Source organism: Virgibacillus sp., assembly GCF_013393565.1.
GTDB classification, from domain to species: domain Bacteria; phylum Bacillota; class Bacilli; order Bacillales; family Amphibacillaceae; genus Virgibacillus; species Virgibacillus dokdonensis.
Genome location: NZ_JABXHF010000006.1, coordinates 1 through 57,671 on the forward strand (window position 1 = coordinate 1; position 57,671 = coordinate 57,671).

Here is a 57,671-nt window from a genome sequence, read left to right on the forward strand (position 1 = left end):
CCAGGAGCTAACTGTGAAATACCAAATACAATCACTGTAAGGGCAAACAGCATTGGGATGAATATTAATATTCTACGGATAATATATTTGTACATGGTGCTCACCTTTTTACATGTTAATAAAATGAAATTGTTATTTCATTATAGAAAAGTACAGAAGAAAAACGATAGCTTTTGCATATAGAAAGGTATTAAGCTACGTTTTCTGAAGTAGTAGTTTGTGCTTTATCTCTTCTAAAAGTCAAGTAAATATAAATGTTTTTTTGCATTGGGCATTTAAATTACGCAAATTTAATTTGTCAGTTATTTTTCATCGTCATCATTTGATGATAAAGCACGGCTTGTTTTAAAAAAAGAGGCTGGAACAAACCTTAAACCTTGTACAGTAATGAAAGAGACGATCATTTATGTTACGGAAAAGTACACTGTTTTTTGTGGGCGTCAATGAGCCTCCGAAGTGACGCATTTCGAGGGCTCATCTACGCCTTACATCTTTTGTTACATATCGGAAAGTAGACAGTTTTAAGGTTTGTAATATAAGAAAACCGACAGCTTTCGTCATAAAGATTCGACGGTAAGCCAAGTATTTGTCCTAACCTCTTTATGTTTTCTTAGGTAGTTACTAATTACTCGGCTAACCACCAGTTTTCTGGTTCATTATTAAAGGAATATGGCATTGGATCTACACCATTTAACCGTTCGTTAAAGGCATAAATTTTATTTTGTGCATAGAGTAAGATAGCTGGTAAGTCTTCCGAGAAGGCTGCTTGCCATTCACTATATTTTTTAGCACGGTAATCTTGTTCAAATGCTTCAGGAGCTTGCATAGCTTCTTCCAATAATGTTTCTGACTGTTCATTGTTCCAACGCTGATAATTATAAGCAGCGTCTGCTCCCCATAGCCCTGAAGGATCTGGATCAGCACTTCCTAAACTCCAACCTAGAAGGAAAAGATCCCAATCAGAATTATCATTGGTTAGTTCTTCTACATAAGCGGTCATTTCTTTTGGCTGACGTAGGTCGATGTTTATTCCTACATCTTCTAAGAACTGTTCAATAATTGGTGCAGAGTCTTCACGTAGCTTATTTCCAGTTGGATAGTTTAAGTTGACCACCCATTCTTCTCCATCTGGTGTTTCTCTGAAGCCGTCATCATTTGTATCCTCATAGCCAGCTTCATCTAATAGTGATTTTGCTTTTTCTGGATCAAATTCAAATTTTGTTGTTGCTTCTTCATCGTAAGCCCAAAATTGTTGTGCTATTGGAGCATTAATTACGGAACCATGGCCATACAGTAAGTTATCAACAAGCGCCTTGCGGTCAATAGCATGTGCCATTGCTTGGCGAACCTTTAGTTCACCCATATCTTCATTTGGTACCCAGTTGTCCGGCTCAATAGCACCGGCTTCTACATCGGCATCTGTACGGTGATTAACTTTAAAGCCCATTAATTGATACCCGAAGTCAGGTTGTTCAATAATTTCTATATGTTCTAGTGCGTCAACTGTTTCGAAGTCAGGTGCTGGTACGCCATTAGGGTCAGCAATAAAGTCAATTTCTTCACTTTCTAGCAGACCCAACATGACAGACTGGTCAACCACACGCCACACAATTTGGTCTAAATATGGCTCGGATTTCCAGTAATCTGCGTTCTTTTCTAGCACGTATTGCTCACGCTCTAGCATTTCTGTAAATTTAAATGGTCCAGTACCGATTACCTCGCCAGCGTTTAAAGTTGCAGCGTGTTCAGGTATTTCAGCTATTGGGACATCTGCAAAAATATGCTCAGGAATAATGGAAAAAGAGACGTCTTTTAAAATCGTTACATTAGGCTCTGCGAATTTAAAAGTTACGGTGTAATCATCTTCAGCTACTACCCCTTCAAACTCATCCGTTTCTTCATTGTTGAACGCTTCATATCCAAGTAATCTTACAACGTATTCTGTACGAATCCCACCAGCTTCTACATAGCCAGGACTAGCTATTGCTTTGTACGTAAAAACGACATCATCCGCAGTGAATTCTTCGCCATCATGCCATTTTACGCCTTCCTCTAGTTGTAAAGTGATTTCTGTTTGGTCTTCATTAATTTCCCACTCTTTAGCTAATTCGGCTTCAAATTCTAATTCTTTTGTTTGCCCGACTAACGATTCGTGTGTAAAGTCAAGAATATTTGCCTCATAGGCTTCCTCGTAAAAGATTGGATTAAAGACTCCTGCTGGAGCTGTATCCATTGCCCCAGTCAAGGTGCCGCCTTTTTGAGGCTCGCCACTTGCTTCATCATCTTCTTTTGCTTGGCTTTCATTTCCTTCCTCTTCGGAGGTGTCATCACCATTACAAGCTACTAATACAAAACTAAAGAATAACATAAGTACGAAAAGTAACATCCATTTTTTGTTAAACACGCTTCAATTCCCCCTTATTATTTGAACAGATTTACACGCATTTTTTACTTTTTTTGCACTACAGGAAGATAAGAAAAACTCCAACTTTTGCCATAAAGATGTGACGATAAGCCATGATTTTCTTTTTCTGTGATGTTACCACCCCCTTCAAGGTTTGTTTAGAAGCGGAATAAAGGACGGATTATTCCGAAAAATAAAAATGTATGTAACATTTTATTTTAGAGTGAGAGATAGCGAGTAGTTGTACCATAAGAATGTGTTCTTCATTTTTGAAAAGTCTGCGTGTTTTTATCTCTGTTGCCAATGCCTTTTTATTCATTGATAACTTTACAGTTACAAGTATAAAACATCTCCTTGGCTTAGGAATTCAGTTTTCATGATTGATGATGTGCCAACGAGCCTCTCTTTATTCGTACAAATGGCATGCAACAAAATGCCCCTTCTCCATCTCGCTTAATGCTGGTATTTCGCTTATGCAACGGTCGTGTGCCATAGGGCAGCGTGTACGGAAAACACAACCAGATGGTGGATTCGCTGGACTTGGTAAATCACCACTAAGTTTAATTTTCTCTCTCTTTTCTCTTACATTTGTCGATGGCACAGATGATAGTAAAGCTTTTGTATATGGGTGAAGTGGGTTTTGGTAGAGTTGTTCTTTCGGTGCAAGCTCTGCAATACGTCCTAAATACATGACAGCTACACGATCACTAATATGTTTAACAACGCTGAGGTCATGCGCTATAAATAAGTAGGTAAGATGATATTCTTCCTGTAAGTCCGCCATTAAATTTAGCACTTGAGCTTGAATGGAAACATCGAGTGCTGACACTGGTTCATCACAGATAATGAATTTTGGGTTAAGTGCAAGCGCCCGTGCAATGCTAATTCGTTGACGCTGTCCTCCAGAAAATTCATGCGGATATTTTGCACGATCATTCGCTCGTAGACCGACTTTCTCTAGCAATTCAACACTCATTTGCTTACGTTCTGATTTAGAAACGGAAGTTTGCACGAGTAAAGGCTCTTCAATTAGCTCTCCGACACTCATTTTAGAATTAAGTGAAGCAAATGGATCCTGAAAAACAATTTGCATATGTTTTCGATATGCACGTAATTTCCGATTGTTTAAATGGGAAATGTCTTTGCCCTCAAATATGACTTCACCTTCTGTAGGCTCTAAAAGACGAAGTAACACACGCCCAAGTGTTGATTTACCAGAACCAGATTCTCCAACAAGACCAAGTGTTTCTCCTTTTTTTATGGATAAAGAAACATCGTCTACAGCTTTTACATGACCAATTGTATGTTTGAAAATACCACCTTTGATGGGGAAGTATTTTTTTATATGACTTGCTTGCATAATGGTTTCATTATTTTGCTCTTGTTCAGATTTTTTGTTCTGCAGTTGTTTTTGCTCGATTGTCATGAGAATGGCCTCCTCCTAATTCATAAAGATAACAGCGTGCTTTATGTGTGGGTGCTATGGATAATAGTTCAGGATTTGATTCTCTGCATTGATCCATTACATGCGGACAGCGGTCGGCAAAACGACATCCTTTAGGAAATAGATAGGCTGGAGGGACAGAACCTTTGATGGCACCGAGCCGTTTTACTTCTTTTTCTAAACTTGGTAAACTTTCTAATAGCCCAATGGTATAAGGGTGTTTCGTTTCTTCAAAAATAGCTTCGACAGTTGTTTCCTCAACGATTTGGCCACCATACATTACTAGTACACGATCTGCGTATTCGGCTACTACGCCAAGGTCATGCGTGACTAAAAGGATGGACATATTTAAACGTTCTTTCATTTCCATGAGCAGATCTAAAATTTGCGCTTGAATGGTTACATCTAAGGCTGTAGAAGGTTCATCAGCTATGAGGAGCTTTGGATCACAAGATATGGCCATAGCGATCATTGCTCTTTGTCTCATTCCACCCGATAATTGATGTGGATACTCGTTCATAACTTCTTTTGCTCTTGGAAATCCAACTAGGTTCAGTAATTCAATAGCTCTTTCCCGTGCAGCATGCTTGGACAGGCTTTTATGTTTTCGAATCGTTTCAACAATTTGACTCCCAATGGTATAGACTGGATTTAGTGCTGTCATCGGTTCTTGGAAAATCATTGCAATATCATTGCCACGTATTTTAGTCATCTGTTTACTGGATTTTGTTAATAAATTATCTCCTTCAAGGAAAATTGTTCCATCTACAATTTTTCCAGGCTTATTAATCAATTGCATAATCGAGAGGGAAGTGATACTTTTTCCACTCCCTGATTCGCCAACAATTGCCAAGGTTTCACCTTGATTTATTGTGAAATCTACACCATCTACTGCGCGAGCCACAAAATTATTTTCTAAGTAAAAATACGTTTTTAAATTGCTTACTTCTAATAATGGATTTTCCGTCATTCGCTTCACCTCTATGTAAAATCAATCTGAACCAGTAACATCTTAATTTGATTATACACTGATTATTAGAAAATTTACAATACTATTTTAAAATTAATATTCTATATATGCGAAAAAATCAAAATTATTTCTTTTTAAGATTTCATATGCTGGCTAATAGTATAAAGTATCGTATAGTAGTAGTTTTAATATTTATTTTTTCAATTATATAAATTATTTAAAAAGTAGGTGTGTATCTTAGCATTTTTAAACCCTCATTTCTTCCTGAAAACTTGGTGACAAGCCAAGTTTTTCTAAAAAAATGAGGGTTCGTTATTTTTTAGTATAAACTTTAAGTAAAATCCATTGAATGAAAGCCCCTATACTAAGTCCGATAGGCAAGAATAGCATTGGTAGCCACATGGGGCCAATTAAATATCCAAACACATGAAGTTTGGATGAAAAAATTAGCCCAATCGTGACAAAGTATGCAGAAAAAACTAGTGGTAGGTAAGCAAAAGGTCTTTCCCCTCCGCCAGCATCTTTGTAGGCGTCCCAGATGGCAAAAAAGTATAAACATGGATAAAACATCAGCCATAAATAATTGGTCCCTTCGATAGCTTCTTCAATCTTAAATTGAAAACTATAAATAATGACTTTATTAAAATTTCCCATAACATTAATGATAAATTCTAAGCCAATTAGTAATAGCCCCTTTACATACTTTTGATTTAATAATTGGCCAAATCCCGGCAAGGCAATACTCCATAGTATAGCTGCTAGTTTTTTACTTTTTTTGCTTAGGTTTGTATCCATATAGACAACCTATTCCACTAAGTCATTTCGATTAGCGGCCATGGGAGGTTGTTCGAGCCATCCATGACGGATAAGGATCTTCATACCTTCGTTGGCGTACTTTCCTACTTCTGCCATTAAACGTGCATATTGCACACTTAAATCATGTCTGGGGCTTCTAGACATAGAGACGCTATATTGTCCAATACTGGAAGCGATGAGGTTCGCAACGAAGGTCACCATGAGTCGATCGGAAAACGGAGCAGTTGTAGAATCCGTTACCTCTGAAGTTCTTAAAAGTGCTCCATCGGATAAGAAATCTTCATGAAGAATAGATGTAAACACTTCTAAATGCTTACCGGATATATCTCTTCCTTTTTGGAAGAATTTCTTCACTTCATTGGATTGAGCTACTTGACTAAACCCTGTAATCATAGCATGGCCTAAAGCATTGCGTTTAGAGTGAAAGACTAAGTTAGTTACTTCTATACCTAATAAAGGTCTGCGTTCACCGAGCCACCCAGTCATGTAATTTTTATCTTCTACAAATGTGATGGTTTCTGAATGAGGTATTCTTGGAGAACGAATGTATATTGCTTTTTCTTTCTCTAGTTCTTTTGCTTGTTTATTTAAAGAAATAGCAGCTTTTAAATTTTTAGCGTAGTAATCGTTGACATCTTTATGATCTGCGACGGAAAGAGCTAAACTGTATGTGTCTAACATAAAAAATGTCATATTAAAAATATACTCTAAATAAAGGGTGTCCGAGAATAGACGAGGTGCATTTAAATTGATATCTTCGTCTGTAAATCCTTTAGGTATATGAAAATTTGCTTTTTTAAATAGCTCTTCCATATGATGAATATTTCTTTCAATTAACTGTAATGTTTCTTGTAATATGTTTTGAATATCAGGGTCCTCTACATGTTGAAGAAAATGTTTCATGCCGTATTTTATAATCGTATCACTTTCGTAAGTGTCCCATAACGTTGAAATATCTGAAGCTGTAAAATAGTTCGTGTATAAATTATTCAATAATATAACTCCCTTCCTGTTCGATTTGTACTATGTTGTATACCACGTGAAAAAATAATCTCTCATTTCATTCAATCAGCATAATCATAAAAAACCGTTATTGAATAGCTCACTTTATCTATGTGACGTTTAGTTTTGTCAGATCCTAGAATTTTATACGGATGAATAAAAGGAGGATGTGATGGGCATAAGAAAAAGGAAGTTCATAAAAGGGATGTGATGGCATGGGAAGACGAGTAATAAAAAGAAACAATCAAAACACGCAAACAGATGCTAATAATTTCAATACATATTTGACATCTTCTTTAAAGGAGAATCTCGACAGTATTCAGAAAATGCTCGGAAACCCTGTTGATTTAGTCGTAAGGAACTTCTATTTGGCAAAGCACGCCTGTGCGATTATCTATATTGATGGACTGAGTAATAAACAGCAAATTGAAGAAAATGTTCTAAGGGAATTGGAGAGATTGGAGCAAAGTAATCAAACAGAAGAATTAAATACATCGAATTTATTAGCTATTATTCATGAACAATTAATTAGTATTTCTGGCATAAAAAATGTAGATACCATGGATAAATTATCACTTGGATTATTGTCAGGAAGCTCTGTACTTTTGCTTGACGGCGTGGAGCGTGTTTTGTTATTAGAGACCAAAGAATGGGAAAGTCGTGCGATACAGGAACCTGTGTCAGAAGCACTTATTCGTGGTCCAAGAGAAGGGTTTGTAGAAAACTTAAACACCAATATGGTGTTAATCAGAAGACAAATACGTGACCCTAATCTACATTTCAAAGAATATGACATAGGAAGAAGGTCAAAGAAAAAGCTTGTATTAGCTTATATATCTGGGATTATTCACCCAGAGTTATTAAAGGAAGTTAAAAAAAGGTTATCCTCCATTGACACAGATGATGCGATGGAATCGGGATATATTGAGCAATGGATTGAAGATAGTTTCTTGTCTCCTTTTCCACAAATATTTAATAGTGAACGACCTGATAAAGCAGCTTCTGCCCTCACAAAAGGTAAATTTATTATCTTGCTTGATGGAACCCCTTTTGTACTCATCGCACCTACAGAAATAGGTGGAGCATTTAAATCACCAGAAGATTATTACGAGCGTTGGTTAATTAGTTCATTGATAAGAGTGTTACGTTATTTAGCAGCTTTTATAACCATGTTCCTACCGGCTTTGTATATTGCTTTAGTTTCCTATCACCAAGGGATGATTCCATCCCAGTTAGCTTTTTCGATTGCGGCAACAAGGCAAGGTGTGCCATTTCCTGCTTTTGTTGAAGCTGTATTAATGGGAATTACCATGGAACTGTTAAGAGAAGCCGGTGCGCGATTACCAAAAACAATTGGGCAAACCATTGGTATTGTTGGAGGATTGGTTATTGGAGAAGCAGCTGTTTCAGCAGGTATTGTAAGTCCAATTATGGTTATTGTAGTCGCTTTAACGGCAGTGGCATCATTTACAATCCCCATGTATAGTGTCGCTATTTCCTTTCGAATGGTTCGATTCGGATTTATGGTAGCAGCGGCTTTTTTAGGCTTGTATGGTGTTATTCTTGCGTATATTATGGTCAACATTCACATTGTCAATTTAAAGAGCTTTGGCGTTCCTTATTCCACTCCTTATGCGCCGACGTTTTTTAACGATTGGAAGGACTTGGTTTTACGTATGCCAGCACCAATGTTAGGAAAAAGGCCGGAGTATTTACAAACGAAAGATAAAATTTCTGCAAATAACACGGAGGGATAAAAGATGCGCCAGTTTGAATATGCAGATGAGAAAATCAGTGATAATGAATTAATGATTGCCATTCCATCCGTTACAATTGGCGTAGGCGTTCTCAGTTTACCAAGTTTAATCGCAGAGAACACAATAGGGTCTGACGGATGGATTCCGATTCTTGGGGCCGGGATTTTGTTTGTTGCCATAACTTGGTTAATTGTAAAAGTTGCTTCGATGTATCCGAACCAGCCTTTTATAAGTTTTGCGTCCCTTTTAGTATCAAAGCCAATAGCTACTATACTAACTATTTTACTTGCTTTGCAAGGCGTTTTTATTACAGGTTTTGTTTTACGGATTATTGCTGATATCGCTAAAGAATATTTGTTTGATCGTACACCGTTAGAAGTGATTTCTCTTAGCTTTCTTCTTGTAGTATGCTACGCGGTTTCTGGGTCAAGAGCAGGTTTGTTTCGATTAAATATGATGTTTTTTCCGATCATTATTTTCATCATTGTTTTTGTCGGTATATTTTCTACTAATTGGTATGATGCCACCAATTTTCTACCAGTATTCCAAACGGATATCCAAGGATACGCAGGTGCTATGAAGAATAGCATATTTTCCTTAACCGGATTATTTATTTTATTTTTTTACACGTCGCTAGTACGTAAACCAGATAAAGCACCTAAAAAGGCAGCTTATGGTATGACAATGGTTCCTATATTTTATATATTTATTTATTTTATGTGTATAGGTGTGTTCGGCTATGCCGGAACAGCCAATGTCAATTATCCAATTATTGAAATTGCGAAAGAAATTGAAATACCCGGAGGGTTCTTTGAGAGGTTCGATTCTATTTTCTTTGTGATTTGGATGATGGCTGTTTTTAATACGGTCACAATGGCTTTTGATTCATCTTTATATGCTTTGAAGTCTGTTTTTAATCTAAAGAAAATGCACTATATATTAGTTTTAACGCCGATGTTGTTTTTTGTGGCAATGACCCCTGAAGATGTGATGGATGTCCAAAAATTCGGTGATTTTGTAAGTATATATGGGTTAGTAATTACTACACTAACAGCAGTCGTGTTGTTTATCATTGCATCTGTGAAAAAAAAGACCAGCTCCGAAGCTTCTAAAAGGAGGAACTCTAAATCATGAATTATTGGACAGAATATTTACCTGATTGGAGACAAATTTTCTATACAGGGATTGCGTTCATCATTCCGTTTTTGCTGTATAAAATAAATAAGAGATTACACCACTACGGTGATCCATCTTGGAAAAAAGATAGTGCAGATGAAACGCGGCTAGAAGAAGAGTAGCAATTTGGTAATAACTATTTATTAATGTTAGACTAATGGAAAATGGGTATTGAGGTGCAGTAGTGAAAACGAGCGAATTTAGAAACTATGATGCAGTGGATTTAGCTGATTTAGTAAAAAAAGGTGAGACGACTGAAGAAGAACTCTTGCAAGCTTCGTTAGAACAGCTTGCGCAAGTGAATCCAACTTTACATGCGGTTATTTCGGAACGTAAAGAAAAAGCGCTTCAAGAATGGAAAGATATTACGTATAATAGGCCGTTTCGTGGTGTGCCTGTTTTGCTAAAGAATACGGGACAACAATTAAAAGGGGAGCGGACGACTTCGGGTTCCAAGTTATTGAAACAGTATGCTCCCGTAGCAAAACAAGATTCTCATTTTGTGCGTGCTTTTCGTGATGCTGGTTTTCAATTTATTGGTCATACGAATACACCAGAGTTTGGCTTGAAAAATATTACGGAACCTGAAACAGATGGTCCAACTCGAAACCCTTGGAATGTGGCATATTCACCAGGCGGATCAAGTGGCGGTTCGGCAGCCGCGGTTGCAGCTGGCATTGTTCCGTTGGCAGGAGCTAGCGATGGCGGGGGGTCGATTCGCATACCTGCTTCTTTTACAGGGCTGTTCGGTTTAAAGCCGACGAGAGGGAGAACACCAGTAGGTCCGGGAGCAGGTCGCCAGTGGCACGGTGCTGCGATTGATTTTGTCTTATCAAGAAGTGTGCGAGATAGTGCGGCAATGCTGGATGTATTACAGACAAGTCAGCCTGAAGCTGCCTTTCAAGCACCGCTATATTTGGAAAGCTACTTGGAAACGATGAAGCAACCGCCAAAAGAAGAGCTTCGCATCGCTTATTCTGTTACATCGCCTGTCGGTACGCCTGTATCCAATGAAGCCAAAGAAGCGGTCATGAAAACTGTTCAATGGTTGGAGCGGCTAGGCTACCAAATCGAGGAAAATGACCCTCCTATTGATGGAAAGGAACTTATGCGAAACTATTATTTAATGAATAGTGGAGAAATCGCTACTGTCGGTATGCAGTTAGAGAAAATGATTGGAAGAAAGATTACTAGTGATGATGTGGAATTGGAAACATGGCTGTTGCATTGTGCTGGGCAGTCTGTATCAGCAGCTGCGTTTTCCTCCAGTATTGCTTCATGGGATGTGGCAGCAGCTGCAATGGCTGATTTTCATAAAAGCTATGATTTCTATATTACCCCTGCTACTGCTTTCACAGCACCTAAAGTCGGAGAATTATCGTGGGATAATATAGAGAAAAAACGGTGGATAACAAAAATGGAGAATGCCAAAGCAAATGAGAAACAAGAGATTATTTATGATATGTTTTTACCGAGTCTAACCTATACGCCATTTACTCAATTGGCTAATTTAACCGGACAGCCTGCTATGTCTCTACCACTTCATGTAACAAGTGAAAATATGCCTTTAGGCTTACAAGTTACGGCTAATAAGGGAGAAGAACATAGGTTATTACAATTAGCTTATCAATTGGAAGAAACTGACCTATGGCAAGGGATGAAAAGAAACCCATATTACAATCCTATGTAATAGGCGTGTGCATGATACAAATTTAACGTGAGTTTATTCCTCTTAAAAAGACCAGGTAATTTAGATTTTGTGTTACTTTTTAAGAGGGAGCTAGGCTCTTAGATGGTTAAACTTGTATGAGATCATGTACTTTTTCGAAGTTTGGAGAGATTAATGTCATAGATTTAGAAAAGGCATGCTTTTCTAATTTACTTTGATTTTAAATTAATTTTTTTAATCTTGTTAAAAATAACATTAGTAGTTTTTATTGTTTTCCTATTTTCAAGCGTAACAATCACATATATAATAAGTAGTATGCGTTTGCATTGTAATTACATTTTTCTAAATATTATATCACATGTAGACGTTTGGTTTGTTCACTAGCAATAAGTAGGAAATAAAGATTTTTTTGGTTCATAGGATAAGAAAAATAAAGGCTTTCGCCGTAATACTTGGCGACAAGAAAATTTTTGCTGATATTTGGAAAGGGGAAAAGTATGGGGAAGAAAAGAGGACTATTCCAACGCTCGTTGGATGGGGTAGAAGTGGTAGGTAATAAATTACCTCATCCTGTCACATTATTCGCAATATTGGCTTTAATGGTTTTGCTTTTGTCAGCAGCCTTGTCTCCGCTGGGTATTAGTGTTGAGCACCCAGGTGAAGAAGGAGAAATGGTTGAGATAAAAAATTTATTAAATGGCGAAGGAATCAACTATATATTTTCAAGTATGACGGATAACTTTATTGGCTTTGCCCCACTTGGCGTAGTCCTATTGACGATGCTTGGAATTGGAATTGCCGAAAGAGCAGGATTAATTAGCGCTATCTTGCGTGGGTTCGTGTTAGCGGTTCCCAATCGATTTATTACATTAGGTTTAGTATTTGCAGGGATCATGTCAAGTGTCGCTTCTGATGCTGGTTACGTCGTATTGCCACCGCTTGGAGCATTATTGTTTGCTGCTGTTGGTCGCCATCCATTAGCTGGGTTAGCTGCTGCTTTTGCAGGTGTCTCTGGGGGCTTTAGTGCGAACTTAGTGTTATCAGGGACAGATGCATTGTTAGGTGAGCTTACCATTGCAGCAGCTGCCATCGTTGACCCTGCTTATGCTGAAGGCATGAGTATAGCCATGAACTGGTGGTTTATTGGTGCATCTGTATTTGTATTAACACTTATTGGCGCATGGGTAACAGAACGAATTGTTGAACCGAGGTTAGGTACATACAAAGGAGAATACGAAGAAACAGTTGAAAAGCTAACAAGCCTAGAAAAGAAAGGTCTTATATGGGCGACGGTTTCTATAGTGGTGTCTCTTATTTTAGCAGTGCTACTCGTTGTTCCAGAAGGAGCTCCAATGCGTGGAACAGGAGAGCGACCAATTATTGAGTCGCCATTTATGGATTCCCTTGTACCAATTATTGCGATTTTATTCTTTATTCCGGGTCTTGTTTACGGTATTGTAACGAAGGCAGTGAAAAATGACAAGGATGTCGCTTATCAACTTTCCGACACAATGGCTTCCATGGGGATGTTCATTGTGCTAGCATTTACTGCTGGTCAATTTGTTGCTTATTTTAACGAGTCTAATATGGGATTAGTGTTAGGAGTTTATGGTGCGGACTTCTTGCAAAGTATTGATTTAACAGGTATCCCTTTAGTAATCGTGTTTATTATATTAGCAGGGTTTATCAATATCTTTATTGGAAGTGCCTCCGCAAAATGGGCGATGATGGCGCCGATTTTTGTGCCAATCATGATGCAATTAGGTTATTCACCAGAATTAACGCAGATGGCCTATCGTATTGCCGATTCATCAACAAATATTATTTCACCACTTATGACCTATTTTGCGATCATTATCGCTTTTGCACAAAAATATGATAAGAAAATGGGGATAGGTACACTTGTTTCAACCATGATTCCTTATTCTATTTTCTTTCTTATTGGATGGACAATTATGCTTGTTATTTGGATGTTAATCGGAGTTGAACTAGGCCCTGGTGCGCCAATTTCTTATTAATAAAGATGATCACTGATGTGACAATATGCCATGAAAAGAACCTCGTATTCAATCTAATTGGGTAGCGAGGTTCTATTTATTTGGAATTTAGTGGGAAGTTGTTGAATTGATAAGAAATTCGCTGAAATTCACATTTTTTCACGAGATCTTACTTACATTTTGAACTTCTTTCCTACCATGTGTAGTACATAAAAAAACTTGGCTTTGCTATAGGATAAACTCCAACATTTTTATATTGTTTGAAAGGTGTATGATAGTATCCTGTTCGTTTGCAAGCTATCGTATAAACTATGAATATGTGGATATACTAGAAATGGGAAATCTATGTGATGGAAGTATAGAATTTTAAATCTATTAGTATCTCCTTCTTTAGCTTGCACTATTTTTCTAGTATAGTTAGATTAGGGAGAAAGATGATGAAATAAATTTGGCTTATTGCCAATGTTAGGGCAATAACCGCCGTCGTTTGACTTACACTATAAATTCATCCTCTCTTATAGTGTAAAAAAAGAGGCATGAACATCATTATCGTAGGAAGAAATGGTTGTTATAATTTATATAGAAAGGGGCTTATTTTATGGAGAGTACAATGTCATATAATGTAAAAATAGAAAATGTTTTACAAAATATAAGAAAAGTAATGATCGGCAAAGAAGAACCTGCTGTTTTAAGTCTCGTTGCTTTATTAGCACAAGGGCATGTGCTATTAGAGGATGTACCAGGTGTTGGGAAAACCATGCTTGTAAAAACGTTGGCGAAGTCTTTAGATTGTGACTTTAGGAGAATACAATTTACCCCTGATTTATTACCTTCCGATGTTACAGGTGTATCCATTTTTAATCCAAAAACACTAGAGTTCGAATTTCGTGGTGGACCAATTCTCGGTAATATCATATTAGCAGATGAAATCAATCGAACTTCTCCAAAAACACAGTCCGCCCTGTTAGAAGCAATGGAAGAAAAACATGTCACTGTGGATGGTAATACGATTCCTCTAGCTCGTCCTTTTTTTGTCATGGCTACTCAAAATCCAATTGAATATGAAGGTACGTATCCATTGCCAGAAGCACAATTAGATCGATTTATTTTAAAATTAAACATGGGATATCCGACGTTTGTGGAGGAAATGGAAATGCTCACACGTACTTCGCAGGTGCATCCTATTGATTGTGTAGAAGCTGTGTTAACAAAACAAGAATTAGAACATATCCAAGATGAAGTAAAGCATGTGTATATCGATAAAAATGTGCAACATTATATTATTGATTTAGCAACAAGTACGAGAACACATCCGCAAATTTATTTAGGCGTCAGCCCAAGAGGGTCGATTGCTTTGATGAAAGCTGCAAAGGCATATGCCTTTATTTTAGGACGTGACTATGTTTTACCAGATGATGTGAAATATTTGGCTCCTTATGTTTTAGCACATCGAATCATCTTGCGCTCGGAAGCAAGGTATAGTGGAGAAACTGCTAGTGACGTTATTGCAATGATTATCGAACAAACTGAAATACCAATACGAAAGGAATTGCTTTAATGAAATACCGCTTTCGAATGATTGTAAGCAGTCTGTTTCTGATTACTATCCTCCTGCTGTTATTTTCGTATGCTATGTTTCAAGGCGGCTTTGTCAGTTGGTTTTTATTTTTTAGCTTTCTTCCTATATTGTTATACGAAGCAGTGATTTTACTATATCCAATTCGCAAATGGCAGGTTAGTAGAAAGCTTTCCCATTATGTAACCGACGCTGGTGGAGCGGTTACCGTAAAGGTTAAAATAAAACGTCGTTTACCATTTCCTTTATATTACTGCATCATAGAAGATATGTTAGCAGATTCATTGAAAAAGGTGGACAACGGTAAAGAAAAATATCAGTATATGCACCAAGCTGATCAACTGTTTATTGAACGGAGAATGAAACGGGTTCTGTTTCCAGGTTTTAAGCGAACATTTTCTTTTTCTTATCAGTTAGAACAAATTCCAAGAGGTATACATTCCTTTCAAAAGGTACGGATACGGACAGGAGATTTTTTTGGGCTTGTTAAAAAAGATCATATGTATGCTGTAAATGACTCGCTCGTTGTCTATCCAAATGCTCGCCGGCTCCTATTAGATGAACAAATGCGTAATCAGCAGGAAGGCAATGTACTCAGCTCATCGTTACGACTTAACAATGTCAATGTAGCGACAGGGATAAGGGAATATTTACCTGGAGATCGTGTGTCTTGGATTGACTGGAAGCAAACAGCAAGAAAAAATACGATGATGACAAAGGAGTTTGAGCAAGAAAGAGGAACGAGCAGAATCATTGTCCTAGAAGCTTGTAATATATCAAATCCGATTGTTTTTGAAGGAATGGTAGAAGTAACGTATGCTTTGCTTACTCATTTTAAGAAACAATCGGTGGAATCTGGATTACTTACCGTCGGAAAAGACACAAGTTTTTTTGCATCTATACATGCGCAAGGAGACTTTAATCGATTAATAGAACATATAACAAAACTACAGCCAAGTAAAAATGACATGTTTTCAATGGGCATTCAGAACCAATGGTCGAAGCTCGTTAGCGGGGGTACCCTTTTATTCGTTGTAGGAAATATGGATAAACCGTTCGTAGAGATGATGAAAAAGGTGAGACAAAGAGCGAAACATATATGCATTTTGTTTATTCAGCCTGCGCAACAACATACCCTTTCGGCTCCGTTTGTTCGTCAGTTACAAGCTTTTGGAGTAGATGTATTTGAAATGACAGAGCGTGAATTAATGAAAAACCCGTTAGAGGTGAAAAAAATATGAGTACGCAAAAGTCGAGTCCTGTTACTTTTTATACGTTGATTCTTTATATTTGCGGATTCATTTTATTTCTAGAATGGTTCTACCCATTGCAAGAAGTGACGGATACGACAAATATTAGTATGTTTATGCTTTACGGCGTTCTATGCTTTCTTCTTTCTTTTATGCAGGTTAGATGGTGGCTGTCGTTTATCTTGAAGGGGGCAGCATTACTATTCGTGGTAAATAGTCTATTTTTTACGACGAGTTTTTTAAACCCGTTATGGATAGGAGAGTTATTGCAAGATAGTATCTTAAATACGCAAGCATTGTTTAACAGAACATGGTATGAGTTCACGCCATTGTTTCGTAGTACGATGTTTCTTATTTTAATCTGGTTAATGAGCTACTTACTACATTATTGGTTTGTCATTAGAAAACGTGTCTTTATGTTCGTATTTCTGACGATTGCTTATTTGGCAGTGTTAGACACATTTACAGTTTATGATGGTACTGCTGCAATCATTAGATCCTTCATTATATCTTTGCTTGCTTTAGGGTTAGCCCACTTTATGAGAGAGATGGATCGAGAAGCGCTTCGTTTTACATTAGCTAAGAAATCTGCGGTTTGGTTGCTGCCATTAGTTGCGATTGTTTTATTTTCTTCAGCTGTTGGGTTAGCTGCACCAAAATTTTCTCCTCAATGGCCTGATCCCGTACCGTTTATTCAAAGCAGTGCAGAAAATGCAGGCTTCTCTGGAGAAGGAAATGGCGGAATTCAAAAGGTTGGCTACGGAGAAGATGACAGTAGATTAGGAGGTTCTTTCGTACAAGATTATACACCAGTATTTGAAGCGGAGGCCGATGAAGAACATTACTGGCGTGTAGAGACAAAAGATGTGTATACAGGAAAAGGATGGGAAAAGAGTCATGATTCTGCTTATACAGAATTGGGTAAAATACCACCAATGTTTCAAGAAAATGTTAATCTAGAAACAAAGAAAGCTACGATCGAATTTCAAGGTGATGAAGCACTTGATAAGCTCGTTTATCCGTACGGTTTCGATCATGTAGAGGCACCTGAAGGGGAGCCGTATTTTGATATGTCTTCGGAAGCAATTCAGTTAATGGATGATGCCAATGATCCGATTACATTAGAAAATTATACGGTTGATTATGGCTATCCTACTTTTCAAATTGAAGCTTTGCAACAAGCTTCCAGTTCAGATAACTCTATGGAAGCATATACGCAAATTCCAGAGACGCTTCCAGATCGAGTAATTGAATTGGCAAAAGATATTACTGCTGAAGAAGAGACGCAGTACGATAAAGCAAAGGCGATTGAAAGCTACTTCTCCAGCACCGATTTTACGTATCAAACGACAGATGTTCCTGTGCCTGAAGCAAACGAAGATTATGTGGATCAATTTTTATTCGATTCTAAGGCAGGATATTGTGATAATTTTTCCACCTCGATGGTTGTCATGTTACGTTCGCTGGATATTCCTGCAAGATGGGCGAAAGGATTTACCGGTGGTGAATTAGTGGGTGCGGGAAGTGAAAAAAACACCTATGAAATAACTAATTCCAATGCGCATTCATGGGTAGAAGTCTATTTTCCTGGTTCAGGATGGGTTCCATTTGAACCAACAAAGGGATTCTCGAATTTATCCGACTTTCAGAATGAGCCTATAAGTGGAGAAACGCAGCAACAAGATTCCTTGCAACAGTCAGAACAGGAGACAGAGGATGAGGAGCAGTCGGAAGAAACAACGCCTGAGGAGGAAAAAGAAGAGGAGTCCGAAGTCGCATCAGCTGCTGCATCTAACTCGGGCCCAACTACAATGGAGTGGATGTTACCAACCGCTATCGGTATCGCGCTTTTACTCATTGTCTTCATTCTTGTTTACAGAAGGAGGCTTCACTTGCAATCTAAATGGGTACGTCGTAAGTTTACAAAAGATAATAATTTTGAAAATCAACAGGAGGCGTATCACTTTTTGATGAAAGTGTTACAAAAACAAGGGGAGGCAAAACGCCCTGGGGAAACGTTACGAGAGTATGCAATGAAGATTGATAAAAAGTATGAAACGACAGATATGCAGAAGCTTACGGAGCATTATGAACGGCTCATTTACAGAGATGACGATAAGCATGTTTCTAAAACAGAGGTGGCGCAATTATGGCAAAATTTAATAAAACGAATATTGTCTTGACCAGCATTCGTTTTGTTATGTAGAATAAGAACATAACGTAACAAGAATAATTGTTTGCCGTTCGTATATCCTCGACAATATGGGTCGAAAGTATCTACCAGAGCACCGTAAATGCTTTGACTATGAAGGCAGAACTTCCAATACAGCTGGATTCTGCCTTTTTGCATGTTGTTGTCGCAAAAAGTAAGGATGCAGCTTTTTGTTTTTGCTCCTGCTTTGCTTTTCTTGCGCGGAAAAGTATAAAACGTTTAGGTTTATCGTTTAAGCAAAACGACGGCATTTCATCTCCAGAAAATTTGACGGTAGTCAAGTTTTTCTAATGAGGGGTTGCCACAGGAGAAGGTTTTTTTCAAATGATGAACAGGACAGGTAGAGGTGTGTCTGCTTACTAGTTTGTAGGGGAGCAGGCTAGTGATTATGCAGTAATTGTTTTAGAGGAACTTATAGTAAGTGGGATTATTTTATAGATAGGAGTAACGTACATGAAGACAAATGAAATGATTTTAGTATTGGATTTTGGTAGCCAATACAATCAATTAATTACACGACGCATCAGAGAATTTGGCGTGTATAGTGAGTTGCACTCTCATAAGTTAACAGCTCAAGAGATTAAGGAAATAAACCCGACAGGTATTATTCTTTCTGGAGGGCCACATAGCGTATATGATGAAAATAGCTTCCGCTGTGACTCGGCAATTTTTGATTTAGGTATCCCAGTATTAGGAATTTGCTACGGCATGCAATTAATGGCCTTACATTTTGACGGTAAAGTAGAAAAGGCTAAAAACCGTGAATACGGAAAAGCGGAAATGGACGTTCAAGGAGAACCAACACTCTTTGCAGGTACACCGAAGCAGCAAACTGTATGGATGAGTCATGGGGATAAAGTGGTAGAAGCTCCAGCATCTTTCCAAGTGGATGCAACCAGTCCTTCGACACCTATTGCAGCTATTAGTAATCAGGAACAGGGGCTGTATGGTGTACAGTACCATCCGGAGGTACGTCATTCCGAGTACGGAAATGATGTGTTAAAGCAGTTTGTCTTTGCGGTGTGTGGCAGTAAGGGTGACTGGACGATCGAGAATTTCATTGACTTGGAAGTGAAGAAAATCCAAGAAAAAGTCGGTGACCGAAACGTATTATGTGCTTTAAGTGGCGGCGTTGATTCCTCTGTTGTTGCAGCACTTATTCATAAAGCAATTGGTGATCAGTTAACTTGTATTTTTGTCGATCACGGGTTGCTTCGTAAAAATGAAGCTGATGATGTGATGAAAGTATTTGCGGATGATTTTCATATGAATATTATTAAGATTGATGCTAAGGATCGTTTCTTAACGAAATTAAAAGGTGTCGACGATCCAGAGAAGAAGCGTAAGATTATCGGAAATGAATTTATTTACGTATTCGATGATGAAGCGGCGAAGCTTAAAAATATGGACTTTCTAGCGCAAGGAACGCTCTACACAGATATTATTGAAAGTGGTACAGAAACAGCTCAGACGATAAAATCACATCATAATGTTGGTGGACTTCCTGAAAATATGCAGTTTGAATTAATCGAGCCGTTAAACACATTGTTTAAAGATGAAGTTCGTGAATTAGGAACACAGCTAGGTATACCTGAGCGTATCGTTTGGCGCCAGCCTTTCCCTGGTCCAGGGCTTGCTATTCGTGTACTAGGGGAAGTAACGGAAGAAAAATTAGAGATTGTTCGTGAATCCGATGCAATTCTACGTGAGGAAATTGCGAAAGCTGGACTAGATAGAGATATTTGGCAATACTTTACGGTGTTACCGAATATTCGCAGTGTCGGTGTCATGGGAGATGCTCGCACGTATGATTATACGATTGGTATTCGTGCGGTAACGTCCATTGATGGTATGACTTCCGATTGGGCGCGTATCCCTTGGGACGTCTTGGAGAAAATCTCAACCCGTCTCGTGAACGATGTAGCTCATATTAACCGTGTAGTGTATGATGTAACGAGCAAGCCACCTGCTACGATTGAGTGGGAATAGTAGGAGGAGAGCTAGAAACCTTTTCGTATCAAGGGTTTTTGGCTCTCTTTGATTTTTCATTGCACACCGTAAAATGAACAACATCAACAGTATATTTAGAAAAAAAACCGTCAACCAATGCATAATATGCAGTTGAAGACAGTTCAATGTGATTTATATCTATGCTTCTGTTGTTTGTCAGTCCGTAAGTAATACATTATTTTTGGAGCGCAATAAGCGAAGTCCATTTAAAATGACGACTAAAGTACTGCCTTCATGGATGATGACACTAATTGCGATATCCGTTAATCCAAGAAAACTCACCACAACTAAAAAGGCAACAACTGACATGGAAAATATAATGTTTTGCCAAATCACCCGGTTCATTTTTCTAGAAATGCGGTGAGCATTTACGAGTTTCGATAGATCGTTTTTCATTAAAGCTAAATCAGATACTTCTACTGCAACATCCGTCCCATCGCCCATCGCAATACCAACATCGGCGTTAACTAAAGCAGGTGCATCATTCACACCGTCACCAACCATACCGACAACTCCATAGTTTTCTTTCTGCGAGTTAATGATGTTCGCTTTATCATCTGGCATAACATTCGCAATGACTTCATCTATACCTAGCTTTTTCGCAACGGCTTTACCTGTCATTTCAGAATCACCCGTAATAAGAGTGGTGTGGATATGGAGGCTTTTGAAGTAATCAATTGTTTTTTTCGCTTCTTTATTAGGAATATCCATTAAAGCAATAATCCCAATTACTTTTTCATTTTCAGCTACATATACCACTGTCTTACCTTCAGAGGCCCATTCATCATTTAAATCAGCGATGTCATTTGGTACATTATGAAAAGAAGTTGGTTTCCCAATGCGATAATTATTTTGATTATAATCTCCGGTTAACCCTTTACCAATTTGATTTGTGATGTCAATGTCTAGTTTATTTTGAGCAGTAAATTTATCTAAAATTGCGTTAGCTAAAGGGTGGTTAGATCCTCTTTCTAGAGCAACTACAATATCAATGATGTATGTTCCATCTATGGAGTCTGAGAAGAAGTAATTGGTAACTTGCGGTTTTCCTCTTGTTAAAGTGCCTGTTTTATCAAAAGCGATGGCATTAATATTTGCGAGTTGTGAGAGATAAGACGCTCCTTTTGAAAGTACACCACGTTTGGCGAGGTTTGACGTAGCGGACAGTGTGACTGACACAGTTGCAGCAGCAAGTGCACACGGTGCCGATGCTACTAATAAGACAAGTCCTCGATAGGTACTTTCATACCATGACCAATCCAATAGGAATGGTGCCATTACTATAACTAACAGTATGGCAATTAAAACGAAATTAACATACTTTGGCTCGAATTTTTGAATAATACTAGCAGCTTTTGTTTGATTACTTTGGTTTTGATTTACGAGTTGCAGAATTTTTGAGAAAACCGTGTCTTTCTCTTCTTTTGTTACTTCCATAGTGAAAGTTCCTGTTCCGTTGATGGTACTGCCAAATACTTCGTCACCTTTTGACTTTTCTTTAGGTATACTTTCACCATTTATGGATGATTCATCAATAGAAGTGCTACCAGATAATATTTTTCCATCAATAGGTACTTGATCCCCATTTAATACTTGTAAACGGTCTCCAACTTTTAAGTCGCTAACTTCAACGAAGGTGGTATTCCCACTATCATCCATTAATCGCGCAGTGGTTGGGTTCATTTCAAGTAATTTGGTGATTTCTCTTTTACTCCGTCCTTCAGCATAATCTTCTAGAAAATGCGCACCAGAGAAAATAAGAATCAATAATGTCCCTTCCCAAAATTCGCCCAATAAGGATGCACCTAAAGCAGCTAACCCCATGAGGATGTGGGAATTCGGTGTAAATCTTCTTTTATGTTTCGTATTTTCAATTGTCTCACCGATACCTTCAATAATAACGACATGGTACCCTGCGATGATTGTCGCAATCGAAAAAAGAATATTTTGCAGCAATAGATAATCATCGTTTAGAAATAAAGCGATAATTGCCACGATCAAGCCAATAAAATAAAGAATAATTGGTGCTTTCCCATGATCATGATCGTGATTGTGGCTGTGTTCATCGTTATGATGATGTGCGTGATTTTTTTTCATTTAAAATCCCTCCTTCTGCCTCTCATTAAAAATAAATCAATCGTTTTTTGCATAAATAATTTTAGATCGTTGAAGGTACATTCATATGATTGTTCATTCATATGAATGTAATTACATATTAACATATGCACGAATCATGTCAATACATATTTATAAAAAAACCTTATACGATAATCAAATATCGTATAAGGGAGGGTCCTTCATGGTTAAATTTTATTTTTGAATAGTTTTTTGGTGATTTTTTATAGCGTAAGAAAGCATAGGCCTAATATAACAACGTGACAGAATAAGCCACGTCGGACTCGAGCGCCCAGTAACTAGGCGACTTCACTAATCGCCTTAAGATAGGTCATCATCGGTTCGTGCCACTAAAACAGGGGGTGTGCCGCCAACGTCAGCATTTCCCTGTTTTTAGTGGCTTGATTTGATTCCTAAATCTTCTCATGCTATGTTGCTAACCGGGCACTTGCGCTTTTACCAAGCTTACAATTATTCAGTATCCGTATCTTCTTTGATATGAGCGAATACTTGATCTAAAATTTCATAAATGTGATTATCGTCTGGAAAATAAACGACTGATTTTCCTTCTCTTCTTGATTGGATTAATCGATGGTCTTTTAATATTTTTAATTGATGGGAAGCATTTGATTGTTCAATACCAATATGGTTTACAATGGTTGAAACATTAGCTTCTGCTTTAGAAAGTAAATGAAGTATAGAGAGCCTTGTTTCGTCTCCTAAGATTTTAAACAAACGAGCAGAGTTGTGGATCATTTCTTTATCGTCCATGGTTATATCCCTTCTTATCATACATAATATGGATTATATTTTTTATACTATCATGTTTGAAAAAATAATAGAAATAATGAACTACACATTGTTTCCTCTTCTTCATATTAATCATCTTCCGGGATATGCTGGAAGAATAGAGTAGGGAGTAGTAACACAATGCATAAAAAAAGCTTCTCATTTAGAAGAATAACGTATCAAACCCCACTTATCATGGGGCAGGAAGAAGCATAATAATAATAAAGTCTATCATATACAAAATGGAAAAGCCAATGTTGCATTGTTGTATATAAGAGTTTAAGAGAGAAGCAATATATGATCCAGTAGCATTGGGATATTAACTTGTATAAAAAAAATAAATCGTAATAATTACTATTTACAAATCGAAATCATTACGATATAATCACTAATGAATTTAAAGGAGGAGAAAAAATGTTCAAAAAGTATAAAGGTGTATTCATTTTATTTTTGCTAATTTTCGTAATAACTGCATGTTCCCAAGGCGAGGAAGCCAAAAAAAGTAAAGCAAGTGACGACTCCAAGAGTTCAGATAAAGATATAACTTTGTTTACTACTGTGTACCCTCTTCAGTATTTTGCTGAACAAATTGCAGGGGATGAAGCTATCGTAGAATCCATTTTACCGCCGGGGTCAAATCCTCATAATTATGAACCAAGCTCAAAAGAAATAGTACAAATTGCTGAAGCAGATGCTTTTATCTATAACGGAGCAGGCTTAGAACCTTATGCCAAACAAATCTCAGATACGATACAATCGGAAGACATAAAAATAGTGGAAGCTTCAAAAGGGATAGATTTTATAGAGCATGCTCACGAACATGGGGAAGAAGATAGTCATGCTCATGACCATGAAGGTGATGCAGAAGAAAGCAATCATGACCATGAAAGTGATGAAGGTAGTAATCATGCGCATGAGGGGGAAGATGACCACACTGATGAAGACGAACATGCTGGACATGACCATGGGGATAAAGATCCGCATGTTTGGTTAGATCCAATCCGTTCTATCCAGTTAGCTGAGAAGATAAAGGATGTGCTTGTAGAACTTCAACCTGATTCTAAAGAGACATTTAATAGAAACTTTTCTGAGCTAAAAGGAAAACTTGAAAACCTAGATAAAGCGTTTCGAGACAAACTTCAGGATTTACCAGGAAATGAGATTATTGTATCGCATGCTGCTTACGGATATTGGGAGCATTCTTATCATCTTAAGCAAATTCCTATATCTGGCTTAAGTCAAACAAATGAGCCGTCGCAAAAAGAGTTGAAAAATATTGTAGAAACTGCGGAGAACCATGGATTGAAATATGTGTTCTTTGAGCAGAATGTAACGCCTAAAGTAGCAGATGTTGTTCGCGAGGAAGTGAATGCAGAAGCTTTACGTATCCATAATTTATCTGTTTTAACAGAAGAAGATTTAGAGAAGGATGAAGACTACTTTACGCTTATGCAATCTAATTTAGAGGCTTTAACAAAAGCATTATCGGACCCTACGGCAGTTTCTGATGAACCTGGCAAAGTGGAAGAGAACGAACATGAGCATCACGATCATAGTCATGCTCATGATGAATAAACGGTAAGAGCAATGATTACTTATTATGAAGACAGATAGTTGCAAGAATCTACATTCTCTCTTTGCAATAGAAAACTATAGTATTCTATGGCATACAGTAGAAGAAAAATTAAAATAAAGTTTCCGCCATAGACTTGACGATATGCCTAGTTTTTTATAATTAAATAATATATTAAGAAAGGAAATTTTACATTAAACAATACGTTTTTCGAACAAAAAACAAAAAAAACAAGATAATGTTCGTGTTTGGTTGACATGTGTCGGAAAAAATCGTATGATAATCCTGTGTTAATTAAATAGAGGCGTATAATTTGAGGATATGGCTCAAAGTTTCTACCAGACTGCCGTAAATAGTCTGACTACGCAAGAGATATATGTGATCACAGGATAAGCAAATGGATGGTTCTATTTGAATATCTCTGTGAATGAAACAAGCTCTTGGGTGCAGACCTGAGGGCTTTTTTCGTTTTCATGTCTATTTTATGCCTATTTATTGGATTAAAGTCAATGGAGCCTTATCAAATGGAATTTAACTTCACACTAGTTTATCACGGATAGAAGGTGCTGTAAGGCTATTATTTCAAGAATGGAAAGCTACAAACTGAACAAATCTAAATGGAAGAAAGTAGCGCTTAAGTCCCCTTTTTTCGTAAGAGGTCTATAGGTCATATCTAAGAGGTACTAGCACTCAGTGGAGGATAAAATAAACCTCACTAATTCAAGACTCACTTTATGGAAACTTTATCTAGTAGCAACAAGGTAATCAACTTAACGTATTGCGCAGTTGGCATTACTACAACAATTGCTTGCAGTACGAGCATACAAAATGAGAGGGGAAACATCATGAAAAAGTATTTTAGGTTTGAAGAACTTGGGACGAATTACCGTACTGAGTTTATGGCGGGGTTAACAACCTTTCTAGCAATGGCTTATATTTTATTCGTTAATCCGTCCACATTAGCATTAGTCGGCATTGAAAATCTGCCTAATGGAGTGACTCGTATGGATCAGGACGCTGTATTTGCTGCAACAGCAATTGCTGCAGCGATTGGTTCCTTATTTATGGGTCTGATTGCAAAATATCCGATTGCACTAGCACCGGGGATGGGATTAAATGCATTTTTTGCTTATACAGTAGTATTAGGATATGGCATACCTTGGGAAACAGCCCTAAGTGGCGTATTGGCTTCCGGACTTATTTTTATTGTGTTAACACTAACTGGGCTACGTGAAAAAATTATTAATGCTATTCCAGCTAATTTAAAAATGGCTGTAGGTGCAGGGATTGGCTTTTTCATCGCTTTTATTGGCTTCCAAAACTCTGGTATCATTGTAGCCAATGAAGCGACATTACTTGGGTTAGGTGATTTAACTTCACCAACCGTACTTTTAGCTGTTTTTGGCTTAGTGATATCGATTATTTTAATGACGGTTGGCATTCGTGGTGGTATTTTTTACGGAATGATTATTACTGCTATCGTCGGAATGGTTGTTGGTTTAATTACCCCGCCATCAGGCGTGGATGGGATTGTAAGCAATGTTCCTAGCTTGGCACCGACCTTTGGACAAGCGTTTGTGAATTTTGGTGATATTTTTACATTGCAAATGCTGGTCGTTATTTTAACGTTCTTATTTGTTGATTTCTTTGATACGGCAGGCACATTAGTTGCCGTTGCGAACCAAGCAGGGCTTATGAAGGATAATAAGCTACCACGGGCTGGGAAAGCCTTGTTTGCTGACTCGGCAGCTACAGTAGCGGGTGCAACACTAGGTACCTCGACAACGACAGCTTATGTGGAATCAACGGCTGGAGTTGGAGCTGGTGGACGAACTGGGTTTACAGCAGTTGTTACGGCTATGTTTTTTTTACTTGCACTATTCTTTTCTCCGTTATTAAGTGTCATAACAGCAGAAGTAACGGCCCCTGCATTAATCATCGTTGGTGTATTAATGTCTTCTGCTTTAAAGAATATTGAATGGGATCAATTTGAAATTGCTGTTCCGGCATTTTTGATTGTCATTGCGATGCCACTGACATATAGTATCGCGACAGGAATTGCCATTGGATTTATCTTCTATCCGATTACGATGCTGTTAAAAGGGCGAGCTAAAGAAGTTCACCCGGTTATGTATTTCTTGTTTGTGATATTTGTATTATATTTTATTTTCTTAAGTTAGAAGAAAGCATAGAAAGCCTTTCCTAAGTGGAGAGGCTTTTTTTAATCCTATAGGAAACGAACATAGTCGCACTGAATGTTCCATTATCTATGATGTCTAAGTTAAGTGTGTTTTGCAGGCAACAAAGTCACCAATTTTTTCGAGCGAGAAAGCTTACACCTAAAAGAATGGAAGCGTCAAATTGCTTGTTCTAGCTGTGTTAAAAGACGTAAGACTTCATCGGAAGCAGTAGCAAGTTGCTTGAAATAGCTTTTTGCTTCTGTGCGTTCTCCTTGTTCATAGCTTTGAACGGCTAACTTTGCATAATGATGTACTAGGCGATGTGGCTCTTCCAACTGCTGAAAGATAGAATTTTCTTTAAGATAAGACGGTAAATTTCCATAATACCACTCACCGAGCCGGCATGCTTTATGCGAAGCGACTTGGTTAGAATCAATTTCTTCTAAATCAAGTAGCATGTTATATACACGCCATTTCCAAAGCAAATGATCGGTTTTTGCTGCTTTTAATATATCTTTTGCGTGAAAACGAATACTATCAAAAAATGTCAGGCGATATGCATCCATCTGTTTGCTTAACTCTAAAATGATTTTGGCTGTTTCTTTTGCGACATCTTGAGTTGCATTCCCCATGTCAAACATAGCCGCGTTTCGATCAGCAATTTCGGTTACTGCTGATGTTTGTTCTTCTGTCATCGCCGCAATTTGTGAGGTGGAACCGTTAATGGCCTGTATAGCTGCTATGATATGCTCCAGTTCTTGCTCGCCAGCTTGTGATTCTGACACTGTAAGTTGCATACGTGTTTCGGTGTTATCCATTTCAGTTGTAACATCGCTAGCTACTTGTTGTAGTGACTCCATATTTTGCTTAATTTGTATTGTTTGTTCTTTTGTATGTTCTGCCAGTTTGCGAACTTCTTGAGCGACGACGGAAAAACCTTTCCCATGTTCACCTGCGCGTGCAGCTTCGATACTTGCATTTAAAGCGAGTAAGCTTGTTTGCTCCGTAATATCTTCAATGACATTTACAAAAGAATGGGTTTGCTTTATTTCTTCATTTAAACTTCTTATTTGTGAGGCGACCTCTTTATAAACCTCGCCCATTTGGTTCATATCTTCAAGTGCTCCATGGATTACTTGTTTACTTTTATTTACAGAAACAACAGCTTCATCTGTCTCTTCAGCCACCTTTGTAGCATGTTCAGCTACTTCGTTAACAGAAGCACTGACTTCTTCAGTAGCAGATGTTACATTGTGGCTCTCTTCGACAATGCTTTCCATTTGGTTAATTAATTGCTCTGTTGAATCTAACATCGTCACACCATGAAGTAACTCTGAAATTTGACCTAGAAAGGATTTAAATGTTTCTTCGATATGTGCTTGTACGATAAGTTGCTGATCGAAGGCAGTCAATTTTTGTATAGCGAGCGACAATAGTATCGTTTGTTTTTGTTTGCGGCGTGGTTGTTCTAGTAATAAGGAAATGATGTGATGAGTAAGTAAATGGTGGACAACAATGTATTGTTCCACAGTTATATGTAACTGACTGAGTTGTTTACCTATTTCTATACGAGAGCGTACGTAATTATCATCCACTGTTGCTTTTAATAGCTCTTCTACATACTCTGCAACAATGGTTTCTAATTGTTGCTGTGATATGGATTGTTTATTTTGGTCTGTAATAGATTCAAGATAATTGTAAACGACAGAAATACATTCTTGCTTATGTGATGATAGGATGGGTGCGGCTTGTCTTACTAAATCTAGTGTCTCTTCTGTTATTCCCATTAGCTTTTTATGTATAGCGCTGTTTTCCAGCTGTTTCGCTTTATTCGGTATCGTTTTTGTATGCAAAGCTGTTTCCTCCTATTGGTAATGAAAATTTTGCTCACGTTTACGTTTAGTTAGCCTCAATAAATTATTTTTTGCATTATAGGAAAGTATAAATTTTTTAGACTTTATAGTATAAGAAAAACGAAGGACATCGCTAAGTTTTTCAAATGGATATAATAAAACACGCTTGCGAATAAATTGTTTTCCCTTGTGAACTAACTGATTATCTAGCTTCTATCTATTAATTTTAGAATCCATTTCTTTTACGCGGAAACGTTACTGAAAGAGAACTGGTAAGCGGTAACAAATTGTGAAAAAGGTTTCTATAAATTGGAATATCAACCCGTGGGTATTTTTCCCCCTCGTTCCTGATACCTATTGAGTATGTTCTAAAGGCTTTTCAAAGTAGGTGTTATCTTCCATTTAGAGTAATATTCTGGCAACATGTAGGTCTTAACAAAAATAATAGTTCTTATTACCTGAAATGTCAATAAAAAATAGACATTTAGAACTAGTAAAAATAAATAGGGTGGCGCCTAATAATGAAAAAAGATTGCCATACTTGTTGGGGGAAGTGTGACAATCTTTTTTGCAATATAGCAAGGATAAAGTTTAAAGGTTTATCGTATAAGAAAAACGATAGCTTTCCTCATAGGTACTTGGGGATAAGCCAAGTTTTTCTAAGCTTTGTCATGTATATACGTTTCTTTTCCGTATGGAAGCAAGTGGTAAATTGTAATTAAAATGGTACCAATAAAAGCAATGACTCCCATGAAATTGTATAAGGCATTCCCGCCAAAGGAATCAATCATGGCACCTCCAATTAAGGAACCAATAATCCCCGATACACCAAAGAATGTTGCAAAGAAAACAAGATGTCCAGTTGATTGTAATATTTTAGGAACAAGTCGTGATATATAATTAAACGAAGCTAAATAGAACGTACCAAAAGTTAAACCGTGCAAGAACTGTAAACTAATAATATACCAAGGGTTATCTGCTGCTCCATAAATAAACCAGCGAATACTATATAAAATCCCAGCAATAATAACGAACACGAGCGGGTGATACTTTCTGAACCAGTATCCAGCAGTAGCGAATACAAGAGCCTCCGTAAGCACACCGACAAACCAAGCCACTCCAACTAAACCTTCACTTCCACCTAGTTGCTCAATATACAAACCAATAAAACTATCATTTGCTCGGTGCGTCACACTTAAAAACATGATGAAGAAAAGAAAAATAAGAAAAGGTTTACTCTTAATGAGCAAACTGACATCCCTTAATTTTACAGGCTCTGACGTTACGTTAACGTCCACTAGCTTAAAACTAACAATAAATGCCAATACCCCGAAAAATAAGTAAGGAATAATCATATACTGAATGCCGGCTCTTGTAAGGATTTCTCCAATAACAAGCGAAGAAGTAGCAAAACCAATCGATCCCCATAAACGTATCGTTCCGAATGAAACGCCAAGATCATGGGCTCTTCGTTGTGCAAGACTATCTCCTAATGCGCCAATAGGAGTTACGAAAAAATAAAATACAGCTCCAACAATTAGTATTGGTAGTAGTGTATTCATTTGAAAAAAGATCACACTCATGACTAGTAAGCCGATGAGACAGACTTGAATAACACGTTTTACCGTTTTGTATTTATCACTCATATATCCCCAAAACGGTTGCGCTACAATAGAGGCTAAAGGACCAACTGCTAGTACATAACCAATTTCTGTACCATCCAAGCCTTTGTATTTCAAGTACAAGGGTAAATAACTAAGAATAATCGTATTCGTAGCATGGAAAGCAAATAATAACATTTTTAAAGGTGTTAACGATGATTGATTAGACAAATATCTCTCTCCTAACTTTAGAAAGACTTGGCTTGTCGCCAAGTCTTATGGCGACATAAACCAAAAAAATCATATACTTTTCTAACAGTGTAAATAAAGTAAAGCATTATCCAGTAGCAGTTTACGCTCAATTACCTATTACTAGAGGGAAAACAGAAAAAACGTAATGCTACGTGTGATGACCTATCACGTAGTCAAGTGAAGGAGAGGCTTATCTCCTCACTGTTTGATTTGCGCTATAACTAATTATCGATCATCGGTATTTATTAATTGATATTCAAGTTGTTTTATAGCAAAACTTTCTTGCTCTCGTCTAGGAAATTATAAAATTTAGCAGCTGTGGATAAACTAACTAAGTTATTTAGCCACGTCCGGCTCCAGCGCCCAGCAACTAGGCGACTTCACGAAATCGCCCTACGATAAGTCATCATCGGTTCGTGTTTAAGAGGAAGGCCGACTAAAAACGGGCTTGCCGGAGGGCACCGGCATACTCCTGTTGCAGGAGCATGATTCCTAAAACTTTCGTTGATTCGTTCCACTCGCTACGTTGCTAAACGGGCGCCCCGAGCCTTTGCTCTTACCCTATCAGGAAAAATGCGCTAAACATTCTATAGTGTAAAAAACCGACAGCAATTTTTTTTCTAGTAGGGTTCCAGAGGTATATGACAAGCGAATGAATGAAATGCCATACAAATAGAACTTCCAAAAATGATATAGAAAACAGGGAAGTTAACGTTGATTACTGGCTTAGCAGTATGTTAGATCGAGTGGGTGATCACGCATGTGTAAAAATGATGAAGTACTACTAAAATGTGCTGCTGTTATCGTGTGAATAGTAGGACATGTCGCATCTGTTTGTCGGTCGTCCTTATCTCCACACTTGTTTAATAAACGCATCCCTACCAGATTTGGCACGATCTTCTTCGTAGGTATCTGTATTTTTTTGATAAAAGTTTTGGTGGTATGCTTCAGCTGGATAAAAAGTCGTAGCTGGCAAAATTTGCGTAACAATCGGTTTAGAAAATCTTCCGCTTTCTTCAAGTTGTAATTTTGAGGACTCTGCCTCTTTTTTTTGGTCTTCATTATGGTAAAATACAGCAGTTCGATAGGAGTCGCCTCGATCATGGAATTGCCCGCCGTCATCCGTAGGGTCAATTTGCTGCCAATATATGTTCAAGATGGTTTCATAGGATAAAACATCCGGATCGTAAGTAATTTCAACTGCTTCATAGTGCCCGGTTTTGCCTTGTTTTACTTCTTCATATGTTGGGTTTTCCATATGCCCACCTGTATATCCAGAAATAACACTGTCTACTCCATCCCATTGGTCAAATGGCTTTACCATACACCAAAAGCATCCGCCAGCAAAGGTTGCTCGTTGTTTTTTCTTCATGAAAGAATCCCTCGCTTTTCATAAGGAAGTTTGCAAGTTAGTTTATTTTTATTAGAATAAAGATACTATAACATATTTTGCTAGTAGGTGACAGAATGGCAGAACCATATATTCATAAATTATTTCATAGAAAAAAACTAGATCAGCAAAATCAAGAAGGAAAGGAGTCTATGGCTTATGTAAATGAAGAGGTGAAAGGTTCTATTTATGTAACAGAACAAGGATTAACGTTGGAGAAAGATGCAGACAAAGCATTGTTTGTTTACCCGTGGAAACATTATTATGATTGGGCTGACGTCTATGAATTAGACACGATGCAAATAGGAGATATTGGAGAAAATCTATCTGTCTTAGAAATGGATGAGTACGCTGTGTCCCTTGGGGATACCTTTCAATTAGGGGAGGCGATCGTTCAAGTTAGCCAACCTTATTTACCATCTTGGAAGTTAGCTAGGCGTTTGCAAATAGATGATTTTGCATTACAAATGCAACAAAGTGGTCGTACAGGGTGGTATTTTCGCATTCTTCAAGCAGGGAATATACAAGCAGAACAAGATATGGAATTAATCGATCGCCCTTACCCGCAATGGTCGATTGCTGCATGCAATGAGGCAATGCACAAGTTTAAAGAAGATTTACGCTTAGCAGACGATTTATTACAGTGTGACGTGCTAGGAAAAACATGGGAAAATATGCTAAAAAAACGATTGCGGGGCATTCCGTTACGAACTAAAAGGCGTCTATTTGGCCCTGAATAAGTCTTGGCGGTGTTTCGTTTACAGCTTAGAAAGCTTAGCTCTTCGTGGCAGGAAAACGCATCGCTTTTCTTATCCGATCGTATAGTGTAAAGAAGCTGAATTTTAATGTTAATGCGTTCATTTAAGGGCTATGTTTCTATAAAATTGCGAATCAGTGGGGGATGCACTCCGCACTGATTCGCAGTTCCTTCCGTATTTCGTACATTTAGGAATCTTCCAATACATGAACATGAACGCGATTTTTTCTGCTTGTTTCGGAAATAAGGCGATGCAATTGGATATAGACAAGTCCATTTTTGTAAGTTGCTTTTATTTTATCGGAGCGAACAGGAAAGGGAAGTGCTATTTTTCTTTCAAATACGCCATGTAGTATTTCTTCTTTAACTACTGTTCCGTAAGAATGGTCAATATCAATGGAACCTTTTAATTCCAATGTAGTATAGTCTACATATACATCGAGCTTATCCAAATCACTTATTCCGGGAACACTTGCAATACAAAATAATTCATGGTCGGTTTGATAGATGTTTATTTGTGGTATTGTAGGTTTTATAAGACCTTCAAACTCGTTCCAAAAACTATCACCGAAAAAATGATCCATGTTCTTTTTCCAATCGGACATTTGCTGAAAAGGATCCATACACTTATCACCTCGTTTTATCCTGGCCATCTACGTATGTAATGGATAGCCAACTATTTTTAGCGGATATAAGGTGCTGTAAGACTTTTGCTTCAAGAAATGGAAGGTATAACAAATCGCAATGGGAAAAACAGCACCTACATCTTCCATTCATTAGAGGCGCCTTTAGGTCATCCCCGTAGGTGCCTAACAACCTGTGGGGATATGGGAGGAAACCACACCCTCACGGATGGAAGATTCGCTTTATTTGTTACTAAATGAGTAGTAAGGGACAGTTTGCAGCCTCAAAAATCTTAGGTTCAAGTCACTACATGATAGCCTATGCTGTCGTTAGTTCGATGTGCATGTCATGTTTGTAAAATACGCATGAAAAGAAAAATATTTCATAAATATGAGAAATGAGGTAAGCTTAAAGAGTGAGTTGAAAAAGGGTTGATGAGTTGATATGTATACTGTTGTCAATGGATTAGTCTCATTGGCTTCAAGCGAACAGATGAAACCATACGTGTATTTAAATCATCGAACTTTGAAACATCCTCTTAAATCAAGGTATGGGAGGGCTTGATGTTGTTAAGTAATGCCATCGTAATGGTCGTTATTATTTTAGTTATTAATATCGTATACGTATCCTTATCTACTGTACGCATGATTTTAACGTTAAAAGGAAGGCGTTACATTGCTGCCTTCGTTAGTATGTTTGAAATTGTTATTTATGTACTTGGTCTCGGGCTTGTACTAGATAACTTAAATGAAATTCAAAATTTAATTGCTTATGCCATTGGTTTTGGAATTGGTGTTATCTGTGGTTCCATAATTGAAGAAAAGCTAGCGCTAGGATATATTACCGTCAATGTGATTTCATCAAATCCAGATATCGCGTTTACGAAACAACTACGGGATAAAGGGTATGGTGTGACAAGTTGGTTTGCTTACGGGATGGAAGGTGATCGTTTATCTATGCAAATCTTAACCCCTCGTAAGTATGAGTTGAAACTCTATGAAACCATTAAACAAATTGATCCGAAAGCGTTTATCATTGCTTATGAACCGAAGCAAATACATGGCGGATTTTGGGTGAAACAAGTGCGAAAAGGTCGGTTAATGAATCCGAAAAAACGTACGGAAGAAGAGAGAAAACACCAGCAGGTAAAAGCAGATGACCAAGGAGAATTACACAAATAAAGCAAAGAATAATGTATAATCGTAAAATAATGGTAAAAACCGAACGTTATTTTTGTTTTAATAAGTAATGTTCGTTATTTTATTGACAGTAAGACAATATATTGTTATTCTTAAATCGACAATAAAACAACGGAACCTCATATAAAACTGAGAATATGGCTCAGAAGTCTCTACCCAGCACCGTAAATGACTGGACTATGAGGGAAGTAGGATCGTGCTATGCTTAACGAAGGCACGTCTGTTTCCATATATATTGAAACAGATTTATTCTCTTCTCTTATAACTATGAGAGTAGAAATAAATCTGTTTTTTGTTTTACATTATAGGGGAGTATACACTCTCTAACGTTTTGCAGGATAACAAAAATGGTTGCTGTCGATAAAGACTTGGTAACGGTTTTTAGGAAATTAGTTGACGCAAAGATCATTACATGTAATTGGTTTATGTTATTTATTCAAGGAATTATCGCATAAGAAATTAGAAACAAGGTGGTTGAAATCATGATAGGGGTAATTATGGGCAGTATTTCTGATTGGGAAACGATGAAGCATGCTTGTGATGTATTAGATCAACTGCAACTTCCATATGAAAAGGAAATTATGTCCGCTCATAGGACACCAGACGATATGTTTACTTATGCCAAGTCAGCTAGGGAGCGAGGGATCAAAGTAATTATTGCTGGTGCTGGGGGTGCAGCTCATTTACCAGGAATGGTAGCATCACAAACGAATTTGCCTGTCATCGGAGTTCCGGTTCAGAGCAAAGCGTTACAAGGGCTTGATTCGCTTTTATCGATTGTACAAATGCCAGGTGGTGTTCCGACAGCAACGGTTGCGATTGGAAAAGCTGGAGCGAAAAATGCAGGGATACTTGCAGCACAAATGATAGGTGCGTTTGATGACAAAGTAGCTAATAGATTGGAAGATTTTCGCAATGATATGAAGCAGGCTGTTGCAGAAATGAGGGATGAACTTGCAAAAAAATAACCTTATCTTACCTCCAAAAACGATTGGAATTATTGGTGGCGGACAACTTGGTCGCATGATGGCGTTAGCAGCTAAATATATGGGATATCGTATTGCAGTGCTTGACCCAACTGCTGATTGTCCGACAGCGCAGGTTGCTGATCATTCGATTGTTGCCCACTATGACGATATGGATGCAATCAAAGAATTAGCGAATGTATCGGATGTTGTTACGTACGAGTTTGAAAATGTGAATTTACAAGCGGCGGCATTTTTAGAACAACAAGATAAGCTCCCACAAGGCGCTTATGCCTTAGAAGTGACGCAAAATCGTGAAAAAGAAAAAACAGTGATGCGCGAGCTTGATTTACCAGTAGCTGATTTTGTTATTGTGAGAAATGGGGGGGAATGTTTACGAGCGTTACAAGATGTTTCCTTTCCTGCAGTGATTAAAACGTGTAGTGGGGGATATGATGGCAAAGGTCAGTTAAAAATAGAGGATGAATCAGACATTGATACAGCTTGTCAGTTTGCTGATAAGCACCGACATTGTATTATGGAGCAGTGGGTACGTTTTGATAAAGAGATATCCGTCATTTTTACACGTTCGCAGGCTGGGGAAATTACTTTTTTCCCTATTGCAGAAAATGAACATCGTCAGCATATTTTACACCAGACGTCTGTACCAGCTACGGTTTCGACAGAAGTAGAGAAGCTTGCGATCCAGGCGGTAGAAAAGCTGGCGCATCATATGCATATTGTTGGAACCTTTGCGGTGGAACTATTTGTCCAAGGTGACTCTATTTATATGAACGAATTGGCACCACGACCACATAATTCGGGACATTATACGATAGAAGCATGCAATGTTTCCCAATTTATGCAACATATTCGTGCCATTTGTGGAATGTCGTTACTAGAAGTAAACCTTCTACAATCTGCTATCATGGTCAATGTTTTAGGGCAAGATCTAGGGCATGTTATGCAGTGCTTACCGAAAGCAACAGCAGGCTTTGTTCATTTGTATGGAAAAGAAGCAGCGAAACCCCAAAGGAAAATGGGGCATATTACTTTTACTAGCGATACGCTAGAGAACGTACACCAGCAGATGAAGACATTTTGGGAGGCAAAATAGATGATAGAACGTTATACAAGAGAAGAAATGGGAGCTATTTGGACGGAAGAAAATAAATTTAAAGCATGGTTAGAAGTCGAACTATTAGCGTGTGAAGCATGGAGTGAATTAGGTGTAATCCCAAAACAGGATGTGCAACAACTACGTGCGAAAGCGTCGTTTGATATGGACCGCATTTATGACATAGAACAAGAAACTCGCCACGACGTTGTTGCTTTTACAAGAGCAGTATCGGAAACATTAGGAACGGAGAAGAAATGGGTGCACTACGGCTTAACCTCTACCGACGTTGTTGATACGGCACTATCGTACTTAGTGAAGCAAGCAAATACGATTATTCGTCAAGATTTACATGCGTTTATTGAAATTTTGCAACAAAAAGCGATCGAACATAAACATACGGTTATGATGGGAAGAACGCACGGTGTTCATGCGGAGCCGACAACTTTTGGATTAAAACTGGCACTTTGGTATGAAGAAATGAAACGAAACTTGGACCGATTTGAAGCAGCGGCAACCTCCATCGAATTTGGTAAATTGTCTGGAGCTGTAGGTACATATGCGAATATTGATCCATATGTGGAACAGTATGTATGTAAGAAATTAGGTTTAACGCCTGCACCTGTGTCTACACAGACATTGCAGCGAGACCGTCATGCTGCTTATATCGCTACATTGGCTTTAATTGCTACATCCATTGAAAAGTTTGCAACAGAAATTCGTGGCTTACAAAAAACGGAAACACGAGAAGTAGAGGAGCGTTTTGCAAAAGGTCAAAAAGGTTCTTCAGCAATGCCGCATAAGCGAAACCCGATCGGTTCAGAAAATATGACTGGTATGGCAAGAGTGCTTCGTGGATATGTAACAACAGCTTATGAAAATGTTGCATTGTGGCATGAACGAGATATTTCCCACTCTTCTGCGGAAAGAGTTATTTTACCAGATGCGACCATTGCACTTAACTATATGCTCAATCGCTTTAGTACTATCGTAAAGAATTTAACTGTGTTCCCTGAAAACATGAAGCGTAACATCGACAAAACGCATGGCGTTATATTTTCACAGCGTGTATTACTTACTTTAATTGACAAAGGAATGAGTCGAGAAGCTGCTTACGATACAGTACAGCCAAAAGCGATGCAAGCATGGGAGACAGGAACACATTTTAAGCAGCTCGTTCAGGAAGACAAAACAATTACGGCGCATTTATCACAAGCTGAGATAGAGAATTGCTTTGATTATACGTACCATTTAAAGAATGTGGATCAAATTTTTGAAAAAATTGGCTTAGCGTGAGGTGGATAACATGAAGGGTGCCTTACTTTATGAAGGGAAGGCAAAGCAAGTATATGAAGCAAAAGATGCAGCTGGAAGGCTCATCCTTTCCTATAAAAATGACGCAACGGCATTTAATGGTGAAAAAAAATCAGTATTTCCAGGTAAAGGTCGCTTGAACAACGAAATAGCAGCACATATTTTCTCTATGCTACAGGATAAAGGAGTAAAGACACATTTCATCGAGCGTTTAAATGAAATAGAACAGCTCGTTTGGCAAACGGAAATTATTCCGCTTGAGGTTGTCGTTCGTAATGTTGCCGCTGGCAGCATTACGAAGTGCCTTGGGATTGAAGAAAAAACAGTCTTTGAACCGCCAATTGTGGAATTGTTTTATAAAGACGATGCGCTCGGTGATCCGTTAATTAATGATGAGCATGCATTACTCGTTGCGTCTATTACACAAGCTGAATTGCAGGAAATTAAAACAAAGGCACGAGCGATTAACAACCATTTGCAGCATATTTTTCAAGCTATTCGTATTCAATTAGTGGATTTCAAGTTAGAATTTGGCAGGCTCGCAAGTGGCTCCATCGTGCTTGCAGATGAAGTTTCCCCAGATACGTGTAGACTTTGGGATGTCGCAACATTTGAAAAATTGGATAAAGATGTCTTTCGTCAAGGAACGGGTGACCTGCTCGCTGTATATGAAGAAATATTAAACCGACTGGAGGAGCAAAAATGAAAAAAGTAAAGGTGCATATTACGCTTAAAGAAGGGGTGCTTGACCCACAAGGAAAAGCTATTCAACAATCTTTACATGCGTTAGGGTACGAAGAAGTAGAGGAAGCACGAGTGGGGAAAATGATTGAGCTACAAGTAGAGGAAGGACCTCATATAGAAGCTCGTATTAAAGAAATGTGCGATAAATTATTAGCTAATCCGGTCATTGAAAATTATCAAGTTACGATGGAGGAGGCTGTTCAGTCGTGAAATTTGCTGTCATCGCCTTTCCTGGTTCAAACTGCGATCGAGATATGTACAGGGCAGTAGCAAACGTTTTAGGAGCAGATGCTGATCTATTATGGTATGAAACTGCTAATCTAAATAACTATGATGCCATTCTTCTTCCTGGCGGCTTTTCTTATGGAGACTACTTGCGTACAGGCGCAATTGCAGCAACGTCAAATGTGATGCAACAAGTAAAAAAACACGCCGCAAAAGGTAGGCCTGTACTAGGTGTTTGTAACGGTTTCCAAATTTTAACGGAATCTGAGTTGCTTCCTGGGGCATTATTGCGCAATAAAAATCTTTCGTTTATGTGTCATCAAGAAGTGCTAATGGTAAAGAACAATCAAACGATGTTTACAACGGCATATAGTGAAGGAGAAACAATTCAATTACCCATTGCGCACGGGGAAGGAAATTATTACTGTGATGAAGCGACATTGCAAGAATTAATAGAACATAAGCAAATTGTGTTTACCTATCAAAATAATCCCAATGGCTCTATAGAGAATATTGCTGGAATTGTAAATAGAGAAGGGAATGTTCTTGGAATGATGCCGCACCCAGAGCGTGCTGTGGAACAATTGTTAGGCAGTGCGGATGGCTTACGTTTATTTCAGTCATTGATTCATAATTGGAGGGAAACTTATGTTGCAAACGCATGAAATAAGCCCAGAGCAAATTGAAAATGAAGCGCTTTATAAAGAAATGGGTTTAAATGATGAAGAATACCAGATGGTGAAGCATATTTTACAGCGCAGACCGAATTATACGGAAACAGGGATTTTTTCCGTCATGTGGTCCGAACATTGTAGCTATAAATCGTCTAAACCATTATTGAAAAAGTTCCCAACGAAAGCCCCGCATGTGTTGCAAGGTCCTGGCGAAGGGGCAGGGATTATTGATATTGGCGATGAGCAGGCTGTTGTTTTTAAAGTCGAAAGTCATAATCATCCGTCTGCAGTCGAACCGTATCAGGGTGCGGCAACAGGCGTTGGTGGCATTATTCGTGATGTCTTCTCTATGGGCGCACGTCCGATTGCTCTCTTGAATTCGCTGCGGTTTGGTCCATTAACAAATGAACGGACGAAATATTTATTTTCCGGTGTTGTTGACGGTATCGCAGGATATGGGAATTGTGTCGGTGTTCCAACAGTTGGTGGAGAAGTGCAGTTTGATGACTGTTATCAGGAGAACCCATTAGTAAATGCCATGTGTGTCGGTTTAATAAAGCATGACGATATTCAAAAAGGAATTGCCGCTGGTGTGGGGAATACGGTCCTTTATGCTGGAGCGCCAACAGGTCGGGATGGTATTCATGGTGCGACATTTGCCTCCGATGATTTGGCGGAGGATTCATTAAAAGATCGTCCTGCAGTACAAGTTGGCGATCCATTTATGGAAAAATTACTGATTGAAGCATGTTTAGAAGTAATCCAGTCAGATGCACTCGTAGGCATGCAAGATATGGGTGCTGCTGGTTTAACCTCTTCTGCTAGTGAAATGGCTAGTAAAGCTGGGACAGGTTTGGAGATGAATTTAGATCATGTACCACAAAGAGAAGCAAATATGACAGCGTATGAACTAATGCTTTCTGAATCACAAGAACGGATGTTGCTCGTGGTTAAAAAAGGACGTGAACAAGAAATTATCGAAGTATTCAAAAAGTATAGCTTGCAGGCAGTAGCAGTTGGTGAAGTCATTGAGGAAAAGACCTTTCGTATTTTCCAACATGGCAAAATGATGGCTGATATTCCAGTTGACGCATTAGCAGAAGAAGCTCCAGTGTATCATTTACCTGCTAAAGAAGCTGCTTATTTCCAAGCTTTTCAACAAATGAAGCAAGAAGTGCCAGTTGTTGAAGATCATGCACAGATGTTCAAGCAACTGTTACAGCAACCGACGATCGCTTCTAAAGAATGGGTTTACGATCAGTATGATTCTATGGTGCAAACAAATACAGTCGTTACGCCAGGTTCTGATGCAGCGGTAGTGCGTATTCAAGGTACGAATAAATCATTAGCAATGACAACGGATTGTAATTCTCGATACATTTACTTAGATCCTGAAACAGGTGGAAAAATTGCCGTTGCAGAAGCGGCTCGCAACATTATTTGTTCAGGTGCTAAGCCACTCGGGTTAACAGATGGATTGAACTTTGGCAACCCAACGAATCCTGAAGTGTTTTGGCAAATGGAAAAAAGCGTGGAAGGCATGGTAGCTGCTTGTGAAACGTTAGCTACGCCTGTAATTAGTGGAAATGTATCCTTGTATAACCAGTCAGGCGGAAAGGCGATTTTTCCGACTCCTGTGGTAGGGATGGTTGGGCTACATGAATCACTGGATCATATTACGTCGAGCTTCTTTCAACAAGCAGGAGATCGTATTTATGTTATTGGAGAAACGGCGTGCGATTTTGGGGGTAGTGAGCTACAGCGACTTATGCAAGGAAAGTATGCAGGAAAAGCACCGCAAATAAACTTAGACGTCGAGAAAAAACGGCAAGATCAGCTATTAACAGCAATCCAACAAGGGGTCGTATCATCAGCACATGACGTTGCTGAAGGTGGTTTGGCGGTTGCTTTAGCGGAAAGCCTGTTTGCTGAGCATACATTGGGGGCAACTGTACAGTTATCTGGTGACCCGACAGTGATGTTATTTAGTGAAACACAGTCTCGATTTCTTGTAACTGTTCCAGAAAACAAACAAGAAAATTTTGTGAATATCGTGGAAGATGCCGTTGAGATTGGGAAAGTTACAACGGATAAGCAGCTTACGATTTCTATCAATGAGCAGGAATATGTGTCTGAATCTGTTGCTTTATTACAAGCACAATGGAAAGGAGCCATTCCATGCATGCTGAAGACAAAGGCATAAGGGAAGAATGCGGCGTGTTCGGTATCTGGGGGCATGAAAAAGCGGCAGAACTGACGTATTACGGGTTACATTCCATGCAACATCGTGGTCAAGAAGGTGCTGGTATCGTTGTCAGTGATGGACAGCAATTAAAAGTGCATAAAGATGTCGGATTAGTGAATGATGTTTTTAAGCATGCAGATTTTTCAATGTTACAAGGTGATGTAGCGATTGGACATGTCCGTTATTCGACACAAGGTGCTAAAACGGTAGAGAATGTGCAACCCTTATTGTTCCATTCCCAAAAAGGGAGTATGGCGCTTGCGCATAATGGCAATCTAATGAATGCCTATGCTTTGCGAGCAGAATTAGAAGAAGAAGGAAGCATATTGCAAACTTCATCCGATACAGAAGTATTGGCACATTTAATCAAACGTAATGGGAACCAAGTCTCGGAGGTTTCCATTACAGAAGCATTAAATCAAGTCAAAGGTGCCTATGCCTATTTAATTTTGACGGAAAAGCAACTGTTTGTTGCGCTAGACCCGCACGGCATTCGTCCATTATCGATTGGTAGATTAGGAGATGCCTATGTCGTTGCTTCGGAAACGTGTGCGTTTGGGCAGATTGGCGCCACATTTGAACGGGAAGTATTACCAGGTGAGCTCATTACGATTGACGATCATGGTCTCACGTCGACACGATTTGCTATGCGAGAACAACGAAAAATGTGTGCCATGGAATATGTGTATCTATCCCGACCAGATAGCGATGTAAATTTAGTAAATGTGCATGCGTCAAGGAAAAACATGGGCCGGGAGCTTGCCAAAGAAGCTCCGGCAGATGCAGATATCGTTGTTGGCGTGCCTGACTCTAGTACATCAGCTGCGATTGGTTACGCTGAAGAGAGTGGACTTCCATATGAGGTGGGGATTATTAAAAACCGTTATGTTGGTAGAACCTTTATTCAACCTTCCCAAGAATTACGAGAGCAAGGGGTGAAGCTCAAGCTATCCCCCGTTCGAAGCATCATTGAAGGAAAGCGAGTCGTTATGATTGATGATTCCATTGTCCGTGGCACAACGAGTAAACGGATTGTTCATATGTTAAAAGAAGCTGGTGCAAAAGAAGTGCATGTGCGAATTGCTTCCCCGTCTATTCAACATCCTTGCTACTACGGGATTGACATGTCGACAAGAAAAGAGTTAATTGCAGCGAATTATGAACAAGATAAAATAAGAGAAATCATTGGCGGAGATAGTCTAGCGTATTTGTCAGAGGCAGGTATGGAAAAAGCAATATTAAAAGATAAGACGATCCATCAAGGCGTTTGTACAGCGTGTATGACTGGTAAATATCCGCTCTCCATGGAAGCGGACAAACAAGTGTCTCCTTTTATTTCCCTATAAAAAAGTATAAGTTTAAAGGTTTATAGGCTAAGAAAAACGATAGCCTCCGCCATGAAATAATTAAGGTTAGAGTGAAGGCTTATGCAGCATTAACTTTAGATGATAGAGAAGGAGAAGTGACCATAGTGGCAAATGTATATAAACAAGCTGGTGTAGACGTTGAGAAAGGCTATGAAGCTGTGGAACGAATGAAAAAGCATATCCAGCGAACGAAAAAAAAGGAAGTGCTAGCTGAAATTGGAGCATTTGCCGGCCTGTTTGATCTTTCGGGCTTTTCTTACGAACAACCAGTACTTGTATCAGGAACAGATGGAGTAGGTACAAAATTGAAGCTCGCGTTTGCCATGGATCAGCATCATACCATCGGAATTGATGTTGTGGCGATGTGCGTCAATGATATTGTTGCTCAAGGGGCAAAACCACTCTTTTTTCTCGATTATATTGCTTGTGGAAAAAATGATCCGAAGCAAATGGAACAAATTGTAGCTGGGATTGCAGAAGGTTGTGTTCAGGCAGATGCAGCTTTAATCGGTGGAGAGACAGCTGAAATGCCAGGGATGTATCAAGCTGGTGAATATGATTTAGCTGGCTTTACCGTTGGCATTGCCGAGAAAAAAGAACTCATTACGGGAGAAAACATCCAATCCGGAGACGCTATTATTGGATTGCTATCAAGTGGTATACATTCTAATGGCTATTCGCTCGTGCGTAAATTAACGGCCGATTTAGCTTTTGATCAATCTTATAGTTTAAGTGAACCTCTAGGAGAAGCATTACTTACGCCAACACGTATTTATGCGAAGTCGATACAAAGTGTTTTAAAAACAGGGTATATAAAAGGTGTAGCTCATATTACAGGTGGAGGTTTTTACGAAAACTTCCCACGCATGGTACCAGAAAATCTAGGAGTGGATATTGATACTAAGGCGTGGGACATACCAGAAATTTTTCCGTTTTTACAACAACAAGGAAAGATTGCGACAGAGGAAATGTTCGGTGTGTTTAATATGGGAATTGGGATGGCAATCGTAGTTGCAAAACAGCATGTGTCAGAAGTTATGGATCACTTAGAAACTGCAGGGGAGAAGGCATCTATTATTGGTTCGGTGATGGAACAAAAAGGAGTGCACATACGTTTATGAGTCGGGTGAAAGCAGCGGTATTTGCTTCAGGGACAGGAAGCAATTTTCAAGCCATGCTTGACGAAAGTGACTTGGCTTGTGAGATCATTTTATTAATCTGTGACAGACCTGAGGCAGCCGTCATAGAAAAAGCAAGGCAACATCAAATTCCTGTCTATCAGTTCGACCCGAAGCAATATGCCACGAAAGAAGCATATGAAAGAGAATTGGTGACTGTATTAAAAAAAGCGCGTGTCCAGTGGATTTTTTTAGCAGGATATATGCGTATTGTAGGTTCCTATTTACTACATGCGTATCAAGGTAAAATCGTGAATATCCACCCTTCGTTGTTGCCCGATTTCCCTGGGAAAGATGCGATTACGCAAGCTTTTGCAGCGAAAGTGGATAAAACAGGGGTAACCATTCATTTTATCGATGAAGGTATTGATACAGGACCGATCATCGCTCAACAAACAGTCGATATGTATCCAGATGATACGATTCGTTCATTAACAAAACGCATCCAGCAAGTCGAGCATAAGCTATATCCAAAAATAATTAAACAATTAGTACAAAATGAGGGAGAACTATGAAAAAACGAGCATTAATAAGTGTATATGACAAAGAAGGAATTACATCGTTTGCAAATGAATTAGTCCAGGCAGGATATGAGATTATTTCAACAGGTGGAACGCTCCATATATTACAAGCAGCTCATATTCCAGCAACTGCTGTGGAAGATATAACTGCTTTTCCAGAAATATTAGATGGTCGGGTTAAAACATTGCACCCAAACATTCATGGTGGATTACTCGCAAAACGGGGGAACAAAGCACATCTGAAAGAGCTTGAAGTGAATGCTATTACGCCAATTGATCTTGTTGTTGTTAACCTTTACCCCTTTAAGGAGACGGTAACGAACAAAGCAGCTTCTCATGAGGAAATCATTGAAAATATTGATATTGGTGGTCCTTCGATGTTGCGAGCAGCGGCTAAAAACTATCAGGCGGTAACCGTGGTTGTTGATCCAACCGATTACGAAAGCGTACTCCAAGCATTGCAAACTGGTGAAGTTACGTTAGAACAACGTCAGCAGTTAGCTGCGAAAGTATTCCAACATACAGCAGCATATGATGCACTTATTGCCTCTTACTTTACAGAAAGCACTGGAGAAGCATTTCCAGATCATTATACGATTACATATGAAAAGGTACAGACGCTACGTTATGGAGAAAATCCACATCAAGCAGCCGCTTTTTATAAGCAACCGGTTACGAAACAGCAAGGATTGGCTACAAGTGAACAATTGCATGGGAAGGAGCTTTCCTATAACAACATCCAAGATGCGAATGCGGCTTTAGAGATTTTGGCAGATTACAACGCACCTACAGCTGTCGCGGTAAAACATATGAACCCATGTGGAATTGGGACAGCAGATACGCTTGCAAAAGCATTTGCACATGCGTATGCGGCAGATCCTGTTTCCATATTTGGGGGAATTGTTGCTTGCAATCAAATAGTGGATAAGGAGACGGCGCTGCAGTTAAGCGACATCTTTTTAGAAATTGTAATCGCACCAGGCTTTACAGAAGAAGCACTGCGAATATTAACTGAAAAGAAAAATATTCGTCTTATGAAATTGCCTCGACAAGTAAATAAAGTAATCGAAAACAAATATACATCGGTTGTTGGTGGTATGTTAATTCAAACGAAAGATGAGGAACAAATTACAGCCTCCGATGTTACTGTTGCTACGAAACGAGAGCCCACGGAAAAAGAGAAGGAGCAATTACTCTTTGCGTGGAAGGCAGTCAAACATGTGAAATCCAATGCGATTGTGTTGGCAAAAGAGAATCGAACGGTCGGTATTGGTGCAGGACAAATGAATCGAGTTGGCGCTGCAAACATTGCTATTGAGCAAGCGAAAGAGCATGCAGTAGGAGCAGTTATGGCTTCGGATGCATTTTTCCCTATGCCAGACACAGTGGAAGCCGCTGCGAAAGCAGGAATTACTGCTATTATTCAGCCAGGCGGTTCTAAGCGCGATCAAGATTCCATTGATGTTTGTAACCAATATGGGATTGCAATGATTTTTACGGGCATACGTCATTTCAAACATTAATTTAGAGAGGAGCTTTTCGTTTCATGAACATTCTAGTCATTGGTCGTGGTGGTAGAGAGCATAGTATTGTAATGAAATTAAGAGAAAGTGGACAGGTTACTCAATTATATGTAGCTCCAGGAAATGGCGGGATGGTAGAGCAAGCTACTTGTGTCTCTATTGATGAAATGGATACCCAAGGGTTAATCGATTTTGCTAAGGAAAAGGCAATTGATTTAACGATTGTCGGCCCCGAAAATCCATTAAATAAAGGCATTGCGAACGCTTTTCAAAGAGAAGGGTTACGTATCTTTGCTCCAACACAAGAAGCTGCTATCCTTGAAGGAAGCAAGCAATTTGCGAAACAATTTATGGACAAGTATCATATACCAACTGCTGTTCACGAAACATTTACAGATGTGGATAAAGCAAAAGCATATATTGAATTAAAAGGAGTGCCTATTGTCATTAAAGCGGACGGGCTTGCTGCTGGTAAGGGAGTTGTTGTAGCTGAAACGAAACAAGCTGCATTTGCCGCTGTAGAAGAAATGTTAGTCGAAAAAACATTTGCCGATGCAGGGACAACCATTGTTATTGAAGAATTTTTACAAGGAAAAGAATTCTCCTTAATGGCTTTTGTTTATAACGACCAAGTGTATCCGATGGTTCCTGCTCGTGATCATAAACGCGCATTTGATTTTGATCAAGGACCGAATACTGGCGGAATGGGTGCTTTTGCGCCAGTGCCAGACGTAACACAAGCAGACTTGGACTATACGTATAAACATGTTTTACAGCCTACAGTGAACGGACTTATAGAAGAAGGAAGGCCATTTATCGGTGTGCTTTATGCAGGACTCATGAAAACGGAAACTGGCCTAAAAGTGATTGAATTTAACACTCGATTCGGTGATCCAGAAACACAAGTTGTTTTGCCATTGTTAAAAAATGATTTAGCACAAGTATGTGTAGATGTAATAGACGGTATTGATCCGAAGCTTGAATGGGAGCAAAAAGCTTGTGTCGGTGTCGTCGTAGCTGCTAGTGGTTATCCAAATGAGTATGAAAAAGGAATAGACATTCCCGCATTGCCAGCTACGGCTGCGGAGATTGTCCATGCAGGCACAAAACAAATTGGTGAACGGATGGTGACAAATGGTGGTCGTATTTTAGTATCGGCAGCTGTAGCGGATACCCTTGATGAAGCGGCTTCGTTTGCTTATGAGCCTCTCCAAGTGTTCAAAGATAGAGATGAATTCTTTTATCGAACGGACATTGCAAAATAAATGCGTGCCTATAACTTGCTAATCATGTTGAAAAAGGCTCCACACATCGTAAATGATGGTGGAGCCTTTTCCTTTTTCTTTTCACTATAGGAAAGGTAAGATTCATTATTTTATAGTATAAGCAAAACGACGAGTGTTTTTCATCAGAAAGACTTTGGGTATTCTTTCTGCGCTTTATGCCTAATGCTATTTTATTACAACACTTAAATAATAATGAACGTTTACAAAATTGAAACAATATAGCATGTGAAAATATGGTAAAATGAAGTGCAGTTAACCATCTTTGTGTAAGGTGAGACGTTCGTCAGTTAAAGACGTACGTATCTGTCAAAAATTTAGAAGTAGTTATTTAAGCTAACATCAACCGAAAGTAAGGCGTTATCAATGAATCATGGTATTTTTTTCCTTTTTACTTGTTCCTATACTAGATACATGTTAATGTACAAGAAAGCGTGTGTCCTTTTTTTATACTATAGAAAAGCAAAGGCTTTCGCCAAGACGTAGCGATAAGCCAAGTTGTTCTAATCGTATAAGCAAAAAGAAGACTTTTACTTTGAAGATGGAACGACAAGCCAAGGTTTTTTGAAAAATCTTATCTTCATGCAGAAAGTTCAAACACTTAAATAACTTATTGATTTACAACAGATGAAATTATACTGCCTGGTGTTTAAAAAACCACGCATTGAAACTTCAGATAATAAAAGCAAATGTTACGTTTATGGGGGAGATGTTCATGTTACGAAATGGATTTTATTGGAGGAACCGTGAGATGAGGCAGCATGTCAGAGTCGTCGATGGAGAAGTAGCTCCAACGATCGTGCTGGAAAACGCGACTTACTTGAATGCGTATACGAAACAATGGGTAGAATCCAATATTTGGATGTATGAAGATCGGATTGTTTATGTGGGGGAGCAAATGCCAGATAATTTACACGATACAGAGGTTGTAGACTGTACAGGGAAGTATATCGTTTCAGGTTATATTGAGCCGCATGCCCACCCCTTTCAATTGTATAATCCGGAACAATTGGCATTGCACGCAGCTAAAACAGGCACAACAACATTAATCAATGACAATTTATTATGGTTATTTATGTTAAACAAAAAGAAAGCGTTTTCGATTTTGGAGGAGTTTAGCAAGCACCCTGTGTCTATGTATTGGTGGGCTCGATTTGATCCGCAGACGGAGTTGCAGGGGGAGCATGGTTTATTTCAGACAGAAGATGTTTTATCGTGGGTAAAACATCCTGCGGTAGTTCAGGGTGGTGAACTCACTTCCTGGCCAGATCTCCTAGCAGGTGACGATATTTTATTATATTGGATTCAAGAAACGAAAAATCAGCGTAAACCTGTGGAAGGACATTTCCCGGGCGCTTCTGAACGGACCTTAACAAAAATGAAACTACTTGGTGTTAATGCGGATCATGAATCGATTTCTGGAGAGGAGATTTTACGACGTCTACGACTAGGCTATCATGTAGGCTTGCGATATTCATCGATACGCCCCGATTTACCAAATTTGATAGAGGAGATGCTTGCAGCAGGGTTGACATCCTTTGAAAATTTAACCTTTACAACAGATGGAGCGACACCTGCTTTTTATGAAACAGGGCTTATTAATCAGTGTATCAACATTGCTATAAAAAAAGGAATACCTATTGAAGAAGCTTATTTAATGGGCAGTTTCTACGCTGCTAAGCATTTACGAATGGAAGAACAGCTAGGAAGCATTGCGCCTGGTCGATTTGCCCATATTAATATTTTAACAGAAAAAGATAATCCTCATCCAGAGAGTGTGCTGTCAAAAGGAAAATGGATTGTAAAACATGGCGAACAGCAAAAAATGCAAGCCCAAATCCCGTGGTCAAAATATCACATCAAGCCACTAGATTTAGATTGGGAAATAAGCTATAAAGAATTACAATTTTCCGTTCCAATTGGTTTGGAAATGGTCAACGATGTGATTATGACGCCATATCCAATTGAAGTGGATATAACCGTTGAAGAACTTCCTGCCGAAACAACGGATTCCTTTTTAATTTTACTTGATCGACATGGCAAATGGCGTGTGAATACGACTTTACGAGGATTTACGAATGAATTAGGTGCTATTGCGAGCTCTTATTCTGTGTCTGGCGATTTTGTATTTATTGGAAAAAGAAAAAGTGATTTGTTACTTGCTGGTAAACGTGTAAAAGAGTTAGGCGGGGGGATTGTTATTGTCCATCATGGAGAAATATTATTAGAAATTCCACTCCAACTTGGTGGGATGATGTATGCTGGAGAGATGGACGAACTGATTAAACAGGAAAAAGAATTAAAACAGATTTTACAATCATTTGGGTATCCATTTTCTGACCCTGTGTATTCGATATTTTTCTTATCCTCTACGCACTTACCTTATGTGCGTATTACACCACAGGGAATTATGGATGTGAAGCAAAAGGAGCTCCTATTCCCTGCAACGATGTGTTAGCGTATAATAAACGAGGCAGCTTGTTTGTTATGTATTAAAAGTTAGAAAAAGCCATAAACAAACGTACCGTGGTAAGCGCTGTAGTCCATATTACTATAGGAAAGCAAAAAAGTTTAAAGGTTTATAGTATAAGAAAAACTGTGGCTTCCGCCATAGGACTTGGCGATAAGCCAAGTTTTTCTAATAAGTGTAATACAGCGCTGACCAAACTTTTTATAGGATAAGAAGTCGCATTACTCGTATTGGGGGCATTTGATAACCCCCCTGTCGAGCATGCAATATGAAAAGGCAATCCAAGGAGGAAATAGTATGCGAAAAGTTTTATTCCTAGTAGTTATCATAGCAATTGTTTTTATTGCAGGTTGTAAAGATGAAGAGGATGTGGGGAAGGACAACGAAAAAGGTGATGATAAAAATGCTGCATATGCTTTGACAGGTCTTTCTGCAGATGGAGCAACAGATAACAGAATGGTTGCTGTCATGGTAAATAATCATCCAAAAGCAAGGCCGCAAACGGGTTTATCACAAGCAGATATTGTTTTCGAAATGCTAGCTGAAGGGAACATTACGCGGTTTCTAGCGCTTTACCAAAGTGAGCTACCTGATGTTATTGGCCCTGTTCGCAGTGCGCGGGAGTATTATTTTGATTTAGCCCAAGGGTATAATGCTATTTACGTGCATCACGGCGCTGCTGATTTTATTAATCAAAAGATGAAAGATAAAGGAATTGACCATCTGAACGGCTCGCTTTATGATAATGATGGTAACTTATTTAAACGGGAGGTTTTTCGTAAAGCGCCTCATAACTCGTATTTACAAACCGATGCGATATATGAAATAGCGGAAGAAAAAGGGTATGATGTAACTGCTACATATGAATCATTGCCATTTCTTGAAACGGATGCTGAAATTGCCGGTTCTCCTGCACCAAAGGTTACCGTTAGTTATGCAAATAATTCAAATGAAATGATACAATATATATTTAAAGAGGACAGTGGAACGTATAAGCGCTATAATGGAGAGCAGCAAACTGTAGAAATGGATACGGAAGAGCCAATTGAAATAAGTAATGTATTCATTATCGAAGCAAGTCATCAAGTAATTGACCAAGAGGGACGCCGCGCAATTGATTTAGAATCCGGCGGTGAGGCTTATTTATTACAAAACGGTGTGATGCAAGAAATACAATGGGAAAATCGAGCTGGCAGAATCATCCCTGTAAAGAATAATAAGGAAGTACCGTTTGTTCCGGGGAAAACATGGGTTAATGTTATTCCTCAACAACCTGGATTGCAAGACATTGTAACGATATCAAGTGATTAATGGGGAGGAGGCCGAGATGTGCAAATTGATAAATTACGTGGACAACATTTAGATGAACTATTTGAAGCTATCCTATCATTAAAAGATAAAGAAGAATGCTACCACTTTTTTGATGACATAGCGACAATGTCTGAGATTCAATCGCTGTCACAGCGCCTGCAAGTAGCTAAAATGTTAACACAAGGTGCTACGTATAATGCGATTGAAGAAAAGACAAATGCTTCAACGGCTACTATTTCACGAGTACGGAGATGTATCAATTACGGAAGTGATGGTTATAAAATCGTGCTTGATCGGATAATGGAAGATAAATAGGTATCATCGTATAGAAAAATTCGTCACCATTTTTTTGGTGGCGTCTTTTATTGCACTTTAGGAAAAAACACCCCTTTTTCCTAATAGGATAAGTAAGTATAAAAAATTTCATGCTATGGGATAACCAAATAACGGAATAAGCCCCGTCCGGCTCCAACACCCAGCAACTAGGCGACTTCACGAATCGCCCTACGATAAGTCACCATCGGTTCGTTCTAAATAGGAAGGCCGACTAAAGACGGGCTTGCCGGAGGGCGCCGGCATACTCCTGTTGCAGGAGCATGATTCCTAAAACTTTCGTTGATTCGTTCCACTCCGTTGCTAAACGGGCGCTTGCGCCTTTGTTCATTCCATAAAGGATTTTTGGTATAATGAACTAACGGATAAACAATATGGAGGATTTGAATCGTGAATACGTTATTAAAACAATGGGAACACATATTTAAGCTTGATCCAGCAAAAGAAATAACGGATGAGGATTTAGAGAAAATCTGCGAGTCTGGTACGGATGCAATTATCGTTGGTGGTACGGATAATATTACCTTAGACAGCGTATTAGATTTACTATCCCGCATTCGTCGATATACAGTGCCTTGTATTTTAGAAATATCATCCATGGATGCCATTACGCCAGGATTTGATTATTATTATATTCCTATGGTGCTTAATTCAAAAGAGAAAAAATGGATGATGGATATGCAACATCAGGCCATTAAAGATTATGTAGATATGATGGAGTTTAGCGAAATTTTCTTTGAAGGGTATTGCATTTTGAACGAGGATGCAAAAGCATTTACCTATACGAATAGTTATTTACCAGATGAGGAAGATGTCATTGCTTATGCGTATATGGTAGATAAAGTATTTCACTTGCCTATATTTTACTTGGAGTATAGCGGAAGATATGGCGATCCAGCTCTGGTTGCCAAGGTAAAAGCGCAGTTACAGCATGCCACCCTTTTTTACGGTGGAGGTATAGAAACTGCTGCACAAGCGAAGGAAATGAAACAGAACGCCGATGTCATCGTTGTTGGCAACAGTATATATACGAATATGAAGCAAGCTTTACAAACCGTTTCTGCGGTAAAAGAGTAATCAGTTAGGCGGTGATAGAATGAGTCAAACAAAGGAAACATTATTAAAAGGATTGAATCAACAACAGCGAGAAGCTGTGATGCATACAGACGGCCCACTCCTTATTATGGCTGGTGCTGGAAGTGGAAAGACACGTGTATTGACGCATCGAATTGCTTATTTATTAGCAGAGAAGGACGTTTCTGCTCGTAATGTGCTAGCTATTACATTTACAAATAAAGCGGCTAGAGAAATGAAAGAACGTGTGAAAAGGTTAGTTGGACCTGAAAGTGAGTATATGTGGGTATCGACTTTTCACTCGATGTGTGTACGCATTTTACGTAGGGACATTGACCGCATTGGCTATAATAGTAACTTTACTATTTTAGATAGCAGTGATCAGCTATCGGTCGTCAAGCAAGTGCTTAAAAATTTGAATATAGATCCGAAAAAAACGGAACCAAGGGCGATGCTTGGTCAAATTAGTGCTGCCAAAAACGAACTCATTACACCAGAAGAATATAATAAACGCGTAGGTAACTTTTTTGAACGGCAAGTAGGACAAGTATATGAAGCGTATCAAAAGATGATTGTAAAAAACCAATCGCTTGATTTTGATGATTTGATTATGCAAACCATTCATTTATTTAAACGTGTACCAGAAGTGTTGGAATACTACCAACGCCGTTTTCAATATATTCATGTTGATGAGTATCAAGATACGAACCACGCGCAATATGCACTTGTAAAAATGCTAGCGAGTCGTTATCAAAACTTATGTGTTGTCGGTGATTCCGATCAGTCCATTTACCGCTGGCGAGGTGCTGATATTGCGAATATCCTAACCTTTGAAAAGGATTATCCGACCTCAAGAACCATTATGTTGGAACAAAATTACCGCTCGACAAAGTCTATTTTAGCTGCTGCGAACCATGTGATTGATAATAACACAAGCAGGAAGCCAAAAAAGCTATGGACGGAAAATGAGGAAGGCAAACAAATTCATTACTTTCAAGGTGCAACGGAGCAAGAGGAAGCTTTATTTGTCACGGAAAAAATTCAGCAATTAACTCGAGAAGGGGAATACTCCCCAAGTGATGTGGCGATACTATATCGAACGAATGCACAATCTCGTGCTATTGAGGATACCTTGGTGAAATCGAATATGGCGTATCAAATGGTAGGCGGTACGAAATTCTATGAGCGCAAAGAAATTAAGGACATTATTGCTTACTTGCGCTTAATTGCCAATCCTAATGATGATTTAAGCTTTGAGCGTGTTGTCAATGTGCCGAAACGAGGAATTGGGAAAACGTCGGTGGAACGTTTGCGCGAATATGCTGCTCTTCACGATATCTCTTTTAATGATGCAGTGAAGGAAGTCGATTTTACGGGCGTATCTAAAAAAGCAGCTAACGCACTTGCTGCATTTTCAAGTCTCATTCAATCGTTGTCGCAACAACAAGAGTTTTTAACAGCTACAGATATGGTAGAGGCTGTATTAACGCGAACCGGCTATGAAACGATGTTAAAAAATGAGCGATCTATCGAAGCACAAAGCCGTTTGGAAAACTTAGAAGAATTCATGACGGTTACGCAAGATTTTGAAGCAGCTAGTGAAGATAAAACACTTGTTGCCTTTTTGACAGATTTAGCGTTAATTGCTGATATTGATCAAGTAGATGAAGAGGAAATAGAAGCAGAAGCTAAAATTACATTAATGACATTACATGCAGCAAAAGGATTAGAATTTCCAGTTGTATTTTTGATCGGTATGGAAGAAAATGTTTTCCCGCATAGCCGATCCATGTTTGATGACGAAGAAATGGAAGAAGAACGTCGATTAGCTTATGTCGGTATTACGCGTGCTGAAAAAGAACTTTATCTCACCCATGCGCGTATGCGAACCTTGTTTGGACGAACGAATATGAATCCTATTAGCCGGTTTATTAATGAAATACCGGAAGAATTAATAGCAGGTATCGAAGTAGCTAACGATGCCATGTTTGGCAGAAGAAGTACAGAACCGAAGCCGAATAGAGCGCAACCGATGAAGCGTAAAGCACAGCAAATGCAGAAAACATCCGGTGCTGAAAATGAAATGTGGTCATCTGGCGATAAAGCGAACCATAAAAAATGGGGCGTTGGTACGGTTGTAAAAGTAAGTGGAGAAGGTGAAGCAATGGAGCTTGATATTGCTTTCCCTGCACCAGTCGGCATTAAACGTGTACTAGCAAAATTTGCACCAATTACGAAACAATAAGGGAGGTGCTTGGATGGACAAACAACAAGCACAAGAGAAAATAAAACAGCTTACGACGCTTTTAAATCAATATAATTATGAGTATCATGTGCTCGATAAGCCATCTGTGGAAGATGCGGTTTATGACCAAAAAATGCGCGAGCTTCGTGAGCTAGAAGAAGCGTATCCAGAGTTTCAAGAGCCAGATTCTCCTACACAGCGTGTTGGTGGAGAGCCGCTGGAAGAATTTCATAAAGTGGAGCACCGTATTCCTATGCTTAGCTTGGCAAATGCTTTTAATGAACAAGATATTCGCGATTTTGTTAAAAGGGCGAGTCAAGGAATGGAAGAGCCAATAAGCTTCGTTTGTGAGTTAAAAATTGATGGATTAGCAGTTTCTTTAACATACGAAGATGGCAAGTTTGTTCGTGGAGCAACACGTGGTGACGGAACGATAGGTGAAGATATTACAAGTAATTTACGAACAATCCGTAGCATTCCATTAACAATTAGAGAAAATGAAACATTGGAAATACGTGGAGAAGCGTTTATGCCACATAAATCCTTTTTAGCTTTAAACAAAGAACGAGAAGCAAAAGGGGAAGAACCATTTGCCAATCCGCGGAACGCAGCGGCTGGTTCTTTACGCCAGCTTGATCCGAAAATTGCCGCGAAACGAAACCTCGACATTTTTTTGTATGGGGTTGGCGAATGGGATAATAGCAATGTAACGAAACATAGTGAACGGTTAGAACGGTTAAAAGAATTAGGTTTAAAGGTTAACCCAGAATGGAGAAAATGTGACTCCGTAGAAGAAGTGATGGCGTATGTGCAATATTGGACGACAGAACGACCACACCTAGATTATGAAATTGATGGGATTGTTATTAAAGTAGATGACATTAACCAGCAAGAAAAATTAGGTTATACTGCAAAAAGTCCACGTTGGGCAATTGCTTATAAGTTTCCGGCTGAGGAAGCCGTAACGAAACTGACAGATATTGAATTAAGCGTTGGTAGGACAGGTGTAGTTACACCGACAGCGATTTTAAATCCAGTAAAAGTTGCTGGCACAACTGTTCAACGTGCTTCTCTTCATAATGAAGATTTAATACGGGAACAGGATATTCGCATTGGCGACACGGTCGTGGTTAAAAAAGCGGGAGATATTATTCCTAAAGTAGTTCGAGCTGTGGTAGAAGAACGAACAGGGGAAGAGCAAGAATTTCATATGCCGGAGGAGTGTTCTGCATGTGGCAGTGAATTAGTCCGTTTAGAGGAAGAGGTTGCTTTACGTTGTATTAACCCAAATTGCCCTGCGCAACTAAAAGAAGGGCTTATCCATTTTGTATCTAGGAATGCTATGAATATTGATGGCCTTGGAGAAAAGGTAATCGTTCAGCTATTCCAAGCTGATTTGGTGAAAACAATTGCTGATATTTACCGTCTGGAAAGAACAGAACTTTTAAAACTGGAACGGATGGGAGAAAAATCAGTTACCAATTTATTAGAAGCGATTGAAGCTTCAAAAGTAAATTCACTGGAAAAATTATTATTTGGTCTTGGCATTCGTTTTGTTGGAGCAAAGGCTGCCAAAACATTAGCGATGGAATTTGAAACGATGGAAAAGCTGCAACAAGCAACGTATGATGATTTAGTAGCAATTAATGAAATTGGCGAAAAAATGGCTGACTCTATCGTACAATATTTTCAAGAACAACAAGTGATGGATCTTTTAGAAGAATTGCGTAGCCTTGGTGTTAATATGTCTTATTTAGGCGTAAAACCTACAGAAACAGCTCAAACAAGTGCATTTAGCGGGAAAACGGTTGTGTTAACAGGAAAAATGGAAATATATACACGCACCGAAGCAAAACAATTCATTGAAGACTTAGGTGGGAATGTAACTGGGAGCGTCAGTAAAAAGACAGATTTAGTCATTGCTGGTGTAGATGCAGGTTCCAAGTTAGCAAAAGCAGAAAAACTTGGGGTTGAAGTTTGGGATGAATCTCAATTTGAGCAGGTCATGAAAAACGAGGGAGTGGGATCGTGAAAAAGACAATGATTTGGTTCATAGGTGCACTATTGCTGCTCACGAGCTGCGCCCCCAATATGAACGAAGAGGAAGTTTTACAGGAAAAAGAATCAAATTCAAATGAAGAGCAGGCGATTGTTCCTAGCTATCAGCTTTCAGATGATAACTATAAAATGATTATTCCGTTTAAGCCAGGTAAAGCCAGAGGTGTGATTGTAAGTCAAGTTGCTAATCGTCTTGATATAGACGAAGTGGAGGAGGGCTTACGGCGACATTCTAAATCGGTGTTTGATCCCAAAAAGTATTTATTCCAAGAAGGGCAATACATTGATGAAGAAACAGTTATAGAGTGGATTGATGCATTGAATCCAAAGAAGAAAGAAGGAGGGTCGGAGAAGTATCATAGGGAGAATCCTCGCTACCTTTCTCATATTCTAGAGCAAAATTATTTA

General features: G+C 38.7%; 43 protein-coding genes and 3 riboswitches (1 of these 46 running past the window's edge). Of the genes, 32 read left to right on the top strand and 11 right to left on the bottom strand.

The genetic code is table 11. From position 1 onward, the window contains the following. Positions 1–625 precede the first annotated feature (625 nt). The 5 genes from HLX49_RS02290 to HLX49_RS02310 all read right to left on the bottom strand — a co-directional run bounded on the left by HLX49_RS02290 (position 626) and on the right by HLX49_RS02310 (position 6,627). On the bottom strand, positions 626–2,404 hold the full coding sequence (locus HLX49_RS02290; protein ID WP_335726819.1) for a peptide-binding protein: 1,779 nt from the start codon (positions 2,402–2,404) through the stop codon (positions 626–628). A gap of 406 nt (positions 2,405–2,810) precedes the next feature. Next, positions 2,811–3,830 (bottom strand): ABC transporter ATP-binding protein, encoded by a 1,020-nt coding sequence (locus HLX49_RS02295; protein ID WP_077702554.1) that lies wholly within the window; start codon positions 3,828–3,830, stop codon positions 2,811–2,813. Then, positions 3,790–4,818, bottom strand: coding sequence for an ABC transporter ATP-binding protein (locus tag HLX49_RS02300; protein WP_077702555.1), 1,029 nt, complete (start codon positions 4,816–4,818; stop codon positions 3,790–3,792). The genes HLX49_RS02295 and HLX49_RS02300 overlap by 41 nt, the downstream gene beginning before the upstream one ends. A 312-nt stretch (positions 4,819–5,130) precedes the next feature. Continuing rightward, positions 5,131–5,613 carry a hypothetical protein gene (locus tag HLX49_RS02305; protein ID WP_077702556.1) on the bottom strand — a complete coding sequence of 161 codons (483 nt, stop codon included), beginning with the start codon at positions 5,611–5,613 and terminating at the stop codon, positions 5,131–5,133. Between the two features lie 9 nt (positions 5,614–5,622). Then, positions 5,623–6,627 (bottom strand): DUF3231 family protein, encoded by a 1,005-nt coding sequence (locus tag HLX49_RS02310; protein ID WP_073011756.1) that lies wholly within the window; start codon positions 6,625–6,627, stop codon positions 5,623–5,625. A 224-nt stretch (positions 6,628–6,851) separates the two neighbouring features. Between HLX49_RS02310 and HLX49_RS02315 the strand changes: the two genes are divergently transcribed. The 9 genes from HLX49_RS02315 to guaA all read left to right on the top strand — a co-directional run bounded on the left by HLX49_RS02315 (position 6,852) and on the right by guaA (position 20,262). Continuing rightward, the gene (locus HLX49_RS02315) at positions 6,852–8,393 is read left to right on the top strand and encodes a spore germination protein (protein WP_077702557.1); all 1,542 of its coding nucleotides are present in this window, start codon (positions 6,852–6,854) and stop codon (positions 8,391–8,393) included. A 3-nt stretch (positions 8,394–8,396) separates the two neighbouring features. Further along, positions 8,397–9,527, top strand: coding sequence for a GerAB/ArcD/ProY family transporter (locus HLX49_RS02320; protein WP_296360691.1), 1,131 nt, complete (start codon positions 8,397–8,399; stop codon positions 9,525–9,527). After that, on the top strand, positions 9,524–9,691 hold the full coding sequence (locus HLX49_RS02325) for a hypothetical protein (RefSeq protein WP_164085455.1): 168 nt from the start codon (positions 9,524–9,526) through the stop codon (positions 9,689–9,691). Before HLX49_RS02320 ends, HLX49_RS02325 begins: the two co-directional genes overlap by 4 nt. A gap of 62 nt (positions 9,692–9,753) precedes the next feature. Further along, positions 9,754–11,259, top strand: a complete 1,506-nt coding sequence (locus tag HLX49_RS02330; protein ID WP_296360692.1) for an amidase family protein — start codon at positions 9,754–9,756, stop codon at positions 11,257–11,259. 476 nt (positions 11,260–11,735) lie between these two features. Beyond that, positions 11,736–13,256, top strand: a complete 1,521-nt coding sequence (locus HLX49_RS02335) for an AbgT family transporter (RefSeq protein WP_077702560.1) — start codon at positions 11,736–11,738, stop codon at positions 13,254–13,256. Between the two features lie 577 nt (positions 13,257–13,833). Beyond that, positions 13,834–14,793: an AAA family ATPase gene (locus tag HLX49_RS02340; protein WP_296360693.1), complete on the top strand. Its 960-nt coding sequence runs from the start codon at positions 13,834–13,836 to the stop codon at positions 14,791–14,793. After that, the gene (locus HLX49_RS02345; RefSeq protein ID WP_296360694.1) at positions 14,793–16,052 is read left to right on the top strand and encodes a DUF58 domain-containing protein; all 1,260 of its coding nucleotides are present in this window, start codon (positions 14,793–14,795) and stop codon (positions 16,050–16,052) included. Before HLX49_RS02340 ends, HLX49_RS02345 begins: the two co-directional genes overlap by 1 nt. Beyond that, a complete protein-coding gene (locus HLX49_RS02350) occupies positions 16,049–18,244 on the top strand; it encodes a transglutaminase TgpA family protein (RefSeq protein WP_296360695.1) in 2,196 nt (731 codons plus the stop codon). Before HLX49_RS02345 ends, HLX49_RS02350 begins: the two co-directional genes overlap by 4 nt. Before the next feature lie 41 nt (positions 18,245–18,285). Continuing rightward, positions 18,286–18,387, top strand: a riboswitch (purine riboswitch). 339 nt (positions 18,388–18,726) lie between these two features. After that, positions 18,727–20,262 carry a glutamine-hydrolyzing GMP synthase gene (guaA, locus tag HLX49_RS02355; RefSeq protein WP_296360696.1) on the top strand — a complete coding sequence of 512 codons (1,536 nt, stop codon included), beginning with the start codon at positions 18,727–18,729 and terminating at the stop codon, positions 20,260–20,262. 177 nt (positions 20,263–20,439) lie between these two features. On the opposite strand, the gene HLX49_RS02360 is transcribed toward guaA, so the two are convergent. Then, a complete protein-coding gene (locus HLX49_RS02360; protein WP_077702598.1) occupies positions 20,440–22,380 on the bottom strand; it encodes a heavy metal translocating P-type ATPase in 1,941 nt (646 codons plus the stop codon). A 489-nt stretch (positions 22,381–22,869) separates the two neighbouring features. Continuing rightward, positions 22,870–23,169: an ArsR/SmtB family transcription factor gene (locus HLX49_RS02365; RefSeq protein ID WP_077702599.1), complete on the bottom strand. Its 300-nt coding sequence runs from the start codon at positions 23,167–23,169 to the stop codon at positions 22,870–22,872. Positions 23,170–23,601: 432 nt separating this feature from the next. Between HLX49_RS02365 and HLX49_RS02370 the strand changes: the two genes are divergently transcribed. Both HLX49_RS02370 and HLX49_RS02375 read left to right on the top strand, forming a co-directional pair. Then, positions 23,602–24,762 carry a metal ABC transporter solute-binding protein, Zn/Mn family gene (locus HLX49_RS02370; protein ID WP_296360697.1) on the top strand — a complete coding sequence of 387 codons (1,161 nt, stop codon included), beginning with the start codon at positions 23,602–23,604 and terminating at the stop codon, positions 24,760–24,762. A gap of 282 nt (positions 24,763–25,044) precedes the next feature. Beyond that, positions 25,045–25,144: riboswitch (purine riboswitch) on the top strand. Between the two features lie 461 nt (positions 25,145–25,605). Next, the gene (locus HLX49_RS02375; RefSeq protein WP_296360698.1) at positions 25,606–26,940 is read left to right on the top strand and encodes an NCS2 family permease; all 1,335 of its coding nucleotides are present in this window, start codon (positions 25,606–25,608) and stop codon (positions 26,938–26,940) included. Between the two features lie 176 nt (positions 26,941–27,116). On the opposite strand, the gene HLX49_RS02380 is transcribed toward HLX49_RS02375, so the two are convergent. From HLX49_RS02380 to msrA, 3 genes are all read right to left on the bottom strand, one after another. Further along, positions 27,117–28,793 (bottom strand): methyl-accepting chemotaxis protein, encoded by a 1,677-nt coding sequence (locus tag HLX49_RS02380; protein ID WP_296360699.1) that lies wholly within the window; start codon positions 28,791–28,793, stop codon positions 27,117–27,119. 659 nt (positions 28,794–29,452) lie between these two features. Then, positions 29,453–30,625, bottom strand: a complete 1,173-nt coding sequence (locus HLX49_RS02385) for an MFS transporter (protein ID WP_077702603.1) — start codon at positions 30,623–30,625, stop codon at positions 29,453–29,455. A gap of 868 nt (positions 30,626–31,493) precedes the next feature. Continuing rightward, positions 31,494–32,018: a peptide-methionine (S)-S-oxide reductase MsrA gene (gene msrA, locus HLX49_RS02390; RefSeq protein WP_296360700.1), complete on the bottom strand. Its 525-nt coding sequence runs from the start codon at positions 32,016–32,018 to the stop codon at positions 31,494–31,496. Positions 32,019–32,113: 95 nt separating this feature from the next. On the opposite strand from msrA, the gene HLX49_RS02395 reads away from it, so the two are divergent. Then, entirely contained in the window at positions 32,114–32,776 is a 663-nt protein-coding gene (locus HLX49_RS02395; protein ID WP_296360701.1) for an MOSC domain-containing protein, read from the top strand. Positions 32,777–32,981: 205 nt separating this feature from the next. Here HLX49_RS02395 and HLX49_RS02400 read toward each other — a convergent pair whose 3' ends face one another. Continuing rightward, complete coding sequence (locus HLX49_RS02400; RefSeq protein WP_077702606.1) at positions 32,982–33,416, bottom strand: Hsp20/alpha crystallin family protein; 435 nt, start codon at positions 33,414–33,416, stop codon at positions 32,982–32,984. 567 nt (positions 33,417–33,983) lie between these two features. Here HLX49_RS02400 and HLX49_RS02405 point away from each other — a divergent pair. The 20 genes from HLX49_RS02405 to HLX49_RS02500 form a co-directional block, all read left to right on the top strand. Then, a complete protein-coding gene (locus HLX49_RS02405) occupies positions 33,984–34,598 on the top strand; it encodes a DUF2179 domain-containing protein (RefSeq protein ID WP_101934259.1) in 615 nt (204 codons plus the stop codon). A gap of 117 nt (positions 34,599–34,715) precedes the next feature. Beyond that, positions 34,716–34,816: riboswitch (purine riboswitch) on the top strand. Positions 34,817–35,098: 282 nt separating this feature from the next. Continuing rightward, a complete protein-coding gene (purE, locus tag HLX49_RS02410; RefSeq protein ID WP_101933468.1) occupies positions 35,099–35,584 on the top strand; it encodes a 5-(carboxyamino)imidazole ribonucleotide mutase in 486 nt (161 codons plus the stop codon). Then, on the top strand, positions 35,571–36,698 hold the full coding sequence (gene purK, locus HLX49_RS02415) for a 5-(carboxyamino)imidazole ribonucleotide synthase (RefSeq protein WP_296360702.1): 1,128 nt from the start codon (positions 35,571–35,573) through the stop codon (positions 36,696–36,698). Before purE ends, purK begins: the two co-directional genes overlap by 14 nt. Further along, on the top strand, positions 36,699–37,994 hold the full coding sequence (gene purB / locus HLX49_RS02420; RefSeq protein WP_296360703.1) for an adenylosuccinate lyase: 1,296 nt from the start codon (positions 36,699–36,701) through the stop codon (positions 37,992–37,994). A 10-nt stretch (positions 37,995–38,004) separates the two neighbouring features. Beyond that, on the top strand, positions 38,005–38,718 hold the full coding sequence (gene purC, locus HLX49_RS02425; RefSeq protein ID WP_296360704.1) for a phosphoribosylaminoimidazolesuccinocarboxamide synthase: 714 nt from the start codon (positions 38,005–38,007) through the stop codon (positions 38,716–38,718). After that, the gene (purS, locus tag HLX49_RS02430; protein ID WP_077702611.1) at positions 38,715–38,966 is read left to right on the top strand and encodes a phosphoribosylformylglycinamidine synthase subunit PurS; all 252 of its coding nucleotides are present in this window, start codon (positions 38,715–38,717) and stop codon (positions 38,964–38,966) included. The genes purC and purS overlap by 4 nt, the downstream gene beginning before the upstream one ends. Continuing rightward, on the top strand, positions 38,963–39,646 hold the full coding sequence (purQ, locus tag HLX49_RS02435; RefSeq protein WP_296360705.1) for a phosphoribosylformylglycinamidine synthase subunit PurQ: 684 nt from the start codon (positions 38,963–38,965) through the stop codon (positions 39,644–39,646). The genes purS and purQ overlap by 4 nt, the downstream gene beginning before the upstream one ends. After that, entirely contained in the window at positions 39,630–41,858 is a 2,229-nt protein-coding gene (gene purL, locus HLX49_RS02440; protein ID WP_296360706.1) for a phosphoribosylformylglycinamidine synthase subunit PurL, read from the top strand. The genes purQ and purL overlap by 17 nt, the downstream gene beginning before the upstream one ends. Next, the gene (purF, locus tag HLX49_RS02445; protein WP_296360707.1) at positions 41,834–43,246 is read left to right on the top strand and encodes an amidophosphoribosyltransferase; all 1,413 of its coding nucleotides are present in this window, start codon (positions 41,834–41,836) and stop codon (positions 43,244–43,246) included. The genes purL and purF overlap by 25 nt, the downstream gene beginning before the upstream one ends. Before the next feature lie 125 nt (positions 43,247–43,371). Further along, entirely contained in the window at positions 43,372–44,388 is a 1,017-nt protein-coding gene (purM, locus tag HLX49_RS02450) for a phosphoribosylformylglycinamidine cyclo-ligase (protein WP_101933474.1), read from the top strand. Then, complete coding sequence (purN, locus tag HLX49_RS02455; RefSeq protein WP_101933475.1) at positions 44,385–44,960, top strand: phosphoribosylglycinamide formyltransferase; 576 nt, start codon at positions 44,385–44,387, stop codon at positions 44,958–44,960. The genes purM and purN overlap by 4 nt, the downstream gene beginning before the upstream one ends. After that, a complete protein-coding gene (gene purH, locus HLX49_RS02460; RefSeq protein ID WP_296360708.1) occupies positions 44,957–46,489 on the top strand; it encodes a bifunctional phosphoribosylaminoimidazolecarboxamide formyltransferase/IMP cyclohydrolase in 1,533 nt (510 codons plus the stop codon). The genes purN and purH overlap by 4 nt, the downstream gene beginning before the upstream one ends. A 23-nt stretch (positions 46,490–46,512) precedes the next feature. Beyond that, positions 46,513–47,754, top strand: coding sequence for a phosphoribosylamine--glycine ligase (gene purD, locus HLX49_RS02465; RefSeq protein WP_296360709.1), 1,242 nt, complete (start codon positions 46,513–46,515; stop codon positions 47,752–47,754). A 733-nt stretch (positions 47,755–48,487) separates the two neighbouring features. Next, positions 48,488–50,230 (top strand): adenine deaminase C-terminal domain-containing protein, encoded by a 1,743-nt coding sequence (locus tag HLX49_RS02470; RefSeq protein ID WP_296360710.1) that lies wholly within the window; start codon positions 48,488–48,490, stop codon positions 50,228–50,230. Between the two features lie 309 nt (positions 50,231–50,539). Further along, on the top strand, positions 50,540–51,553 hold the full coding sequence (locus tag HLX49_RS02475; RefSeq protein ID WP_296360711.1) for a DUF3048 domain-containing protein: 1,014 nt from the start codon (positions 50,540–50,542) through the stop codon (positions 51,551–51,553). An 18-nt stretch (positions 51,554–51,571) separates the two neighbouring features. Continuing rightward, positions 51,572–51,868 (top strand): YerC/YecD family TrpR-related protein, encoded by a 297-nt coding sequence (locus tag HLX49_RS02480; RefSeq protein ID WP_077702619.1) that lies wholly within the window; start codon positions 51,572–51,574, stop codon positions 51,866–51,868. 408 nt (positions 51,869–52,276) lie between these two features. Continuing rightward, entirely contained in the window at positions 52,277–52,963 is a 687-nt protein-coding gene (gene pcrB, locus HLX49_RS02485) for a heptaprenylglyceryl phosphate synthase (RefSeq protein WP_141130684.1), read from the top strand. Between the two features lie 19 nt (positions 52,964–52,982). Beyond that, positions 52,983–55,205 carry a DNA helicase PcrA gene (gene pcrA / locus HLX49_RS02490; RefSeq protein ID WP_296360712.1) on the top strand — a complete coding sequence of 741 codons (2,223 nt, stop codon included), beginning with the start codon at positions 52,983–52,985 and terminating at the stop codon, positions 55,203–55,205. A 13-nt stretch (positions 55,206–55,218) separates the two neighbouring features. Beyond that, positions 55,219–57,237 (top strand): NAD-dependent DNA ligase LigA, encoded by a 2,019-nt coding sequence (gene ligA / locus HLX49_RS02495; protein WP_296360713.1) that lies wholly within the window; start codon positions 55,219–55,221, stop codon positions 57,235–57,237. Further along, positions 57,234–57,671, top strand: the 5' portion of a protein-coding gene (locus HLX49_RS02500) for a CamS family sex pheromone protein (protein WP_077702623.1). 672 nt of this gene lie beyond the right edge of the window; 438 of the gene's 1,110 nt are visible here — the first part of the coding sequence; its start codon is at positions 57,234–57,236; the stop codon falls past the right edge of the window. Before ligA ends, HLX49_RS02500 begins: the two co-directional genes overlap by 4 nt.

Coding starts and splice junctions, on each gene's coding strand:
- HLX49_RS02295 (WP_077702554.1), bottom strand. CDS start 3,830: ATGACAATCGAGCAAAAACAACTGCAGAACAAAAAATCTGAACAAGAG.
- HLX49_RS02350 (WP_296360695.1), top strand. CDS start 16,049: ATGAGTACGCAAAAGTCGAGTCCTGTTACTTTTTATACGTTGATTCTT.
- HLX49_RS02315 (WP_077702557.1), top strand. CDS start 6,852: ATGGGAAGACGAGTAATAAAAAGAAACAATCAAAACACGCAAACAGAT.
- purS (WP_077702611.1), top strand. CDS start 38,715: ATGAAAAAAGTAAAGGTGCATATTACGCTTAAAGAAGGGGTGCTTGAC.
- purE (WP_101933468.1), top strand. CDS start 35,099: ATGATAGGGGTAATTATGGGCAGTATTTCTGATTGGGAAACGATGAAG.
- HLX49_RS02305 (WP_077702556.1), bottom strand. CDS start 5,613: ATGGATACAAACCTAAGCAAAAAAAGTAAAAAACTAGCAGCTATACTA.
- purL (WP_296360706.1), top strand. CDS start 39,630: ATGTTGCAAACGCATGAAATAAGCCCAGAGCAAATTGAAAATGAAGCG.
- HLX49_RS02345 (WP_296360694.1), top strand. CDS start 14,793: ATGAAATACCGCTTTCGAATGATTGTAAGCAGTCTGTTTCTGATTACT.
- HLX49_RS02325 (WP_164085455.1), top strand. CDS start 9,524: ATGAATTATTGGACAGAATATTTACCTGATTGGAGACAAATTTTCTAT.
- HLX49_RS02335 (WP_077702560.1), top strand. CDS start 11,736: ATGGGGAAGAAAAGAGGACTATTCCAACGCTCGTTGGATGGGGTAGAA.
- HLX49_RS02470 (WP_296360710.1), top strand. CDS start 48,488: ATGTTACGAAATGGATTTTATTGGAGGAACCGTGAGATGAGGCAGCAT.
- purH (WP_296360708.1), top strand. CDS start 44,957: ATGAAAAAACGAGCATTAATAAGTGTATATGACAAAGAAGGAATTACA.
- HLX49_RS02395 (WP_296360701.1), top strand. CDS start 32,114: ATGGCAGAACCATATATTCATAAATTATTTCATAGAAAAAAACTAGAT.
- HLX49_RS02320 (WP_296360691.1), top strand. CDS start 8,397: ATGCGCCAGTTTGAATATGCAGATGAGAAAATCAGTGATAATGAATTA.
- purN (WP_101933475.1), top strand. CDS start 44,385: ATGAGTCGGGTGAAAGCAGCGGTATTTGCTTCAGGGACAGGAAGCAAT.
- HLX49_RS02400 (WP_077702606.1), bottom strand. CDS start 33,416: ATGGATCCTTTTCAGCAAATGTCCGATTGGAAAAAGAACATGGATCAT.
- guaA (WP_296360696.1), top strand. CDS start 18,727: ATGAAGACAAATGAAATGATTTTAGTATTGGATTTTGGTAGCCAATAC.
- msrA (WP_296360700.1), bottom strand. CDS start 32,018: ATGAAGAAAAAACAACGAGCAACCTTTGCTGGCGGATGCTTTTGGTGT.
- purF (WP_296360707.1), top strand. CDS start 41,834: ATGCATGCTGAAGACAAAGGCATAAGGGAAGAATGCGGCGTGTTCGGT.
- HLX49_RS02475 (WP_296360711.1), top strand. CDS start 50,540: ATGCGAAAAGTTTTATTCCTAGTAGTTATCATAGCAATTGTTTTTATT.
- HLX49_RS02360 (WP_077702598.1), bottom strand. CDS start 22,380: ATGAAAAAAAATCACGCACATCATCATAACGATGAACACAGCCACAAT.
- purD (WP_296360709.1), top strand. CDS start 46,513: ATGAACATTCTAGTCATTGGTCGTGGTGGTAGAGAGCATAGTATTGTA.
- purB (WP_296360703.1), top strand. CDS start 36,699: ATGATAGAACGTTATACAAGAGAAGAAATGGGAGCTATTTGGACGGAA.
- pcrA (WP_296360712.1), top strand. CDS start 52,983: ATGAGTCAAACAAAGGAAACATTATTAAAAGGATTGAATCAACAACAG.
- HLX49_RS02340 (WP_296360693.1), top strand. CDS start 13,834: ATGGAGAGTACAATGTCATATAATGTAAAAATAGAAAATGTTTTACAA.
- HLX49_RS02365 (WP_077702599.1), bottom strand. CDS start 23,169: ATGGACGATAAAGAAATGATCCACAACTCTGCTCGTTTGTTTAAAATC.
- HLX49_RS02375 (WP_296360698.1), top strand. CDS start 25,606: ATGAAAAAGTATTTTAGGTTTGAAGAACTTGGGACGAATTACCGTACT.
- ligA (WP_296360713.1), top strand. CDS start 55,219: ATGGACAAACAACAAGCACAAGAGAAAATAAAACAGCTTACGACGCTT.
- HLX49_RS02300 (WP_077702555.1), bottom strand. CDS start 4,818: ATGACGGAAAATCCATTATTAGAAGTAAGCAATTTAAAAACGTATTTT.
- HLX49_RS02370 (WP_296360697.1), top strand. CDS start 23,602: ATGTTCAAAAAGTATAAAGGTGTATTCATTTTATTTTTGCTAATTTTC.
- purC (WP_296360704.1), top strand. CDS start 38,005: ATGAAGGGTGCCTTACTTTATGAAGGGAAGGCAAAGCAAGTATATGAA.